The 57671-nt window shown below is 36.5% G+C and carries 46 protein-coding genes and 1 pseudogene (2 of these 47 only partly in view); 25 read left to right on the top strand and 22 right to left on the bottom strand.

Going from position 1 to position 57671, the window contains the following annotated elements:
• From IPJ53_04395 to IPJ53_04360, 8 genes are all read right to left on the bottom strand, one after another.
• Positions 1 to 2973, bottom strand: the 5' portion of a protein-coding gene (locus IPJ53_04395) for a gliding motility-associated C-terminal domain-containing protein (protein MBK7798330.1). Its footprint begins 900 nt before the window's first position; the window shows 2973 of its 3873 coding nt (coding positions 1-2973); its start codon is at positions 2971 to 2973; its stop codon lies off the left edge, out of view.
• 255 nt (positions 2974 to 3228) lie between these two features.
• Positions 3229 to 5490, bottom strand: coding sequence for a T9SS type A sorting domain-containing protein (locus IPJ53_04390; GenBank protein MBK7798329.1), 2262 nt, complete (start codon positions 5488 to 5490; stop codon positions 3229 to 3231).
• A gap of 1204 nt (positions 5491 to 6694) precedes the next feature.
• Positions 6695 to 7225, bottom strand: a complete 531-nt coding sequence (locus IPJ53_04385; protein ID MBK7798328.1) for a DinB family protein — start codon at positions 7223 to 7225, stop codon at positions 6695 to 6697.
• 28 nt (positions 7226 to 7253) lie between these two features.
• Entirely contained in the window at positions 7254 to 7694 is a 441-nt protein-coding gene (locus tag IPJ53_04380; protein MBK7798327.1) for a hypothetical protein, read from the bottom strand.
• A 136-nt stretch (positions 7695 to 7830) separates the two neighbouring features.
• Entirely contained in the window at positions 7831 to 10674 is a 2844-nt protein-coding gene (locus IPJ53_04375; GenBank protein MBK7798326.1) for an outer membrane beta-barrel protein, read from the bottom strand.
• A 9-nt stretch (positions 10675 to 10683) separates the two neighbouring features.
• Positions 10684 to 11937, bottom strand: coding sequence for a hypothetical protein (locus IPJ53_04370; protein ID MBK7798325.1), 1254 nt, complete (start codon positions 11935 to 11937; stop codon positions 10684 to 10686).
• 10 nt (positions 11938 to 11947) lie between these two features.
• Complete coding sequence (locus IPJ53_04365) at positions 11948 to 12940, bottom strand: HlyD family efflux transporter periplasmic adaptor subunit (GenBank protein MBK7798324.1); 993 nt, start codon at positions 12938 to 12940, stop codon at positions 11948 to 11950.
• A gap of 4 nt (positions 12941 to 12944) precedes the next feature.
• Positions 12945 to 13637 carry a DUF4956 domain-containing protein gene (locus IPJ53_04360; protein ID MBK7798323.1) on the bottom strand — a complete coding sequence of 231 codons (693 nt, stop codon included), beginning with the start codon at positions 13635 to 13637 and terminating at the stop codon, positions 12945 to 12947.
• 181 nt (positions 13638 to 13818) lie between these two features.
• Here IPJ53_04360 and IPJ53_04355 point away from each other — a divergent pair, with 181 nt between their 5' ends.
• The 16 genes and pseudogenes from IPJ53_04355 to IPJ53_04280 all read left to right on the top strand — a co-directional run bounded on the left by IPJ53_04355 (position 13819) and on the right by IPJ53_04280 (position 32584).
• Entirely contained in the window at positions 13819 to 15072 is a 1254-nt protein-coding gene (locus IPJ53_04355; GenBank protein MBK7798322.1) for a CinA family nicotinamide mononucleotide deamidase-related protein, read from the top strand.
• 626 nt (positions 15073 to 15698) lie between these two features.
• The gene (locus tag IPJ53_04350) at positions 15699 to 17018 is read left to right on the top strand and encodes a 2-oxo acid dehydrogenase subunit E2 (GenBank protein ID MBK7798321.1); all 1320 of its coding nucleotides are present in this window, start codon (positions 15699 to 15701) and stop codon (positions 17016 to 17018) included.
• 8 nt (positions 17019 to 17026) lie between these two features.
• The gene (locus IPJ53_04345) at positions 17027 to 19192 is read left to right on the top strand and encodes an OmpA family protein (protein ID MBK7798320.1); all 2166 of its coding nucleotides are present in this window, start codon (positions 17027 to 17029) and stop codon (positions 19190 to 19192) included.
• Between the two features lie 7 nt (positions 19193 to 19199).
• Positions 19200 to 19754, top strand: a complete 555-nt coding sequence (locus IPJ53_04340) for a methyltransferase domain-containing protein (protein MBK7798319.1) — start codon at positions 19200 to 19202, stop codon at positions 19752 to 19754.
• A gap of 234 nt (positions 19755 to 19988) precedes the next feature.
• Positions 19989 to 20692: pseudogene (locus IPJ53_04335) on the top strand (tyrosine-type recombinase/integrase).
• A gap of 122 nt (positions 20693 to 20814) precedes the next feature.
• Positions 20815 to 21426 carry a hypothetical protein gene (locus IPJ53_04330; GenBank protein ID MBK7798318.1) on the top strand — a complete coding sequence of 204 codons (612 nt, stop codon included), beginning with the start codon at positions 20815 to 20817 and terminating at the stop codon, positions 21424 to 21426.
• A gap of 202 nt (positions 21427 to 21628) precedes the next feature.
• Entirely contained in the window at positions 21629 to 23116 is a 1488-nt protein-coding gene (locus IPJ53_04325; GenBank protein MBK7798317.1) for an agmatine deiminase family protein, read from the top strand.
• The gene (locus IPJ53_04320) at positions 23113 to 23289 is read left to right on the top strand and encodes a hypothetical protein (GenBank protein ID MBK7798316.1); all 177 of its coding nucleotides are present in this window, start codon (positions 23113 to 23115) and stop codon (positions 23287 to 23289) included. The genes IPJ53_04325 and IPJ53_04320 overlap by 4 nt, the downstream gene beginning before the upstream one ends.
• Positions 23290 to 23354: 65 nt before the next feature.
• Positions 23355 to 24959 carry a TonB family protein gene (locus IPJ53_04315; GenBank protein ID MBK7798315.1) on the top strand — a complete coding sequence of 535 codons (1605 nt, stop codon included), beginning with the start codon at positions 23355 to 23357 and terminating at the stop codon, positions 24957 to 24959.
• 538 nt (positions 24960 to 25497) lie between these two features.
• Positions 25498 to 26232 carry a CPBP family intramembrane metalloprotease gene (locus IPJ53_04310; protein MBK7798314.1) on the top strand — a complete coding sequence of 245 codons (735 nt, stop codon included), beginning with the start codon at positions 25498 to 25500 and terminating at the stop codon, positions 26230 to 26232.
• 226 nt (positions 26233 to 26458) lie between these two features.
• Positions 26459 to 26839: a VOC family protein gene (locus IPJ53_04305; GenBank protein ID MBK7798313.1), complete on the top strand. Its 381-nt coding sequence runs from the start codon at positions 26459 to 26461 to the stop codon at positions 26837 to 26839.
• A gap of 979 nt (positions 26840 to 27818) precedes the next feature.
• Positions 27819 to 29480, top strand: a complete 1662-nt coding sequence (locus IPJ53_04300; protein MBK7798312.1) for a hypothetical protein — start codon at positions 27819 to 27821, stop codon at positions 29478 to 29480.
• A gap of 250 nt (positions 29481 to 29730) precedes the next feature.
• Positions 29731 to 30390: a hypothetical protein gene (locus IPJ53_04295; protein ID MBK7798311.1), complete on the top strand. Its 660-nt coding sequence runs from the start codon at positions 29731 to 29733 to the stop codon at positions 30388 to 30390.
• Between the two features lie 402 nt (positions 30391 to 30792).
• Entirely contained in the window at positions 30793 to 31353 is a 561-nt protein-coding gene (locus tag IPJ53_04290) for a DUF4256 domain-containing protein (protein ID MBK7798310.1), read from the top strand.
• A 64-nt stretch (positions 31354 to 31417) separates the two neighbouring features.
• Entirely contained in the window at positions 31418 to 31801 is a 384-nt protein-coding gene (locus IPJ53_04285) for a hypothetical protein (GenBank protein ID MBK7798309.1), read from the top strand.
• Positions 31802 to 32080: 279 nt separating this feature from the next.
• Positions 32081 to 32584 (top strand): hypothetical protein, encoded by a 504-nt coding sequence (locus IPJ53_04280; protein ID MBK7798308.1) that lies wholly within the window; start codon positions 32081 to 32083, stop codon positions 32582 to 32584.
• 278 nt (positions 32585 to 32862) lie between these two features.
• On the opposite strand, the gene IPJ53_04275 is transcribed toward IPJ53_04280, so the two are convergent.
• The 8 genes from IPJ53_04275 to IPJ53_04240 form a co-directional block, all read right to left on the bottom strand.
• Positions 32863 to 33387, bottom strand: coding sequence for a hypothetical protein (locus IPJ53_04275; protein MBK7798307.1), 525 nt, complete (start codon positions 33385 to 33387; stop codon positions 32863 to 32865).
• Between the two features lie 13 nt (positions 33388 to 33400).
• Positions 33401 to 33742 carry a hypothetical protein gene (locus tag IPJ53_04270; protein ID MBK7798306.1) on the bottom strand — a complete coding sequence of 114 codons (342 nt, stop codon included), beginning with the start codon at positions 33740 to 33742 and terminating at the stop codon, positions 33401 to 33403.
• Between the two features lie 106 nt (positions 33743 to 33848).
• On the bottom strand, positions 33849 to 34334 hold the full coding sequence (locus IPJ53_04265) for a hypothetical protein (protein ID MBK7798305.1): 486 nt from the start codon (positions 34332 to 34334) through the stop codon (positions 33849 to 33851).
• An 8-nt stretch (positions 34335 to 34342) separates the two neighbouring features.
• On the bottom strand, positions 34343 to 34693 hold the full coding sequence (locus IPJ53_04260; GenBank protein MBK7798304.1) for a hypothetical protein: 351 nt from the start codon (positions 34691 to 34693) through the stop codon (positions 34343 to 34345).
• A gap of 111 nt (positions 34694 to 34804) precedes the next feature.
• Positions 34805 to 35305, bottom strand: a complete 501-nt coding sequence (locus IPJ53_04255) for a hypothetical protein (GenBank protein ID MBK7798303.1) — start codon at positions 35303 to 35305, stop codon at positions 34805 to 34807.
• Positions 35306 to 35718: 413 nt separating this feature from the next.
• On the bottom strand, positions 35719 to 36294 hold the full coding sequence (locus tag IPJ53_04250) for a hypothetical protein (protein MBK7798302.1): 576 nt from the start codon (positions 36292 to 36294) through the stop codon (positions 35719 to 35721).
• A 4-nt stretch (positions 36295 to 36298) separates the two neighbouring features.
• Positions 36299 to 38044: a hypothetical protein gene (locus IPJ53_04245; protein MBK7798301.1), complete on the bottom strand. Its 1746-nt coding sequence runs from the start codon at positions 38042 to 38044 to the stop codon at positions 36299 to 36301.
• Positions 38045 to 38322: 278 nt separating this feature from the next.
• A complete protein-coding gene (locus tag IPJ53_04240; protein MBK7798300.1) occupies positions 38323 to 38649 on the bottom strand; it encodes a hypothetical protein in 327 nt (108 codons plus the stop codon).
• A 181-nt stretch (positions 38650 to 38830) separates the two neighbouring features.
• Between IPJ53_04240 and IPJ53_04235 the strand changes: the two genes are divergently transcribed.
• The 3 genes from IPJ53_04235 (at position 38831) to IPJ53_04225 (ending at position 40786) form a co-directional block, all read left to right on the top strand.
• Positions 38831 to 39763 carry a hypothetical protein gene (locus IPJ53_04235; GenBank protein MBK7798299.1) on the top strand — a complete coding sequence of 311 codons (933 nt, stop codon included), beginning with the start codon at positions 38831 to 38833 and terminating at the stop codon, positions 39761 to 39763.
• 229 nt (positions 39764 to 39992) lie between these two features.
• Complete coding sequence (locus IPJ53_04230; protein ID MBK7798298.1) at positions 39993 to 40259, top strand: zinc ribbon domain-containing protein; 267 nt, start codon at positions 39993 to 39995, stop codon at positions 40257 to 40259.
• 8 nt (positions 40260 to 40267) lie between these two features.
• On the top strand, positions 40268 to 40786 hold the full coding sequence (locus tag IPJ53_04225; GenBank protein MBK7798297.1) for a HEAT repeat domain-containing protein: 519 nt from the start codon (positions 40268 to 40270) through the stop codon (positions 40784 to 40786).
• Positions 40787 to 40936: 150 nt separating this feature from the next.
• Here the strand turns inward: IPJ53_04225 and IPJ53_04220 are convergent, their stop codons facing one another.
• From IPJ53_04220 to katG, 5 genes are all read right to left on the bottom strand, one after another.
• Positions 40937 to 41152: a hypothetical protein gene (locus IPJ53_04220; GenBank protein MBK7798296.1), complete on the bottom strand. Its 216-nt coding sequence runs from the start codon at positions 41150 to 41152 to the stop codon at positions 40937 to 40939.
• A 2-nt stretch (positions 41153 to 41154) separates the two neighbouring features.
• Positions 41155 to 41418, bottom strand: a complete 264-nt coding sequence (locus IPJ53_04215; GenBank protein ID MBK7798295.1) for an IS110 family transposase — start codon at positions 41416 to 41418, stop codon at positions 41155 to 41157.
• 17 nt (positions 41419 to 41435) lie between these two features.
• Positions 41436 to 42062 (bottom strand): transposase, encoded by a 627-nt coding sequence (locus IPJ53_04210; GenBank protein MBK7798294.1) that lies wholly within the window; start codon positions 42060 to 42062, stop codon positions 41436 to 41438.
• A complete protein-coding gene (locus IPJ53_04205; GenBank protein ID MBK7798293.1) occupies positions 42001 to 42258 on the bottom strand; it encodes a hypothetical protein in 258 nt (85 codons plus the stop codon). Before IPJ53_04205 ends, IPJ53_04210 begins: the two co-directional genes overlap by 62 nt.
• A 736-nt stretch (positions 42259 to 42994) precedes the next feature.
• A complete protein-coding gene (gene katG / locus IPJ53_04200) occupies positions 42995 to 45229 on the bottom strand; it encodes a catalase/peroxidase HPI (protein ID MBK7798292.1) in 2235 nt (744 codons plus the stop codon).
• 1100 nt (positions 45230 to 46329) lie between these two features.
• Here katG and IPJ53_04195 point away from each other — a divergent pair.
• Positions 46330 to 47286, top strand: a complete 957-nt coding sequence (locus tag IPJ53_04195; GenBank protein ID MBK7798291.1) for a hypothetical protein — start codon at positions 46330 to 46332, stop codon at positions 47284 to 47286.
• A 330-nt stretch (positions 47287 to 47616) separates the two neighbouring features.
• On the opposite strand, the gene IPJ53_04190 is transcribed toward IPJ53_04195, so the two are convergent.
• A complete protein-coding gene (locus IPJ53_04190) occupies positions 47617 to 49809 on the bottom strand; it encodes a T9SS type A sorting domain-containing protein (GenBank protein MBK7798290.1) in 2193 nt (730 codons plus the stop codon).
• Between the two features lie 147 nt (positions 49810 to 49956).
• Here IPJ53_04190 and IPJ53_04185 point away from each other — a divergent pair, with 147 nt between their 5' ends.
• The 5 genes from IPJ53_04185 to IPJ53_04165 form a co-directional block, all read left to right on the top strand.
• Entirely contained in the window at positions 49957 to 51384 is a 1428-nt protein-coding gene (locus tag IPJ53_04185; protein ID MBK7798289.1) for a hypothetical protein, read from the top strand.
• A 518-nt stretch (positions 51385 to 51902) separates the two neighbouring features.
• Positions 51903 to 52817, top strand: a complete 915-nt coding sequence (locus IPJ53_04180) for a hypothetical protein (protein MBK7798288.1) — start codon at positions 51903 to 51905, stop codon at positions 52815 to 52817.
• Positions 52818 to 53167: 350 nt separating this feature from the next.
• Positions 53168 to 56215: a gliding motility-associated C-terminal domain-containing protein gene (locus IPJ53_04175; protein ID MBK7798287.1), complete on the top strand. Its 3048-nt coding sequence runs from the start codon at positions 53168 to 53170 to the stop codon at positions 56213 to 56215.
• 285 nt (positions 56216 to 56500) lie between these two features.
• Entirely contained in the window at positions 56501 to 57472 is a 972-nt protein-coding gene (locus IPJ53_04170; protein ID MBK7798286.1) for an NAD(P)-dependent alcohol dehydrogenase, read from the top strand.
• A 181-nt stretch (positions 57473 to 57653) separates the two neighbouring features.
• Positions 57654 to 57671 carry the 5' portion of an MFS transporter gene (locus IPJ53_04165; protein MBK7798285.1) on the top strand. Its footprint extends 1203 nt past the window's final position, so the window shows 18 of its 1221 coding nt (coding positions 1-18); the start codon lies at positions 57654 to 57656; its stop codon lies beyond the right edge, outside the window.

Raw genomic sequence — 57671 nt, 5'->3', positions numbered from 1 at the left:
AACAATGTTTAAATCCAAAGTAATGATGCTGTCGCAGCCATATTGATTGATTGTCTGAAAAATATATTTTCCTGATTGTGTGTACGTGACATTATTCCAGAGAAAAGTCTCGCAGGCTGTTTGTTTTTGCAGCAAACTATCCGACTTATGTATGACCAAATTTAAAACTGCCGTGCTGTCACAGCCTGATGAATTAATTGTGTTGTATTGATACGTTCCACTTTGTGTATAATTTACATTGTTCCAGCTGTATTCATCGCAACTTGTACGATTGCTTACCGATTGACTTGAATTTGAAATAGTCAGTTGCAAAGTAGCAGTGCTGTCACAACCCTTTGCATTCTGTGTTTGAAAAGTATATGTACCACTTTGTGTATAAGTATTTCCATTCCATACATAGCGGTCGCAAGTTGTGTGCACCGTATTTGAACTGTTGGATTTATTGATGGTTAGTTGCAGGGTAGTGATGCTGTCGCATCCTTTGGAACTTTGTGTCGTATCCGTATAAATTCCTGATTGACTGTAATTGCGCCCGTTCCATTGATAAGCATCACAAGAAGTTTGAACAATGGTTTTATTGATCTGAGAATTTATGCTAAGATTTAATTGCACCACACTGTCACATCCGAATTGATTGACGGTGTCCAGTGTGTACATACCACTCTGGGTATAGGTTCTTCCATTCCAAACAAATGAATTACAGGTTTCGATTTGCACACGGTTTGAATCGGAATATTGAAGAGTGAGTTCCAGCGTTACGGTGCTGTCGCAGCCGAAACTATTTTTTGTTCTGTACGAATAGATTCCACCGGTATCGTAGGTTTGTCCATTCCAGCTGTATGCATCGCAAGCAGTGTGTCTGATGTTTGTTGCATTGGATGGGTGGATCGTTAGATCCAGGTTAACGATGCTGTCGCAACCAAATTGATTAATGGTATCAAAGCGATAAATGCCCGTCTGTGTCAAGGTCTGATGGTTCCAGAAGTATACATCGCAAGTTTGAATGGATTGATTGATGTAAATGGTATCAGCTGTCGTCAGATCCAATATCGTAATTAAACTATCACATCCTTTTACAGAACTTAGCTTGCGATAATACTTACCTGCATCCACGATGCTGGTATCCAAAAACATGTAAGAGGATCCCTTGCAAATCATTGCATGAATACTGTCAATCTTCGGAAGATCAATTGTACGGAAAATATTGTCCGTGTAATCACATTCTGCCTGTAGAAAATCTTCATCTCCAAAAGTGCCCGGGGTATTGCGTACCGAGTTGATCACCATAAACAGATCTGAAAGATTGCCGGCAGAAAATTTAAATTCCAGATTCAGCAAACTGTCTCCCGGATAAATGGATCTCAGCGTATAATAATGGCCGATCAAGGTTCCGGCACCGGTAGGATCACCATTAAAAAAAGAAATCGCCAGATTGGAATCTGCCGCAGCAGAAGCATCCTTGCGATTGAATAAATCAAAAGTAATGGTGTAAATTTTTGTGATGGGATCATAGTTTATGCATTGGATCTTTCCGGTAAGACTTGCGGCAGGTTTTTTAACAAAGCCATTAGAATCCACATAAGATTCTTGTTGCATGAAGTTGTTGTACTTACCATTCATGTAAGTTGCCTGATTCTTCTGTACGCGTGGCACAGTAAGGTCGTCGTTGATCTGGAGGGGATTGTAAGCGTATTGATTCCAGATGCCTCTGGCAGGCGCCCATCCTGGGAGAGAGTCGGGAGGACCGAAGATGGTAATGCGACCATAATAATCATCAGAGATGAATCCACAAGGAATACAAATTTGAGAGTGACCTGAATTGTCTAAATCAGCAACAACAGGGTTCTCTCCTAAAGTGGCTGCCAGACAAGGAATCTTTGAAATTAAACTAGGAACTGGTTTTGAACCATCGATGACAAGCAAATCCGTTTCATCACGATAGAGAATCTCTTCAATCCCATCATTATTGAAATCGAACAAAGTCAATCCATTGTGTGCGCCAGTGTCTTGAGTGTTAATCATCCATAGTGACTTAAAAGTGTTGATACCATTGTATATATAAGCTTGCAATCTGTACTCAATTGCAATAATGATAGACGGATTGCTATTTTTATTTAATTTGCTAATTGTTGCCGGACCCATTCTGATATAACCAATTGAAGTTGGTCTTGTTTGAGATAAAAGAATAGGTGTATTATTTATAATACAATAGGCATAAAGTACAGCTTGACCACTAAAACCAGGACTGGAAACCACAACATCTAAAATACCGTCACTATTTATATCAGCAATTGATGTAAAACCATCTTTATATTCTCCATTTACGACAATATTAATTGGAGTCATCGAATTTCCATTGATGCCATTTATATTGGTAATAATAACCTTGTAAATCGAATAACCTGCAGCAAGTTCTAAGTCATTGATATCTGAGTCCAATTGAGCTGCAACACTAATGGTTTTTGGAATAAAACCAACGCCTACATTGGAAAAATCAAACCCAATACCATTTACCCCGCCATCTGCTAATAAGACTCCGGTCTGAGCATTAAAAATCTTATTATTAGTGTAAATTTCTGGGATTCCATCCTGATTGAAATCAGCCAAACCTAATAATCCAACAAATTTTTCTCTTGTATGTGAATATAGATCCGTTCTTGCGTTGGACATCCATAAGGAGTCTCCATTTGAAGAATAACAAAATATCTTACCATAGATATTGTTAGAATTAGGAGAGTTGGCTTGGGCCACGAAAAAAATTTCAACATTACTGTCATTATTTACATCTGCAATAACAAAGGGACAAAAAGTTGAAGAAATAAATGGTGTAACAATCTCCTTCTTCTTTATTCCAGTCTTTGAATCAATAATTATAATATTTCTATCATTTTTTCCAGTGACTATTATTTCTGGAATGCAATCACCATCTACATCTGCAATAATTGGAGTCTGGGTGGAAGTTATCGTATCCAAACTCTCTATTTTTTTTTCAATTATAAAAGATTTACTATTGTAAGTATTTATTGTAAAACAACTATTAGTATCAAATTGAGTGCATTTTTTATTCTGAGAATAAACAAAAAAAGTTAATTGAAATAATATTATGGTATTAAATATTTTATAAAAATTCAATTTAGAATAAATCATACATTAACTCTCTGAGTCGATAGATTATAATATTAATCATAGAAGGACAATTTAATGCCCTTCTATAATTAATAAACTAAACTACTTTTTAATAAATTTTAGATAAGAATAACTTCCTTTGGAATTTTTATAGCGAATAAAGTACACCCCTGATGTATAATTAAAATCAAAATGATATTGATTAGACTTAAAACTAAACTTGGTTAAAAGTATTCCGGCACAATTAAATACTTCCAACTCAGTGTGTAATAAATCGGATAATATTACAATTTGGTCTGAAATTATTGGATTGGGAACTACAATTAATTCTGATTTGTCTTTCAATTTTATGCTTTGCTTTGCAGTACGAAATTCTAAATTGTTGCAATCCGGAAAAGGAATATAGCTCAATTCATAGCAATCTGAATTATTGCAAACAAACAACTTGATTTCCACATCTTCTGTGAATGCTCCAAGAATTCCTGATGAAGGAAAATTTCCTTGTGCAATTATATTTTGTGTAGCATGACTCCTTGCTTGATAACAAAGTTGCCCGGAGCCACCTTGTGCTAATATTTTGACAGAATAATTAGTACTTGCTTGATTACACGATACCTCTGTTACAAAAGTTTCTAGGAGACATTCAGTACTACCTGAACATGGTCTAGGCGGACAAATCACAAAGTTTGCATCACAACCTTGATTTCCATATGTAAATAGTAAATCTATGCAACTTTGACCAATATTTCCGGCTACATTAATTGTATGAGTTGAGCCAAATGAATAATTGCCATATCCAGTTATGGTATAGGATCCAGAATTTCCTGGAACAAAGACATCAAATGACCATTTATCATCTGAACTGATTGATGTGCCATTGTCATGACAAGTTATATTACTGATTTTGGTGCCATTAAATTGAGAACATTCTCCACAAAAATCTGGCGGAAGAATATTATATTCATAAGTGCAATAGCCGGCATTTATTCTTAGAATCCAACTGCCTTCTTGTATGAGTAAAGGTCCTAAATTAATTGTCCCATTTCCGGATCCTGTTTTTATAATATACTTACCAGTCTCATTTGGATAGGGATCATTTAACTCTCGTTCCATGGTCCAGTTAGTATTTGTAAAATTTGCAAGGATAACTTTTACATAATAATAATCATCAGAAAGTTGATTAGTTGTTCCATTGTTTTGGCATATACCTGTTGTTACCGTTATATTATACTTAGCATAATTTTCTGGACAAACATTAATTTTATTGCTGGTTGCTTTTAATATATAATTAGTTACGGACTTAAAGCTTAATTCTACAAAAACGTCTTTACAATTTCCATTGAGACTAGTGGAAGGAATATCAATACAGAAGGTCTTTGTGGAAGTATCTAAAGAATAAGAGTAAGTAGAAATTCCAAAAACCTTAAAGCTATCCAAAATCCAGTTTCCACAAACATAAGGTAAAGTGTAATCACCACAAATAGTTAAAGTATCGCCATTGCAACTGAAATTATCAATGCCTTGTCCAAGGTTATTCATTGGTTGATTGTAGAGAGTTGCTGAACCCAGAGCGCTTCCGGTGCATTCTTCGCAAATGCCATCAATGTAAGCATATCCGAAATGACAACCCTGACCGCAATCTGAAGAAGAGATTTCAAGGGTTGCAATGCTTCCAATTTTATCTTCTGGAATCGAAATTCTATGACACGACCAGTTTAAAACATCAATGGGATCAAAAGGACAATTATCACTAAAGTTCTGTTCGCAAGAAAGTAAATTAGCATCAAAACACAAATCACCGCCGGAAGCTAAATCACAATGAATGTTGAAATAGGGTTGTGAATTTTGATGAGAGACACCAGGATTTTCAAAAACAATAGCAAACCAAATAGTAAATTCCCTATTGGTCTGTGTAACTTTAAATCTTTTAACGATTTTATTCACATCAAAATCTGTAGTGCAATCGTCATTATGACCATAGGGATGATTTAACCTGAGTGCTTTGTTTCCAAATTTTGTCATTGGAATACCGACCAATGAATCGGTTCCGCTGGATACAATACTAAACCTGTGGAAACCGGGTAAACTAGAAGAAACCCAAGTTGAGGGTTGACCCCCAAAAGAAGGTGTACAATTGTCGCTTCCAGTTTGAAAACTGGTTACTTCTCCAAAATAATAATCAAACCCATCTTCAAACCCACCATTGTCACAGATGAGGGTATCTTGGGCACTAAGCCTTACAGTATTGCCGAACATAAAAAATATTATTTGGAAATTAAGAATTACCAACGATATAAGGATATTTAATTTGACACCCCCAGTTTTTGCTTTATGATTATTCTGAACTACATGATACGTTTTCATATGATTCAATTTTAAGAAAGTTAAAAATAAGAAAATATTGCGGATATGCTGCTATCCTTGGCCATAACTCTTTCACAAGAATATAAGGCAGATTTCCGAAATCAATCCAGCAATCGTGATTTCTGGTACACCGTTTTCATAGGCAGGGAGTTTATGAAAGTATGAACAATGATTTAATTCTACAAAGTTATTTCAACATTCTTCTCCTTTCATCAGGGAAAACACTGATTTTAGAAAATTCAGGGAATTCCTGTATTGAATTTGTAATTAGTGATGAACTTATAAATTCATCACACTTAGTTCCCCGTCATCTGTCTGAACCATGATTTTTGGGATGCATGGGATGGATGAGATCTTGATGATGAAATTTTATTAAATGTTGAGGATGTTTCAAGTTCAAACATTTGAAGAGAAAACGATAATTATTCCCAAAAATCCCATAATTCTCATAAATCCCAGTTCAGACAAAATCCACGTCAGAAGTCTAAACCACGATTTTTGGGATGCGTGAGATTAATAAGATCGAGACGATAGAATTTTATTTCATGACTAAGAATAGTACATCTTCGATCAATTCAAAAGAAAATAATATTCCTTCCCACAACTCCCAACAATCCCATAAATCACAGTTCAGACAAAATCCCCGTCATCTGTCTGAACCATGATTTTTGGGATGCATGGGATGGATGAGATCAGGAGGATGAAATTTTTTTTCATGACTAAGAATATTTCATCTGCTATCACTTCAAAATATACAATGATTTTATTCCCACAACTCCCAATAATCCCATAAATCCCAGTTCAGACAAAATTCCTGTAATCTGTCTGAACCATGATTTTTGGGATGCATGGGATTAATGAGATCGAGACGATGACATTTTATACATGGTCAAGAATATTACATCTTTGAACAATTCAAAAGAAAATAATATTCCTTCCCACAACTCCCAAAAATCCCACAACTCCCAGTTCAGACAAAATATTCATTCCCACAAATCCAAACAATCCCATAAATCCCAGTTCAGACAATATTCCCAACAATCTCATAAATCCCAGTTCAGACAAAATCCCCGTCAACTGTCTGAACCATGATTTTTGTGATGCGTGGGATTAATGAGATCAGGAGGATGGAATTTTATTTAATGACTAAGATTATTACACTACTTTATTTCTACTTAATCCTAATAAAATTTACCTGACCCGTTTAAATTTTATTTATGATCGGGTAATAACGCTCCACCAATACATTTTTATGATGAATGAAATGTCCTGCCAAGGTAAAGCCAATGGCAGGAACAGAGATGCTTGCACTAACGGTTTGTCCACTGCTTTGTAAATGATGCGTGTCAAATGATGCAAAAAGTGCAATGGTAGATTGACGCAACAAATGCATTTCGTCAAATAAATCCTCCAGATGCCGATGTGTGGCTCTGGCTTCCTTAGCATAGCCATCTTCATCAAAGCTGGGAAGCTGAATTTTCTCAGCTCTGCTGAAACACATTGCACGATAAGTAAAGACCCTTTCCGCATCAATTAAATGTTGAAGAATGTCTTTGATGGACCACTTGTCGGCAGCATATACTCTGTCTCCAATTTCATTTAGGATATTTAGATCTGCTCGGTAATATTCCGGACCATATTTATGCAATGCATCCATCAGATGCATGTCCTCCGGCACCAATTTTATGTAGCGATCAAAATATTTAGGCAATTCTTTTAAGTCAGTGTAAAGCATGTAATTTGATTTAAATCATTTAAATATTTCACTGTTCTTTGACTCCTTTGGGCGCCATTAAAAAGCCGAGAAAACAGAATAAAAAAATAAGGCCCAAACAAACAATGGGTGGCATAAATGCAAATAAAATCATGATGACGGTACCTACACCAAAAATGAATGCATTGATTCCCATGACTCCTTTAATCACAGGTGATGCAACCATGGATCTAAGCAAAAATAAATTTACCAACCCACCCAAAAAACAAATCAGAGTCATGCAAGCACTTAATGAATTAAACAATGAATACATAGTTCGCATCATTCCAAATCCCATGTCCATTTTATAATTCATCATCAGATCAAGCATCTGTTTCTCTTGTTCATTGGAGGGTTCCGGATTGTTTAAAAAACTCAATGAGTGCAGCAATCCGGTAAGCAATTGGCACACCACTGCCGCATATGCATAAAAACGAAAATTTGTCAGCATACCCTAAATTTAAACTTAAACCCAAAATTAATCAGTTTACTTTAACTGTTGCCGACTAAATTTTTCAACGGCACTCATGAGATAATTTGGAATTAAGAATATGGATATTCAACCACCCGGGACCTCGGGAAAATTACTACTGTCCCGGCCTTCTCTGGCCTCCTGACATTGCCTTGTTCTCTGTGAATCTTTTCAAATTATAAGTAAAACTCAACATCACATACTGCTGCAATACATTGGTCTTCACATCTTCGTAATAAGCCTCTCTTACATTACGGACCAAACTTATATTTTGATTCAGCAGATCAAACACACTCAACCTGAGATCTCCCGCCTGCTTGGGTAGAAACTTGTATGCAAGTGCTGCATTCCATAAGACAAAATTCTGATTCAGATCATCAGACAGTCCACTGTTGATTTGTGAATTCAAATCCGTCTGAATAACCAAACCCTTCCATATCTGCCATTGAATTTTGAATCCGGTATTTTGCGTATAGTTGGTGGTATTTTGATCAGGGGATGTAGAATTCTTAAAGTCGTTTAACAGGACGGATGCAGAAAGGGTAAAGTCAAGGGTTTTGCTGATGTTACTGGATAAAACAAATCCAAGGTTGGAGCTCAGATTTTTATTTTCGTTGATGGTTTCATTTACTTTGGAAGGACTGATGACATAACTGATACCTCCATTCAAATTTAAATTACATTTTACAGCGGTAATCGGAAAACCATAGGTTGCAAATGATCGCAAAGAAAGATAGCCATCCAGATTCACCGGACGCACCCATTGCCCGCCCCGACTTAACAACACATCCCCTAGAATTAAGGTGTCCGCAGAAGGAATAATATATTCATTTGCAATGTAATGATCCGCGAAACTGACAGACAACAGAGCAAATAAATTATTTCCTTTCATGTAATCTGACTGCTGATAGCGCATAAAAATATTGTGACGAAAATCCTGCAACAACTCAGGATTCCCACTGCTCACAGAAAGACTGTTGGCAATGGAAGCCACTTCCTGCAATTGCTGTATGGAAGGTTGGTTGGTGGATGTGCGATAATTAAATCTTAAATTCTTGCTACTTGAAAATTTCCATTGCATGGAAGCGTCCGGTAAGATATTTTGAAACCGACGATTTAAATTGAACTCTGCCGGAAAAAATTGTGCATTCTTCAATTCTGCAAATTGATACGCAGTTCCTACATTAAAATTAATAGCCTTGTACTGATAACGATAACTCAGATTTACATTGTGACTTTGATAATCTGCATTAAAAACATTGGATAAAGAAGTATCCACCAAGGTGTAAATTTCATTTTGTCCTGTGGAAAGAAAAGTCTTTTGATCGGATTCATTGTTATTGAGCACATGGGTATAACTTAACATCATCATGCTTCTTTCTCCTATGGGTTCGGTGTAACTGAGGTTGCTGTTCAGGTTGGAACCCTTGCGCTCTGTATCTTGCAATTGATCAAGGGTATCCGTGGACATAAATATCTGATCCTCCAATACAGAAAAAAGAAGATTGTTGTTGAGTCCATTATTCCAGGAAGGATTGAACTGTGCAGAGACTGTTCTCCTGGGCATTTTAAAATTATGTCTGTACAAAACCGGTAGCGAAAAATTATAGTATTCAGTCTGCAGATTATTGTTGAAGTTGTTGGTGTTCAGTAGTGACAGATTCAGGTCATTGGAAGAAAAAACAGATTGCAACGTCTTGGTATTTTGCAAGCTCATTCTCGGCGTAAATATCAATGCATTGGCGCTGTCAATTTTCCATTCTGCCCTGAAATTTGCGCGGTGGTTGGTGTTGTCAAGCCTGCTGTTATTTAATTCGCTGTAGATGAGACCTAGATTGTCAGGACTGGTAAAAATGCGAATCAGGTTGTTTTCTGCAATATTGTTGCTGTTGTTGAAAAAATAGGAACCACTGACTTCAGCATTTCCCCACTTATCAGAATAGTTCAGACCAAACGCCTTCGTGGTTACTATTCCGGTTCTTTGGTCCACCAGAAACTGATCACCCGATCCGCCGGGACCTCGTCCACCCGGGCCACGGCCTCCTCCTCCAGGTCCACCTCTTCCTGGTCCACCGCCTCGATTGCCGCTCTGACTGCCACTCAGCACACCTGCAAGATCTTCAGATGAAAAATTCTGCTCGTTGATGTTGTTGAGATTACCCAGCAGGGTAATCCTTCTTTTGTCCTTAAAAAAATTGACGGAAGCACCGGTTTTCCATCTGTCGTCCGTTCCATAACCGGCCCATGCCCGGCCGAAAGTGCCGTTCCTAAATTCAGGTTTTGTAGTGATGTTGATGGTTTTGGATCCGTTGCCGTCATCAAATCCGGTAAATAAACTCTGATCGGTCCGTCTGTCAAAAATCTGAATGCGGTCAATTACCTCAGCGGGCATGTTCCGCAAGGCGGCATTGGCATCTTCTCCGAAAAACGGCCTGCCATCCACCATTACTTGTTTGACATCTTCACCCTGTGCCTGTACTTTTCCATCGGTCACTACCACTCCAGGCAATTTGGTTACCAAATCTTCTGCATTGGCATCCGGATTGGTCTTATAGGACCTTGCATTGAATTCCGTAGTGTCTCCTTTATTTTCTACGTTTACCGCGCGGGCTTTAATTTCAATTTCCTTAAGAGTCCTGCTTTCACTTCTCAGGACAATGTCGCCAAGATTTAAAGCTGTTTCTAAAACTTCCATTTTTAGTAACTTTTCCTCATAGCCTACGTAGCTGAATTTTAAGAGGATGCTACCTGATCGACGCAATGGCAGGGTGAATTTACCATCCGGTTCTGTCTGCATACTTCTCATCACCACACTATCTGTAATACGCACAATGGAAACATTTGCGCCAGGCAATGCCAGACCCTGGTCGTCCGTGATCCGACCGTTGACTGATGGTCCGGTTTGGGCATGGGTCAACAGGGTCCACGCGCTGCACAAGAAAAGAATTAAATACTTCAAAATTAAGTTTTAGTCAAGGGTAACACCGGATCGATGCAAATGGTTAACCAAAGGGTTTGACGAAATGAGATCTGTTTCATAAAGAAATTCAATGTAGGAACCAAGAATGGCCCATTTGCTTTTTTCCAAATGAATTTTTTCTTTGATCAGACCGATCTTGAGTTCTATAATTTCGGTTGCTTTAATCGTAGCCAGCAACGATGGTGAATTTAAGAATCTGAAAAAAATATTATTGCTCAAGTTTTCTTCCTCCATTACAAAATTGCGAATCTCATTTCTCAAAGAAATCGTCTTCAGTTGATAATTCGTTTGGGTGATTTCACGGCTCACGGCTATTTTTTGTTCGAGTTCCATTTTTTGCAATTGCAGTTCGTTGAGTTTCCGGTTGGAGTTGCCACGAATTGGAATGCTGACTCCTGCACGACCTGCAAACCTTTCCTGATACACAAATGGGTCGGTGTTGTCTTCATAATTCAATTGAAGAAAAGTGCCCCAGTTTTGATTCTTTGCTTTTTCCAGTAAAATTTCCTGATGCAACAAATTCAATTCAGACTGTCTGTTGAGTTCCGTGAGTGACACTGCTTCATTTTGAAGCTTGGATTGGATCCGATTTTCCAATTCCCGTATTTGCACCAGCTCATTTTCTACCAGCGTATCCAGTTCCGGAATTTTACATTGTACCTTCAGCTTTTGGAGGACATTGTCCATAATGGTATTCCATTCATGAAGGTCGTTGGTCAATGCATAAATATTTTCTCTGGCATTCGTGAGATCTTTAATTTCAATTTTCTCTCCATGGTCCATTGCCTCAATAAGTATCTCACTCTTCATCTGATTCCAGTACAATAAAGAATCCATCCAGAATTTCATTTGTTGTGCCTCCAGATACTTCATCACAAGTTCATATCGGTCCATCAGACTTTCCTTCAGCAAAAGCTGGTATTCTGAATGATAGAGATCTGCATTCAATGCCGGTAGTTTCTTGAGTTGTCTGCGCTCAGTAAAATTATTGGTAGAAACCCTAACCCCATAAAATAGATCGTTGAAATAAAGATCCCTGTTTCCTGCTCTGAGTTCCAGTTCCTTGATAACCGGTAAACGAAATTTTTGACTGCCCGCAGCGTCAGAAAGCAAGAGCCTGCTGTTCAACACAGGATCAGACTTATAACTGGACAGTACTTGTGTCGTATTTTTTTTAATGACCGGATCACCCGCATAAAAAATGGTTGCTGCAAAAAAATAAATGATCAGGTGGAGGCCCATTCTATTTTGATTACTGAGGATTTAACTCAATTCTGATTTTCTCCCCAATGAAAAAAGGATTTTCTACGGAAAGGTCTATGTATATTTCACGACCCCAGGCTTTGATTTCGGGATTTTTTCTAAGTCTGGTAGGAAGCTCCACTATACGAGGATTGCAGTAAATAATTCTTCCGCTGTCAGTTACGGTCGGTCGCAAGGAAGACACCAGTCTCACCGTGCTTCCGGGTTCAAATTCCAGTTCTGAACTTTCCGGAATAAAGCCTCTTACTTTCAGTGGTTTTTTCGGTGTGATGGTTACTAAATTGGATTTGGAAGAAATAAAATCACCTGCTTGTAATTTAAAATCTTCCACAAAACCACTCAACGAGGCACGAACAAAAAGCAATCCGGTTTTCTCATTCAGATAATCCAGTTCGGATTGATGTTGTTGTACCAGTCCCTGATTGAGTCCGAATTTTTTTGACAATTCTCTTCCCAGAATATTTAACTTCTCAGATTTTTCCAACTCAATTTTTTCAATTTGTTTTCTAAGTCCCTCGATTTGGATTTGAAGGTCTCCTGCCTGCTGATGTCCTGCCCCCAGCAAACTTTCTTTTAGTTTATCCTGAAAACTTTGTTTGCCTTCCAGTTCTTTCAATTCGGTTTTTAATTCAGTCAGTTTGCTGTCATACTGAACCGTTGTAATGCGCTCTTCCTGCTCCAGCAATACACGATCAAAACGATCGACGCTTTTCAATTGGTCTATTTGCAACAATTGTTCTTTCAGTTTCTTATTGAGTTCTACTGCTTTCAGGACAAAAAGTGTATCACCCTTTTGCACATAACTTCCCGGTCTGATGAGTATGCTGCTGATTTGTCCATCGAGTTCAGATTGGATGATCACAGATTCTGATTCCGTGCTGCCAAAAAAACTTACCAAACTTTGACTTGTGATGTGTTGTTTGATAAAATACAAACCAATCATCGCCAACACCCAAAAAATATAAATGAGATTAAATTTCATGGGCCTATGTATTATCGATTTGTTCTTCTCCCTGACGAGACATCTTTTTTACCTGATAAGATTTTTCGTGAAGGTTGTTTATTAATTCTTCATAATCCGCCTCATTTTTTAGAATCAATTTATAATCCAGTTCGCGATAAGGTTCTTTCCCTTTCTCTGCATCGATGCGCAAATTATCTAAATCATAGCGGATGCAAAATTGATCCATGATGAGATGAAAATCTTCCATAAAAATTCCACTGTCCGATCTGACCCTCAATTCCCAAACCACATGCCTTCCGTTGTGAAAAGGAGTGAATCGCAATATGACTGCTACTGCGCAAAAAAGTATTGTCCCCAGAATCGCCACATAAAATCCGTATACCCCACAGGCAATACCCGTTCCCAAAGCGGCAAACATAAATATGATGTCTCTTGGATCCCGGAAATTGGTTCTGAACTGTATAATGGAAAGAGCTCCCAACATGCCTAGTCCCACTGCTACATTATCCCCTATAGCCTGCATGATGGTAGTAGCCACCAGAGATGACAGGATGAGGGATTGAATGTAATTGGAAGACTTGATGGTAATGTTGGAGGTGTTTTGATAGGTGATGGCCACCAAACAGGCAAGGCAAAAAGAAAGTAAAAAAGTAAACAACACCATTTCCAGGGTTGGATTCTCAATATTGGCGTAGAGTGATAAAAATTCCTGCATATAAATTCTTAAGCAATAAGTCCATTTTATGAAAAATGTAATTGCTTTCGGTTATAAAATTTAATCATAAGTTTACACAAAGTTAATATTCGTACCGACAAATGCAGGTTTACCTCCCAAACAATCACCGAGGATGTAAATGCGGGGTTTGCTTGTTAGGTTTGCACTAAAATTTAATCCAATGAAATTAGTCAGGATAGGGGTGATTAATATAGGAGATGAGCTCTTGCTTGGCCAGGTGATCGACAGCAATTCAGCCAGGATTGGACAGTTTCTTGCGCCCCTTGGCCTCAATGTTCACCGGAAATGGTGTGTGGGAGACGACGCGGAAGAAATAAAATACGCCCTCACCGAAGCCGCCCGGACGGAAGAAATAATTCTGATTACCGGTGGTTTGGGTCCCACCAGAGATGATGTCACCAAAAAGGTACTGGCTGAATATTTTGGGGTAGGAATGGTCTTCAGTGAAGAAAACTATGCACATCTCAGGAATTTGCTGGAGCCCAGAAACGTACCCATCCGGGAAGTACACCGGCAACAATGCTTTATGCCTGCCAATGCCCGGCTGCTCGAAAATAAAATGGGGACTGCAATGGGTATGTGGATGGAACACGAGGGTAAAATTTACATTGCCATGCCTGGAGTCCCCTACGAAATGGACTACATCATGATCCATGGAGTCCTGCCAGGCTTAAAAGCAAAATCATATTCCTCCAACATGTACCACCAAACCATGCATGTGGGTGGAATGGGAGAGACTGAGATAGCAGCTGTTATTGAACCACTTTTGAACAAGCTCCCTGAATACATCAGTCTCGCCTATCTTCCGGCTCTTGGAACGGTAAGGGTGCGTCTTACCGGAAATCATGAAAATGCAGCCTTGCTAAAACAGCAAATAGATGATTACCTTAATCAAATGTCGGCTAGCCTGGGAGAGAAAGTCTTTGGCTTTGGTGACAGTTCGCTTGAAAAAGCCTTGGGCGCGATGCTGCTTGAAAAGGGGCTTAAATTGGGTACTGCTGAAAGTTGTACAGGCGGAAACATTGCCCATAAAATAACCAGTGTTCCAGGCAGTTCAGCATACTTCATGGGGGGCGTCATCAGCTATACCAATGCAGTTAAAAAAACGATGCTGAACGTAAAAGATCAAACCCTTGAAAACCATGGCGCTGTTAGTGAACAAACTGTCCGCGAAATGGTAACCGGTTGCTGCGAGGCACTGAATGTGGACCTTGCGATAGCAGTGAGTGGAATAGCAGGACCGGATGGTGGAACGGACGAGTTGCCTGTAGGGACTATTTTTATTGCTGCCGGAAATGCTGATGGGATTCTCACCCGAAAACTCAAATTGGGAAAAGATCGCAGCAGAAACATCGAAACCGCCAGCATCTATGCCCTTTTGCTTGCAAGGGAGTGGATACTTTCCCCAAAGTAAGCGGTAAATTCATCTGGATGCCTTTGGTTTTACTTAGGCAAATTACTTTGGTTCTCCTTTGAAATTTATCGAGTCAAGTCAAAAATTTGGGGGAAAACCAGTTTTGCGGATACCGTTTTTCACTAAAGTTGTCCTAAATTCTATTCTATTATCATTGTTCTTTTTTGTCTTGATGCAAAAAAGAACCAAAAAAAATCAAGGCTGTTTTCATTTCTTAACGCTAAAACTGATCTAAAAAGCTAAACAAAATAAACTCGCCTTAATCATCCATAATAGCTCTTGGCCTTACTGTCATAAATTTATTTGCTTATCTGCAAGCGAGCTCAAACAGTATTTTGTTTTTAACGCTTTTTAAATCAGTTTTAGCTAAAATGAAAAAGGCCGATCTGAAATTCTCATTCGATAATTATATGAGGTATCGGAATCTATTTAATCCAACTATTATAGTTGTTTAATTTCTACGTAGACCCTATAAAATTTACCTGACCAAATTTATCCTTAAAAACCATCTGCCTAACTACCAAAAGCACTTGTGAACGCCGCCATTTTGCTTACCTTTGTCGTTGGTCGGGGATTCTGAAAAAGTGCCTAAACCACCATTGCGTTCATACAAAAATAAATCATATATGGCTCGAGTCGAACTGATTATGCCCAAAATGGGGGAAAGCATTATGGAAGCCACCATATTGAAGTGGGTAAAAAAAGAAGGAGATTCAGTAGGATTGGATGAAACCATTCTGGAAATAGCCACCGACAAGGTGGACAGCGAGATTCCTTCGCCTTCAAAGGGCGTGATAGGGAAAATCCTTTTCAAGGAAAATGACGTCGTCCCTATAGGTACCGTCATTGCTTACATCGAGACAGACGCTTCAGCCGTTGCAGCTACTCCTCCGGCAGCACCTGCAACTGAAAGCGCGCCTGCACCTGCGGCACCTGTCACAACATCTCCTGCTCCTGTAGTCAGCACCCCGGTTGTTTCGGCAGAACCCATTAAATCAGGAGAAGATAGATTTTACTCCCCTTTGGTTAAAAGCATTGCCAAAGAAGAAAATATTTCGCAAGCTCAATTGGATCAGATCACAGGCTCAGGCCTCGGTGGTAGGGTTACCAAGCGGGACATCATGGAATTCATCAGTCAGGGGAAACCTTCAACTTTGTCTGCTGCAACGGCCACACCTGTTGTAACACAAACACCCGCTGCAACCAAACCTCAACCACCGGCGGTATCCATCGGAGGCAACGTCGAAATCATCGAGATGGATCGCATGCGCAAGCTCATTGCCGATCACATGGTAATGAGTAAATCTGTCTCACCGCATGTAACTTCATTTGTGGAGATCGACATGACACCTGCTGTGTTGTGGCGTGACAAAGTGAAAGACAGTTTTCAAAAAAAATACGGCCAGAAAATTACGTTCACACCCATTTTTGTGGAAGCGGTTGCCAAAGCCATCAAGGATTTCCCTATGATCAACATCTCAGTGGACGGAACCCGTATCATCAAAAAGAATGACATCAACATCGGGATGGCGGCCGCACTTCCTTCCGGAAATTTGATCGTCCCGGTCATAAAAAATGCCGATCGTTTGAATCTGGTAGGTTTAACGTATGCTGTAAACGACCTTGCAGACCGATCCAGACAAAATAAACTTAAGCCGGAAGAAATCCAGGACGGAACTTTTACCATCACCAATGTGGGTGGATTCGGCAACATCATGGGTACGCCCATCATCAATCAACCTCAGGTGGCCATCCTGGCTACCGGTGCGATCAAGAAAAAACCCGCCGTAATAGAAACGCCGACAGGTGATACCATTGGCATCCGTCATATGATGTTCCTCTCACTTTCCTACGACCACCGTGTGGTGGACGGATCTTTGGGTGGCAAATTCCTTCGGAAAGTAGGCGACTACCTGGAGCAGTTTGACATCGACCAAAGCATCTGAATACAATTATGAACAGGCTGTTTTTTTGTGCGCTGTTGTCCTTGTTATCAGCAGGGATGCATGGACAATCCGCCTCGATTCAAACAGCCAGAAAATATTATGCAGAAAAAGATTTTTACCATGCAGGAATACTGTTTGATCAGTTATTCAACAAAGTAAAAAAAGATAAAAGCGACCTGCTGATGGCCTCCAAATGTTTTTATGAAAGCAATCAACTGGATCGGGCTTTAGAAGGATTTAATCTCCTGAGTCAATCAAAAAAATATCGAAAAGTCTCTTATCAATATCTCGCCAAAATTCATCAGTACCAAAGAAATTTTAGACAGGCAATATTTTACTACAAAAGACATCTGAGTCTGCTGGATCGTGACAACCCGGAGCGACCACAGATTTATGCCCAAATTAATCATTGCATTCACGGAATCACCATTAATAAAAAAGAACCGTTGGCCGTTGTAGAATCCATTGGTCCTGAAATCAATACTCATGAAGATGAGTTTGCTGCTTTCCCCAGTGTGAATTATCCGGGTAAATACTATTTCAGTGCCGTCAAGGACAACAACGAAGGGGGTAAGAGAAATGCAGAAGGTGCGCTGGATAAAAAGGAAGGACACTACAGAGCAGACCTGTTTGTTATTGAGGAAGCCAGAGGAAACTGGTCCTCTATGAAGGACCTGAATCCTTTACTCAACAGCAGCAAGCATGATGTGATTTTGGATTTTGCCAGGCACGGAGAGGTGATGATTTTTTTTCAGGGATGGGATGAAATAAAAGGAACTGCGAGTGTAGACACCTTTACCGGCAGCAACCGCAAATACAAATTCTCTAAATTCGAATCCATCTTTAACCCTGAGATTGGGGACAACAGTTTGTGCATCTTTCAGGATTCCATAATGATTTTCAGCAGTGCCCGCATGGGTGGTTTTGGTGGATACGATCTTTACCTCAGTGTACGCCGAAAAGACCAGTGGTCGCAGGCCTACAACCTGGGTCCGAACATCAACACTTTCTACAATGAAACTACTCCATTTTTAGCCAACGACGGCATGACGTTGTACTTTGCATCCAATAATTCCGGTACAATGGGTGGCTACGATATTTACAGAACACGATTTGGCGCTGAGGAAGGGAAGTGGCAACAGCCTAAAAACCTGGGGGTTCCCATCAACAGTGCAGGAGATGATCTTCATTTCAAACTGACAGCGGATGGTATTGCAGGCGTTTTTACTTCAGATCGTAAAGAAGACAATCAGGGAAAAAGAGATATTTACATTGCCTATTTTAAAGATGACCTTCAGGAGCAATATTATCCACCGAACGGAAGCGTGGTGACTCAGTTAATTCAATTTGCCGAACCGGTCAGAAAAAGCAAACAACTCCCTTCAAACGAGGAAATTACTTCAAGGTCCTTGCCTGTAAAAATAGAAATCAGCCTTGAGGCCCTGAGTGATCAGGGAGACGATTTCCTCAAGGACGAGCGCAACCATCTTAACCTGTCAAAAATCGTCGAGCTCATGCAAAAATATCCGGAGCTTCGATTGCGCATCACAGGCCATGCTTACGAGGACAGCCCGGAAGCTCTTAACTTATATTTTTCAATGAAAAAAGCCCGTCAGGTACAAGAGTATTTATTGAGTAAAGGCATTTCGCAAAAAAGAATGGAAGTCAGAGCAGCCGGACGTTCCTTCCCGATAGTAAAAACACAAATCAACGGAATACCCTATCCTGCTTCGCAAAAGGCCAATAAAAGAATTGACTTGCAATTACTGGAGACCGAAGAAACGGATTTACACATCAGTTATCCAAACCCGGGATTCAACGAAAGTCTGTTGGCAGGTAACGAGGAGTCAAGAGAGCGTTTTGATAAAGGACTTTTCTATGCCATCCTGTTGGGAGAATCCACCCAAGTGCTGAACCACCCTTATTTTCAATCAGGAAAAGCTTTGTTTTTTGCAGAAAGAAACCCCGGGAATGAAAAGATAAGTTACTATTGTGGATTGTTTAAAAATTTCCAGGAGGCCAAAAACTTCCTGAACCAAAACGAAGGTGAAAAAAACAACAGCATTCGTGCCTTCGTCAATGGTAAAAAACTGGAAAGAAATGAACTGATTAATTACGTGCAACAATACGACGATCTGATATTACTTATTAACGAATACAACAAAAATCAATAACAGATAAGTGGCCAAACTGGATTTTCTACGGCAGGGAATAAAAAACATGCGGACCATTGGTTCTGTGAGCAGGTCTTCCGGCTTTGTCAGCAAGACCATGCTGGACGCTGTGGACTTCACCATTGCGAAAGTGGTCGTGGAACTAGGGGCAGGAGATGGAGCCATTACAGAGCATCTGTTGAAGAGATTGCAACCCGATGCACGACTTTTGATATTTGAAGTGAATGCAGCTTTTTGCGAAGAACTGCGAAAATTACCGGATTCAAGAATCACCATCATAGAAGACTCAGCAGAACACATCGAATCTTACCTGAAAAATCTTCAGATTGAGAGCATCGATGCCGTTATTTCTGCAATTCCATTCGTGTTGTTTCCTAAAGAATTATCCATCAACATCCTCAAAGCTGTAAAATCCTGTATGAAGCAAGGCGCCAGTTTTGTTCAACTGCATTACAGTCTCTCCTTGAAAAAAATGTACGAAGAGATTTTCGGCCAGGTAAGATTTGAATTTGTACCCATCAACATTCCTCCTGCTTTTATCATCCTGTGCAAAAAGGCATAGTCGGAATCCTGATTGCGATAACTTCATTTTAAATTCCAGATAAGACAAACCGCTCATGTGTTGCAGTCTTTTCAGAAACTACTCATGACAAATAATGAACAGATAGTACTATGGTTGATTCAAGGGTATTGGCTGGAATTGCTCAAAGCAGGATAATAAAACACTACCGACAAGACTTATAGCGAAGCTTTAAAAACGTTCTTAAGCTATTTTGTAGCAAAACACTTAGAAGACATTAACAATAAGGATTTACTTGACTTCAACAACGACTATATTTTAAAACATAATTTATCGGCATCCTACCAAAACCAAATTGTAAATGGCGTGAAATTATTTTTCAGGCAAATAGAAAACAGAAGTCTGGAAATTGATTTAATTCACCGACCAAAAAGATCGAAATTGTTGCCAAATGTTTTAAGTAAGGAAGAAATTAAATTGATCTTAAATGCGTTAAAAAATCTAAAACATCGGGCCATGCGCTCCCTAATTTATAGCTGTGGGTTGAGAAGAAGTGAGTTGATCCATCTAAAATTTTCAGACATCGATTCCCATCGAAACGTGGTTATTATCCGGCAGTCAAAAGGCAATAAAGACAGGATAGTGCCTCTATCCGAAAAAATACTACTCATTCTGAGGGAATATTATAAAGCATATAAACCCAAAACAGGTTGTTTGAGGGCCAGACCGAAAATACACCTTACGATGAAAGAAGTCTGTCCAATGTATTAAAACAAGCTATTGGAAAAGGAGGATTTAAGAAACCTTTCCCTTTACATCAACTGAGCCACAGCTATGTTGCTCACCTCCTTGAAGCAGGAACAGATTTGAGATATATTCAAGAGCTGTTGGGGCACAACAGCAGCAATACTAATGAAATTTACACGCATGTCAGCACCAAGAACATACAAAAAATTACCAGCCCATTTGATACTTTATAAGAAAACTTAATTAATTTTGGAAAAAGATATGTACACCTTTTGTTTCACCAATCCCTCCACCGATAGACAGACTTGTGCAACGATGTGGCAGGTATATACGATTTATCACCAACTAAAATAAGATGAATTACCTTAAATTAATAATACTAATTTTTTCTATTGAAAATAATCTTTATTCGCAATCTTCAATTGATACTTTGCTAGCGTCAACAATAAATAAATACTTCACCACAGAAGATTACTTTCTTAAAGATACTATCAAAACAGAAGTATTTCTTAACAAAATAATTATTGAAAAATTAGAGCAAAATAGTTTGTATTGTACGGACTGCAAGTATTTCAAAAATAAAATCATTCTTACATCAATTGAAAAACAACAAATTATTGAAAATCTAAGTAAGGACTTTGTTTGGCAATTTCCACTAGAAAATAAATGTAAAATTATAAATACTGAAATGGCTTGCGATATTTTAGACTCAATTAATAGAATAGGAAAGGTGCCTTTAAATAAATATATAAAATCTGAAATTTCATCTAAGGAATACGAAAGATTAACAATGAAATTGCCTTATATAGTTTATATAACAAACCCAAACTATTTTCGAAATAAGAAGTATTTGTTGGTTGGGATAACTTGCATTGGCGGTGGCCTATCGGGTACCCCATGTCATATTTTTGTATACAAAAAAACAAAAACCGCATATAAAGAATATATTAATATTAAAATTAACTAACGAATGCTGGTGATAACACCAGATTGAAGCAATGGCCTGCAGAAATCTTCGTTATTGGAAAAATTGGGTGTTCTCCGAATACTTGGTTTTGTATCTTCGCTTTGGGTGATCGAGTAAAAGGCCACTGCATCAATCTCTAACCGTTGTGCGCAAGTTTGACGAGAGCAACCCATAGACAGTTAAAATTAAAATAAATGACTGAATGAAAAAGAAATATTTAATCCTTATTGTTAGTTTGATATTGTTTCAATTTTTAGCAATATCACAGACTAAAAAAGACATCAATGGATACAACTATTATACACAAGGCAATTCAAACAGGACAGTTGCAGAATGGGAACCTGCAAAAGGGACAATGATAGCTTGGCCATTGGGTTTACCTTACAAATTGATAGTGGAACTGGCGAAGGACAATCATCTCTACACATTAGTAACTGACGATTCTACAAGAAATGAAGCAATCAAATGGTACAAAAAATGGGGAATTGACCCAACACACAATACATTTATTACTATGCCTCTTGGAGTTGCCGCATGTTGGACAAGAGATTGGGGTCCAACTGCAATTTTTGCACCTGATGGCAACATGAAATTAGGCAATTACAATAGTCTTTATGCACCACCCCATAGCAAATTGGGCTGTCCTGATTCTGTGTATTACACAATTAAAGAACCATCGGAGTTAGATGATAAGGCTGACATACCATTAGGCAAGGCATTAAACATAGAGGTATTGGACTTACCATTTATTTGTACAGGAGGTAATTTTTTGACTGATGGCTTAGGAATTGCTTTTTCAACCTGCATTCTTCCCAAAGAAAATAAACTTCAAAACATACCCGAATCACAATTTTTTAAACTTAGTAAGGATTTGCAAGGAATTAATAACTACCACATAATTTCCAATTTTGAAAAAGAAGGCATACAACATATTGATTGTTTTATGACCTTATTAGATGAAGAACGTATGCTTGTAGCCGAGCCGCCTGCTGACCATGAACTTTATGGAATTTATGAAAACATTGTTCAAAATGAATTATCAAAGCTGAATACCATATATGGTCGTCCGTATGAAATACTGAGGTTAAAAATTGACAGATACGATGGCGATAAATTGACGGCATATTTAAATTCATTAATTGTAAATAAAACTATTTACGTTCCATTATTCCAAATCAAAGCCGATAGTATTGCTCTGCAAACATGGCAAAAAGCAATGCCTGGCTATACAGTAAAAGGATTTGAGTTTGCCTTAAAAGACGAACCTTTATTGGCAAATGGAATGAACGAACAATACCCTTCTGGTTATGGCTGGAAAGGATATGACGCTTTACATTGCAGGACAAGGGCTATTTGGGACAACGAAATGCTTTTTATCACTACTAAAAGAATTGATAAAATTGTAGATTCTAAAAATCGAAACATCGTTTATACAACGATTATTGATTACAGTAAACAAGGCTTAGTGAAAGACAAGAACCTGTTATTTTGGAGGACTTTGGGTGAAACAAATTGGCGAATTGCTGAACTTAACTTAACTGAAAATCCAAATCATTTTTTTTATGAAATACCTTATCATAAAAGTGGATCTACTGTTGAGTATTACATTTCTGCCGAGTCAAAATCGGGTAGAAAAGAAACACAACCGAGGGCAGCACCTTTGGGAACATATAAATTCACAATAGAATGAAAACCTGCACACAACACGGGTATTGCAAAAGTGGCGGTTCAGTGCTCCGCAGAAACATTTGTGGTAAATCAAAGTTTAGTTCTCCCATCAATCCCGATCGCTATTGGGATGGTGAAAATCGCCACCTTCGCCAAGTCCGAAACCGTTATAAGTCATTTTATGGGACATTGTAATCTTGAAAATAAACATCAACTTTGACAATTCTTATTTCATTAACCAGAGACATAAACTAAATAAAATGAAAACGGCATTTTTCACACTTTTGACAATCATTCTGTCATTTGAATTATTCGCCCAGCAGACCAAAACTGAAACAGTGTACTTTGACTACGACAAATACCATTTAACTACAGAAGCCACGACAATTCTTGATTCATTTTACCGTAACCTTAAGACGGATACTTTCGACATAATTAAAATCATTGGACACACGGATGCTGATGGCAAAGACCAATACAACTTGACATTATCCAAAAACAGAACAAAAAGTGTATCTGTTTACTTGCAGTCAAAAGGAATTTCCAAGCAAAATATTCAAATCCAATTTTATGGTGAAAAAAAACCTATAGCAAAGAACAACAACGAAAAAGACAAGCAACAAAATAGACGAGTTGAATTAATTTTGGAAAAGGGAAAATCAAGAGACAAAGATAACTTCGAGAAACAGGTACAACTTTTTTGTATCCCATCCAACAAAGACACAACTTTAATTTGCAAGGAAGGAACAATGATTAAAATCAAAGCAAACTCCTTTATTTCTGAAAAAAATGAAAAAGCCAAAAACAAAAGAATAAATTTTTTAGTAACCGAGTATTACAAAACATCAGACATCATACTTACCAATCTCTCCACAACATCCAACGGACAATTACTTGAAACCGAAGGTATGGTCCATATCAAAGCAAATATAAATAATCAACCATTGAAATTGCTGAAAGGAAAAACTATTGAAATTAATCTTCCAACAAAAAAGAAAGAAAAGGATACGCAATTATTTTCAGGATCCTGGGAAGATAACAAGCACATAGATTGGACAGCACAATCAGCGGAAATAAATGTCAGTCCAGAATTTTTTACATTTATTGAAGAAATGCCAGCATTTATTGGTGGCGAAAAGAAATTAAATGAATATTTATCTCAAACAGTGAAGTATCCAGAACAAGCAAAAAAATTAGGAATTCAGGGAACAGTTTATATTGGAGTTGTTATCAACGAAAATGGGGAAGTAAAAGAGCCACTAGTTTTAAAAGGAGTCACCTCTGAACTTGATTTGGCAGCATTAGATGCAATTAAAAAAATGCCAAATTGGACACCTGGAAGACATAATGGGCAATATGTGCCTGTTAATTATACAATTCCTGTTAAATTTAATTTAAGCGACACTTCAATTGCAGGAAATGGTATTTTTAGAGAAAGATTTGAAAAATCATATAAGGACACAACCTTACAAAAAGCAAGTTCTGAAAAAATTATGTATTATGTTTTTAATACCACTGACCTTGGTTGGATTAACGCTGGCAGATTTATAAATAAATATCCAAAAATTAATTTCGTGATAAAATTAGACAAAGACATTGAAACAGTAAAAATAATTTTTGATCGTTACAAAACCGTTATGGATGTATTTCCTGTAAATGGTAAATACACATTCAAAGACGTTCCCGCGGGTGAAAATATTACCATTGTGGCCATTAAGCGTGTGGACAACAACCCCTATTTAGCGGTAAAGAAAATCAAGACTTCTACACAAGTTGAAAACAAATTAGTTTTTAAACCAGTGACCATGGAAATCTTAAAGACCGAAATGAAAAAACTTGACAGATTTAATAAATTACCACGATAATCGAGAAAATAAAAATGACCTATAATCGAGAAGACGCCCCCACCAGTTGATACTAATAAGATGTAATTCTCACATTTATCCCCCTCACCAAAATGATGATGGACCAGTATACATCCATGTATCCAATACAGCCCTGCCTGTCCGGTGATGCAGGAATTCATTAAGTTAAGGAGCAAATTCAAATAGTAATCTAGCTTCGAGACATACCCTTTTTGTTCCAACCGTTTCCCCCTGCCCATAGTTTTAAACTTATTGTGTATAACCATGATCAAAGTGACCCCACTGAGGTTTTATAGGATTTCATTTATTTAACGTGTTATTAGCTTCATTAAAGCCAAATATCATGAAAGCAAAACCAAAGCAAACGGTACCAATCAGAATATTCTTCTCATTCATGTAAATTCCGTTGAAGTTGACTAATTCTTCGTTTAACAGTTTTTCGTAAATTTGACTTTGGACCTTTACAAAATGTTAGTCAGTAAAGAGGGAAAATCCCTCAAAATGTAAGCATTTTCTAAAAATTTGGAATGGATTAAATATGACAAAATTACTGCTTGAAAGTATTGTTGAGATAATTGCAGTCAGTCCCCTTATCTATTTTTGGACTAACAAGGTAGATTCTAAATGGAAACACATAGTGCTGTTTGTGGTATATTATACTGTTTATAAATGCTTGCTCTTTTTTCCAATTTTAATTCCGGAATTAAAATTTATCAAAAGTACATGGAACTGGTCTGGAAAAACTTATGCCGTAATAGGCTCATTAATAATTTATTCCATATTTAGCAAAGAATTTATAAATTACCATTACATCACTTTTAAACAAAACCGCAACTCGTTGCAAGCTAAGTTTACGGTAATCATTATTCTATTTATTTTTACCTTAATTTTAACACTTTTCAGCTTCGGGCAATCTTTAGAAAAATTTGAATATTTATTGTTTCAATTTACCATGCCGGGCATGGATGAGGAAATCGCATATAGAGGCATAATGTTGGGACTATTATCCAATACATTGAGACCAAAAGTATATATTGGATCCTTCTGTATTGGAAGTCCGGCTTTACTTATTACTTCTGTTTTATTTGGATTAGTCCACTCTTTTGGCATAGACAATGATTGGAATTTTTACCAAAATTGGTTTGAATTTATAAACGCTTTTTCAATTGGGCTGATATTGGGATGGATGACTATCAAAAGTGGTAGTATACTTATGTCCATCTTAACCCATAATTTAATAAATACCATACCGAAGATAATTTTTTGGATCTGATCCATGAAGATTACCAAAATCGTATCTAAGAGCTAATAAAATTAAAGTGCACTAAATACATGAATTATTGCGACACTTAATTCTTAAAATGAGTTTATTTAAAAATGATAACTTTACAAAATCAATGAAAACTTTTACATTTATCCTCCTGTTAACCGTAGCCTCATTTGGCTTTGGTTTTGCTTACAAAACAATAATTGTAAATCAAAATAAAAACGCATCAAATATGAAAAAGGTAACTGGCATCGGAGGCATTTTCTTTAAATGCAAAGACCCAAAAAAAATGACAGAATGGTACCAAAAACACCTTGGTCTGGAGACCAATCCATATGGGGCCACTTTTGAATGGTATGAGGGCGCAGACAGCACAAAAAAAGCACAGACCCAGTGGACTCCATTTGCAGAAACAACCAAATATTTTGAGCCTTCTACAAAAGACTTTATGATAAATTACAGGGTCGAAAATTTAACTGAACTTGTGTCCCAACTAAAAAATGAAGGTGTGACCATTTTAGACAATATAGAAACTTACGACTATGGAAAATTTGTCCATATTCTGGACGCAGAAGGAAACAAAATTCAACTTTGGGAACCTACCGGAGAATAGATGTGAAATTCAAATGAATTATAAATATCGGGATAAATGATTCGACATGATTGCATTTTCGTTTTGCAGTTCAAATCAATATTCCATATAACTATTTTAACTTCAAACGAAAATAAAATTCGCCTGACCAATAGTCCTAAGTAAAATGAAACTCTGGTTTAGCAACCGATTATTAAAATCTAATCACTTTAAATAAATAAAATGTAACATCCAATATTTAAATTAGCAACGTGCTTTTTCCTTTGAAGGATACTCAACCGATATTTATAATTTTCAAAAATAAAATCTAAAATAAATATCAAATATTTGGACAATTCATTCAAGATAACTATTTTAGTGCTTTGAATTGCAACACACCCATTTTTGATAAAAATTAAACCCTATGGCATCCTAAATAAAGTAACACCTTAATTCATTAAAACACCTAAACTTGATTTTTCAATTAATTGAATTACCTATGCCTATAAATGGGAAAGTTTCCTTTTACCTCATACAGGCTAATAGATGTAATACTTTTTTGAAAATGAGTCAATAGATAAGTTCCTGAAAATATCAGATAAATATATATGGAGAAATGAGCAAGGTTTGACTTTTTTCCAACTTATATCTTTATAAATCTATCAGGAAATAAACACAGTATTATGAACTCTAAAACTAGAAAAATGAAGATAGACAGCTCTTAATTTATGTACAAATAATTTGCATTTGATTGGAACATAACCAGTAAAATGCATGATGTTGAATTTATTAAAACCCTAAAAATGTGGTCGTAACCTTTTTTTGGAATGAAGATCTATGTCCACTATTTTACGGTTAGATAAATTTTCAATCTTTCGGTGAGTCGAACCGGAAAAAACACCATTATAAATTGAGTACGGCCCAAATCTGAACGGGATAGTCAGGATAACACCAATTAAAATTTAATTATGATGAGCACTTTAAAGTATTTTATTTTTTTTATATTGCAACCATGATCCTAATGACTTCTTGCAAAAAAGAAGAAAGTACATCTGATCTGTTGAACACAATGGCAGTTGAAAATAAATATCCTGCAATAATTTCTGGCAATGGCATTTTGGATGAGGATCCAAATCTTGTTCCCACCATATTGGGACAAGTGCGTGTAAATCCTTATACGGTTGAAAACATGACCCAGGCTTGGAATTCAATCTATGCAAATAACCAGGTGCAGAGCTTAACCCCCACACATTTGTATGTAAAATTCAGTCCGGTCAATGTTGAGGAAGCTAAACTCCTTGAAAAGACCGGAGAAATGTTTTATGACTTTCCATTGGAAAATGAAATGATCCAAATGGGTGATTATTATCCTCAACCCGGCAAAGAATTTCCTGAAGTTTGGGCAGTAGTTTGTCCTGGTTTTCAATCTCCCATTTCCGGTTACCAGATTATTGCACAACTTGTCATCCCTCCTTATGAATCCATTTTAACTAAAACAGCCTTTGAATTAACGGGAAATGCATGGTCCAATCCTGAGGATCCAATGGGTTCTCCGGACCCAAGTGGTTGTGCCCCCGGAAGTCCGGATTATCCTGATTGCCTGAATGCGATTAATAAGAGATATGGTAATATTCCATCCGGAGATGGGGATCCATGCTATCAAGTCATTGGAGGGGATGGTAATACCACCCTCAACGGTTGTGGATGCATGGTGTATAATGATGCAAGAAAACCAGGTGGATGTGTAAAAGTTAAAGACGTAGAGAAATCGAGGTTTGAAGGTGTTCGTCGCGTTAAAATCATCATGAAGGATACCTGGTTTACAGAAGATGAGACCTGGACGGATGATCTTGGATGCTGGAAGATCGATGAAAGATATCATGGCAATGCTTGGATGTGGATTAAGTTTGCCAACAGTCGTGGTCAAATACGGGGAGCACGATCAGGTTTTGCTTCCGTTTATGATTGGATATGGCCGGTAAAAGATTACCTTGGAAAAATAAGAACTGGCCCGCCATACAACAACATTGAAGTAAAATACGATTTATGGTCCAGCCGCGGCTCTGCGGCCCATATCCATTGGGGAGCAGCTACCGCTAACAATGCATTGCACGAACATCATGATTATTCAGCCGCTGAAGGAATCAACAGTCCTCCGTGGATTGATATTTTTGTAGGTCGGAATCACAAATATGGCTACACAATTATGAATTCATATCTTGGTAATTCAAACGTAATTAAAAACCTCGCAAGTGGCAGTATTTTTGGACTGCCCTTCCTGGGAGCTCCCGGAGGATTAGGCGCACTATTTCCGGATGTATACTTAGGAATTGATTACCAGAATTCAGACTACCAGAAAAGGTTAGCATACCATGAATATGCCCATTCATCCCACTTCACCAAAGCGGGCCCCCTATTTTGGGAAGAATTAATTTCTGCTGAAGCCGGGGCCAATGGACATGGAAATTCAGGAAGTAAAAATGCCGGAATTATTTCAATCTCCGAATCCTGGGCGGAGCATATTGGGTTGTCTTACACACATAAGACATATGCTGGATTTCCAAATAATTCATATTATGGAAATGATTGGAATCAATCTGAAGAGAAAACAAGGAATGAAGAATCTAATCACATTCCTATTGGCTTGTATAATGATTTTATGGATGGACTAGATGAAGAATAGGCAAATAATTATTATTCAGGCGGAAGTGGAACCATATTGGATTGGGTTAAAGGATTTACAAATAGTCAAATGTTTAATCTATTGGGGGTAAGCACCACCTCACCTACGATATTTAAAGATAAGTTTATCCAAGTTCATGCTAATGGAAATCCATTTTTAATAAATCAAATTAACGGATTATTTAATAGTTACTAATTAATAAAAAATGAAAGGGAGTCAATTGTTGACTCCCTTTCCTTTAAAAATTATTATGAAAACATTTTTTCCAAATCTGTATTTTGCATTACTGTTTCTTATCACAAGTTGTGATGGTTGCAAGGATCCAGACGAATGCCCGGATCGGTTTCATATTCCTGCGGAAATAATACCCTATAAAGCTGAATACCATATAGGAGATACAATATCCTTTGTCTCTAAATTTAGATATTATGTGCATGAAATCAGGACAGATAAAGATTATAATTTAAAAAATATAAACTTTAACCCCAATACTCTTATCAATTATTTGGATACTATAGGGTCCAGTAAAATTACAAATTACTTTACTATGATTGTTGAAAATAATAATTACAAAGAATTTATTTTTTCAGGAGGATCAAGCGAATTGGATGGTCAATACGAACTGAACAATGATACTTTCTCATTGAGATTCAAATTGATTCCTCGCAAAATTGGAAATTTCCTTTTGATCCAAAAATGTGGAATTGGGCCAAATTTTGGCGATAGTGATTTTCCAGGTAGATGCACAGGCATCGGTTATGATGTTATAGTCAGGATGAATGAAGGTAAAGATGGAAATATTGAAATTTTAAAAACCAGCAAAGACTCTTTATACAGTAAGTTATTTTTATTAAACCCTGAAAATAATTTTTACAATAAAGGAGGCTTTTGCTTTAGGGTAGTTCCTTAAAAAAATAAATTTAAATTGATAGTCCAATATATTTGACTTAAAATAAATAATTAATGGAAGTCTTTATAAGAATTATGTTTTTGCATTATAACTCTTTGTGGTGGAATTCCAATTGATAGACCAAAATTGAAAATCTCAAAACGATTAAAGGAAAGAAGGCAATATAAAAAACGTTCAAAAATATGCCATTCGAATATTTTTGAATATTAAGAATGTATTTCAAAATATACCGGCTCACAAATCCATTACCAGCGCATGATATATGAAAGGAACCTTCTGTTTGGAAAATTCAGCTGGATGTAATAATTTTATGCAGAAATACTTTCAACCGTCTTAGGTAGCCCCGTCAAGGGTCCTAAATGAAATTTTAAAACCAATTTTATCAAATCTTAATAAATAAAAATGTCCGCGAAAGCCTTATCTCCAAAAGACAGTAAAGGTCTTCTTGAAATATTAAAAAAACGTTTTGAGAACCATATGCACCGACATGAAGGAATTGATTGGGAGGATGTTTTGGCGAAATTGGAAAAAACAAAGGAAAAATTATGGTCTCTGAACGAAATGGAAAAAACAGGAGGCGAACCGGATGTGGTGGCTTATGACAAAATAAATGGTGAATACATTTTCTTTGATTGTTCGGCGGAAAGCCCTAAAGGCCGAAGAAGTCTTTGCTATGACCAAGAAGGATTAACCTCCAGAAAGGATTTTGCACCGGAAAATAATGCCCTGGATGTAGCCTCAGAAATGGGAATTGAATTGCTCTCAGAGGAACAATACAGATCACTGCAGAAACTTGGTAATTTTGATTCAAAGACATCAAGTTGGTTGAAGACTCCGGCCGGGATCAGAAAACACGGAGGTGCCATCTTCGGAGATTTCAGATATGGCCACGTATTCGTCTATCACAACGGAGCCCAATCCTATTACGCTGCAAGGGGATTTAGAGGCTGTCTAAATATTTGATTATATTTTTTAATAAATTTATATTTATTTAGACTATTATTCCGAAATTAAAAGTTTAATTCAAATGAAAAGTAAAATTTTAAACTTGCTCTTGATTGTTACCTCTCTTTTCGGATATTTAGAATGGGGAGGTAATAATAGTATCCTGTTGTTTCAAGCGGAAGCAGACATCATTTCTAAACTATTCACCGACCCTACTTCAGTGATACACCCTTTTATTCTGTTACCCTTGGTTGGCCAAATTCTATTACTGGTCTCTGTGTTTCAAAATAAACCCAGTCATCTATTGACATACATTGGCATTGCTTGTCTTGCGTTATTACTGGGATTTATGTTTGTAATAGGTATCCTTAGTCTGAATTATAAAATAATTTTTTCAACTTTACCATTTTTAGTAGTTGCCGGAACAGCGATTTTCCATTACAGAAAAATTAAAATGCAAGAATAAATGGTGTAATAATTCTTGTATTTCAAATTTGGTCCAAATCGATTTAAATATCTGCAATGTTTAATGCAGATTGATACCATTAAATAGTCCAAAAGAGCGAAATGATAAATGAAAAATTTAATTTTCAAAGTGGTATAAAATAGTCTAATGACATCATTTGGCATTAGTTTTGGGATTGTTTGGTGTGTTGGCGGATTTTAAAAGTAACTTCTTATGAAATTTGGTACTTTCATGCAACAATATTGCAAAAATTGCTTTCTTATTCAATAATACAAAAAGATGGACTTTAAAATTTCAGTAAATACTATCTATCATTGTTCATTGGAAAGAGCCTTCAAGACACCCATGTTGTGCGACGTGTCTAAAGTGCATACCGGATTTGGATTAATGCCAAGAGTCACTCATTGCACTGAGGACACCAACTGGGGAAAGCCCGGCGGATGTAAAAAAGTATTTGCTGCTAAGTCACTTGGCTTCAAGGGAGGAGAGGCCTCCATGGACAGGGTGCTGGAAAGAATAGAGAATCAATACTGGAAAATTGAGGTGAGCGACTTTAAATCGTGGATGCTGGGTTTTTATAAGTTTGAAGGAGAATGGAAAACAACGCCCTTATCAGAAGCAGAAATTCTGGTGGAATATACCTACACTTTATTTGCCAATCAAGTTTTGTTGTATCCATTCAACTGGTTGTTTGCACATCTTTTTTGGCGCACGTACATGAAAAGAGTGTTGGAGAATGTACATAAGATGATTGAAAACAATGAGCCCTATCAATATCTGTAGATAGAATATATTTATTAATATCAACCGTGGCACAAGTCGCAGACTTGCGCCAACAAGGAATTTTCGCACTCCTTAGAAGATTGAATCTTGAAATAATAGTCTCATAATTTTAGGACTTCCAGGAATTAGTCAGGTTATTTACGGAAATATAAAACATAAATTACATCTCAACACTCTCATAAATCCCACAAATCCCAGTTCAGACATCATCAATCGTAGCCCAAGTCACAGACTTGCGCCAACAAAGAGTCTAAAAATAAATAATTACACTTAACCAATCAATTACGAAAACTTGCTGTTTTGATTAATTTATCCTTTTTCTCCTCTGCAAGTTGTGAATTTTGTTGAACAAAATATAGCTTGATTGAACCATTCATAGAAATGGTACATTCCAATATAATTTGTTTTCCATTATCACATTTAAAAATAATTAATTCATCGATTGTGGAGCTATCTACCATTGATGAGTAGATATCAATTTCAATAATTCTCTGATTAATAAAGTAATGATAAAAACATTCGGAGCTATATTTTACTTGATTAATTACAAATTTAGGATATACAGCCTCACCGTCTAAATGTATGTTTTCTGCCATAAACGTCAAACAAATATAACTCTTATCATTTAGCAAATATGTTATAACCAATTCACCTGGATTGCAATATTCAAAGGAACAAAAATTGATATCATAGCTAAACATTGCACGATTATTGTCATCCCTTATTTCCGGTAATAGCTGATTAAAACCTATGATTTGAGAATCAACAAGATTTTCCAAAATTGAAATTTTATATTCATTCATATTTATATTTTTCTTAGTGCAATCGAATTTTAAAAAATAACCCACCAACATTAATATGAATGGATGGACCACCATAAGTTTTGTCTATATAAAGTCTCAAAATTATACCTGACACTTCTAGCTGTCGAGGAATCCCAGAGGCTGGAATCCAACTTGCATTCAATTTAGTTGAGAGAAATTTTACAAATTCATCTACTGATTTACCTCCTAACATTAATTTGAATTGGCCTTCTAGTGCCCCAACTGTTTTACTCCAGTCCAATGCATCTATCAAATTAAGATCATCAATAGTTTCAAAAATAGTACTAAATATGGTATTATGTAATACTCCCCATTGGCTGTACAAAAAGTTCATAAAGTTAATAATCCCTCTTGAATTAAGTCATAAGGAGTGTTAGCGATTTTTATGACTTGATAGTACAGAATTAAAATAATTCAAGAATTTGGACAAGTTTCCTAAATTAATAAGAATCACACTCTACTTCGCCCTCACAGAGCACTTTATATGATTCAATTATGTTTTCCTTAAAATAGATTAACAATATATCCGGATCTATATGGAATCCTGGTCTATTTCCTAAAATATAAGTCCAAATATCCTTACTTGCTCTGGTATCAGGTTCTCCCAAAATTTTCAATGTTTCCTCTTTGCTCAATCGATTTAATTTCTTTGTATATATTAGTGAATGAGTTTGTTTAAATCTATTATATGGTTCTGTTCTCCATCTTGTCATATCAAAACCTTTGTTTGGATACCAACTTATAATCAGAATCCATATGAAAAGTGAAATTCTCTTAAGAAATTGTAACATCATGATAGATACAAAAAAGGCTATAAAATGAGCATTTATCTTTGTTCTGAATGCTTTCCATATTTTAAAGATAATAAAATAAGAATTTAATGTAAGCACAATTAGGCTGAATGTAAATATTGGTTCTGAATACATAATTTATGCTATTTACAAATACATCCTGTACTAAATATTAAATGCTCTGATGGTAAATGAGGGTCCGCCATAATTTTAAAATCTCCTGAGTTTATGTAATTGCATAGCAAATTTGCTAATTCCGCTTCACTTAAACCTGGATTGTTTTCTGCAATTGAAATACCTAAATCGTTATTGAATAAATCCATAATTTTATCATTGGCACCAGCTGGCAAATCACATTCATGTGCAACCCCAAATGCTCTTGCCACCGTTCCACCACAAACTGTGCCCCTAGATATTAATGCCATCCAATAGGCATGCCTAAATGCATCACTGCAATCTTTAACAGAACTTTGGCCCCATTTATAAATTGTCATAATTGTAGCTTTCTCTATAGCTTTGTAAACCTCAATTGCACATTCCGGAAAATTGATTAATAAATCTAGCTCACAAATTATAGGATAAAATTGAATAATTGAACTCAACAATCAATTATGAAAACTTGCTGTTTTGATTAATTTATCCTTTTTCTCCTCTGCAAGTTGTGAATTTTGTTGAACAAAATATAGCTTGATTGAACCATTCATAGAAATGGTACATTCCAATATAATTTGTTTTCCATTATCACATTTAAAAATAATTAATTCATCGATTGTGGAGCTATCTACCATTGATGAGTAGATATCAATTTCAATAATTCTCTGATTAATAAAGTAATGATAAAAACATTCGGAGCTATATTTTACTTGATTAATTACAAATTTAGGATATACAGCCTCACCGTCTAAATGTATGTTTTCTGCCATAAACGTCAAACAAATATAACTCTTATCATTTAGCAAATATGTTATAACCAATTCACCTGGATTGCAATATTCAAAGGAACAAAAATTGATATCATAGCTAAACATTGCACGATTATTGTCATCCCTTATTTCCGGTAATAGCTGATTAAAACCTATGATTTGAGAATCAACAAGATTTTCCATAATTGAAAATTTATATTCATTCATATTTTTATTTTTCTTAGTGCAATCTAATTTTAAAAATTGGCCTCCAATATTAATATGGAGACATGGAGCATTAAAAGAACGATCAAAATTGAACGTTATTTTATTTCCAGAAGTTGAAAGGAATCTGCGATGAATCATATCATTATTCATAAATAGATCATCTATTTTTTATCTGTGGCACAAGTCGGAGACTTGCGCCAGCAAATGGGTTTTTATAATGATCAGGGCACAAGTCGATGACTTGCGCCAACTAGTGCATATTCCTAGGCTCTTAATAACATTAAGGAAAATCAAACCATTTCAGCGGTGAAAATTTATTAACCGAAAAAATCAAATTATTCACTTAATTAAGAGAATCTTAGATTTTGGATAAAATAAAATCCAATTATTTATTTCTGGCAGGTGTAAAATAATTTATTTTTCATTTTAAAATTATTAATTTCCAATATGTCTGAACTTATTACTATTGAATAATCATTGACCATGATCAAAAGAGAATCGCAGCAATTTTCAGAAATAATAATACCTGCAATATTGTTTATATTAAACCCATTTGTAATGTTTGAGCTAAACTCAGAAGTTAAAAATAAATTTAAAAAGTCATTTTGCAAAGAAATAAACTTATCTTCACCGTGGTAGATTTCAATTAAATCTACAGTTATATTTAGCTCTAATAATTCTGAATTTTCATTACTGATAACAGCATGATTAGGGACTAAGTTGTATATTGAGAAATCCTCAAATTTAATTGATTCTTTGACACATATGGATACAGAATTTAATTTACTATCTATTTGTACACAATTTAGAATAATTAAAGAGGGATAGTTAATACATATTGTTGATTTTTCAATTAAAAGATAACTTTTCTTAGGATTATGGATTGAATAAAGCCTTGATCCTATTAATGAATTAAGAATACTTAATTCATTAGTCGATAAAATATGTGAAAGATTAATATTCATAATTTTATTCTAATCTAATTTTATATTTGACATCATTAATAATTATCTCAATAGATGTATAATCTCCACTTGTTGCTATAGGAATGTAATTTAGTCTTATACCTCCAACTAAATCCATAGATTTTCCCCACGACTCTGTTACCCAAGATTTATTAAGTTTTTGTGATAAAGTATATAAAAAGTCATCAACTGATTTGTTTCCCAAAATTATTTTAAATTGATCAGCAGATTTTTTTGTCCACTTTTTAAGTATTTCAACAGCATCTATCAAATTAAGCTCATCAATAGTTTCAAAAATAGCTCTAAATAGAGTACTATTTGTACCAAGAAATGTTTTTAATTCACTTAACGACTTATAGGTCATAAAGAGTGTATTCCCAATTGAAGCGGCATCGACTAATAAATCGGTGAGCATTGCGCAAGGAATTATCTCTGTCAGAATAGAACCAATGGATAATCCCATGGCAAGATAATTACCTGCGACATAAGCTAATTTTAGTTCTGCCAAATCAAGCCCAATTCCAACTAATGGTATTAATTTACCTGTCTTTTTTAGAATTACTTTGGACAAAATAGTTTTAAACAAATCTGCATCAAATGGAACACCCGGAAAATCAATGGCCATTTGTCTAAGCTCATCTTCAATTGCTTTAGAAACATCAGTTCTAAACTTATTAACTTCGGATATATTTTCAATACTTCTTTTGCAAGATTTATCTGCTTTATAATCCTCCCATTCCTCCTCCGTTAATCGATACATTTTTCTAATTGCATCTTCAAAGCAATTGTTAAAATCCTTAATTCCCGTATCAAAATAATCTTCACACACCTGTCTTAAACACCCCTCATCCACATACCAGGACACATGATTGTTTGGGATCTGAAGATCAGGGTAGTTTGTATTAAAATAACTGACAAAGGCTTCTTCAATTTCTTCACGTTTAAATATGCACTTGGTGTCAGCGCTTCCATTTGTATTTCCTCCTCCATAGGAAGGATTGTTGGGAGGGGGACCTCCTTTTCCTCCCCAATTAAATGTACCTCGATCACTCCAAATAGTTATTACAATCGTACCACTGCTCGATCCTCCACCGCCGGTACCGCCACCTCCGGAATTCCCGTCGTCATCTCTTTTCGCACAATTGATGCGGGGATGCCGACATGGGGTACAATTATTAGGACAAGGTTCTTCTCTACATATTGGGGTAGTGAGCGGAACAATCTTAATACATCCCGAGGATTCAAAATTACTTGAAGAGCCTCCGCCACTTCCATCAAAATCATCATCCTCTTCTGTTTCTATGCTCAGCACTTCAGGAAAATCCTGGTTCTCATCAATTTCATCTGCAATGTTTGACTCCGTGCCAATTAGAAAATACCCAAACTCATCTCCGTACCTGATTGCCTGAAAATAGTGTAATACCTGACCATCATTCCTGGCTATCGGAATTTTTATACAGATAACATGGTCGTTTTCATTTTTTAAAACACTTATGTAATGGATTAGAGGAAATCCATATTGATTGTAAAAATAGTTTAAGTCGCCTTGTTGATTTTGACTGTTTACCTTTCTTATGTGATATAAACAAGTTTGAACAAATTCACTTATCTCAGTTTGACCAGTTGATGCTAATCCCTCTAACATCTGATTAGCATGATCAATTGTTTGTTCCTTTTGACAACTATAGAAAGAAACGTTTAAAAAGAAAAATAATAATAATACCCTGAATAGAGTGTCTGATTTTTTCATAATGTTAGGTGTTTACAATTAACTAAAAAAAACAGATTGCACAGTTGTGTTCCTTCACGTGCAACCTGATTACAAAAATACCTATCCTCTTTGTTTATACAATACCATAAAATTGGTATTTTACCTATTACAAAAATATACATACTTTATTTTGTAGAAATAAATCAAGACATGTCTTGAAATACAAATAATGATAGGGTAAATTTTTCAGACTTCTTAGAAGATTGAACCTTGAAATAATAGTCCCAGAATTATAGGACTTAAAGGAATTAGCCAAGTTATTTACAGAAATACTTAAAACATAAATTATATCTCAACACTCCCATAAATCCCAGAAATCCCAGTTCAGACGAGATCAATCCTGGCACAAGGTGGAGATTTGCGCCAACAGGGCTATTCTCCTGATACTTCATCCAGACTGATCCGCCAATAATGCCTACCAGAATAAATATCCTTTTAAAATTCATCCAGTTGTAATACCCTCTGTCGGACCAATTGTCTATCTGATAAAAATATAAAAAAACATATACCAGCAGAACAAAGCTAAAAATACCAATGAATGGCCAGTAAAGCTTTGACATCAGGTAAGATAAACCTGAAGACATTTTATGATTTTTTATTCAATGGACAAATGGTTATTTCGGCTCTTAAAATTAAGAATCGATTAATAAAATTTAGGATTTAATTACTTTTGGAGATTTGTTTTTTTTAAACCTTGTTTGCAAATATAAATTAATTTTACTACTTGAATCTAAGTTACGAATGCATACTTATTAAGTTTTTGTAATGACCAAAGAACAAATAATCCACTGGCTGCTTGAAGGCGATGTATCGATCCAATATCAGACCTACAGAGATCTTTTAGATCAGGACAAACCAAGGCTAAGAAATAAAATCAATTCTGAAGGATGGGGATTGAAATTTCTTTCCAAACGGCACAAAAATGCATACTGGGGACAAAGTTTCTATCAACCCAAATGGATAAGCACACATTACACCTTATTGGATTTAAAAAATCTAAATATCTCCTCAACCAACAAGTTGATAAAAGAATCTGTTCAAAAAATATTTAATACAGAAAAAGGACCTGATGGAGGAATACGCCCTATCGGACAAAATCAAAAGTGCGATGTTTGCATCAATGGCATGGTATTGAATTATTCCACCTATTTTGGAATTAAAGAAGAACTTCTTTGTTCGGTGATAGATTTTCTATTAAATGAAAAAATGAAGGATGGTGGATTCAACTGTCGTTCCAATTCCACCGGTGCAATCCACAGCTCGTTGCATACCACGCTGTCCGTTCTGGAAGGCATTTTTGAATACCACAAGAATGGTTATACCTATAGACTTAATGAACTTTTAGAAGTGCAGCAGGAAGCGCACGAATTCATACTGATGCATAAATTGTTTCGTTCAGACAAAACCGGAGAAATAATCAACCCCAACTTCCTGAAATTATATTACCCTAGTCGTTGGTATTATGACGTATTAAAGGCTTTGGATTACTTTCAGTATGCAAAGATTAAATACGACCACCGTATGGACGATGCCATTGAGTTTTTACAAAGCAAAAAAACCAAAGAAGGTGTATGGAAACTTCCTTCAAAGCATCCGGGTCAGACTCATTTTGAAATGGAACAGGCCGGTAAGCCAAGCCGATGGAATACTTTAAGGGCATTGAGGGTATTGAAACATTTCAACATCCCAGATGTCTAAAATTTAATCTACACGCCATGCACAAATTCGGAATTCCGTTGGTAACACAATTTTGAATTTTAATTGAACCCTTACCAAAATTCTTCACAGATATTATTTCATTTCTGGTGGTATTTTCTGCAGTCGCTGCAACTTAAAACACTTCATTTTGTCGATCAAAATTAGGAAGCCTGAATTTTCGGGTAAAACTTAACTTTGAAAAATATTTTCTCACGAACTTTCTCTTGACATGGAACAGAATGTGTATAAAAATTGCCAAAGTTGTGGCATGCCGCTTAAAAAATCACCTAATGGAGGTGGGACCAATTCAGATGGTTCCATCAGCCAAATGTATTGTGCCTATTGCTATGAAAGCGGCCAGTTTAAACAACCGGACTGGACTGCAGCACAAATGCAGGAATTTTCCAAAGGTAAGTTAAAAGAAATGGGCTTTCCGGGATTCCTTGCCGGATTCTTCACCATGGGAATTCCGAAGTTGGCTCGATGGAAAAAATAATGACCTGAATGACCCTAGTTGATTTATTTCGGGACAAAGACAGGAAGACTAAAGAGAAGACGGAGACCATCAGCAAATGGTTATTGGACGGATCTTTAGCGACAGATGAGCTTTGCGTCTTTGCAGAAAATTCGAAGGATTCAGTAAAGGCTACTTGCATTGAAGCATTAGAATACGCCACTAAAATCAATCCCAATATCGCAGACGAAAATGTATTTTCTTTTGTTTCCAAAACCCTGACAGACACGGCACCCAGAGTGAAATGGGAAAGTGCGAGGGTCATTGGAAATACGGCACACTTATTTCCCGAAATATTGGCTACTGCCATTAAAAATCTTTTGATCAACTCCAGATACGATGGCACTGTAGTACGATGGAGCGCGGCATATGCCCTTGGTGAAATATTAAAACTAAAAACAAAACATCATTCGATGCTTCTTAAGGAAGTTGAAAAAATGGTCCATGAGGAGGAAAAGAACAGCATCCGTAAAATATATGTGGAGGCTATGAAGAATATATACAAGTAGAAAATCCAGGAATATGATTTTTGTTGCATTGGAATTCCAATGGGCCAAGTCAAATATTTGAGGAGATAGCAGTTTTTAGGAACTCGTTATTCACTAAAGTTGTCCTAAATTCCATCCTATAATCATTGTTCTTTTTTGTCTCTTAAGTAACTACATTTCAACTATCTGTAAACCAAGGTTTTTAGCTTGTCGTTTTAACTTCTTAATTTGATTTTCTTTAAACCCATCCATATATTTTTCGATTGGTATTGGGTTAAATTTAACCCTTTCTTTTATCATTTTATAAAAAATAGCCGCAATTTTTCTTGCAGTCGCAACAATTGCTTTTGGCGCCCCATTTTTTGCTTTTATACGATTATAAAACATCGCTAACCAATTTTTGCTACGCTGTATGGCAAACGCCGCCATTCTAAATATTTGACCTGCGTGGTTTTTCTTTTTGGAATCCGACTACTTAATACTTTCCCTCCTGATATTTTATTATTCGGGGCTAAGTTTAACCATGATGTAAAGTGTTTTACCGTTGGCCATTTACTCATATCTAATCCGACTTCGCTTATAATTTCTATAGCATTTGTTTCCGTAATCCCAAAAATTTCTGCTAAATCCGTCCCCGTTAGTTCGTACAACATTTCCTTTCCGTTAAAATTCAAATTATTTTTATTACTCTTTTCTTTTTTTGGGGCTCCACAAATGTATCTACTCCGGATTTTTCACGAAGATGCTCTTCTATTTTAGCATCGCATTCCTTTAGCTTAAGATGATAGAATTGATATATTGAATAACTTTGCTCTAGTTCAAAAACGTGTTCTTCTTTCCAAACCCCCGTTAAGGATTTTATAATACCCTCTTTTTTATGAGCTCTAATTCTACTATCGCAACAAGATGCTAATATCTCTGCGTTTCGTTCACCAGCTATGATGGATTTTATGATCTCTTGTCCAGATTTACCTGTAATATCCGCAATAACATGTTGTATTTTAATATTCATTTGTTCTAAAGCTTTATGCATCATGCGAATATGTGTAGCTGACATTTCAATTAAATTTTTTCGATGACGCATATATGCTCTTAATTTACGAGTAAACTTATCGGGTTGAAAACTTGCAGATAATAATCCGCAACTGTGTAATTGACGAATCCAATCAGCATCGCTAACATCTGTTTTCTTTCCTCTTACATTTTTTACATGTTTAGCTGTAACTAATACAACATCAAAACCCGCATCTTCTAATACTAAAAATAAACTTACCCAGTAAATACCGGTAGCCTCCATAGCAACTGTATCTACTTTGCATTCTTTTAAAAAACACAACTAGGGCGTGTAAGTCTTCAGTAAAGGCGCCAAAGGCTCTTATTGGTTTTTCAGTGGATTCAGGATTAACTGCTACATAATGTTCTTTGCTTGATATATCTATACCTGCCGCGTTAGGATAAATAATCGGAAATGCTTTTGTTTTTTTTTCTTTCATTTTCTTAAAATTTTAAAGTGAATAAAACGAAAGCAGTGTTAAGGTTCTGAGTAATTATCGTATAAGCTCTTAAACGGGGTTTCGCCAAAGGCGAACCACCAAAATGGATTGTCATTCAAAGAACACTACCAAACTTGATAAGGGGCTGCGAGCACCATAACAAAAAACGGTTTTTGTAAACACTGCTTTACATCTCGCAAGTTACTTTAAAGGATTGAGAGCGGAGCCGCTGTTATAAACTTGATACAAAAAAGAACCAAAAAAAATCAAGGCTGTTTTCATTTCTTAACGCTAAAACTAACTTAAAAAGCTAAACAAAATAAACTCGCCTTAATCAGCAGCAATAGCTCTAGGCCTTGCTGTCACATATTTGTTAGCAAATCTGCAGGCGAGCTCAAACAGTATTTTGTTCTTAACGCTTTTTAAATCATTTTTAGCTAAAATGAAAAAGGCCGATCTGAATTTATCATTCCAGGACAAAACACTTTCAAATAAAAGTACTTCCTCACTCCGCTTTCACAGTTTCTACATTTGAAGCACTGTATTGCTTCATTCCGTATCGCGGAAATCAGTCAGTCATCCAGATAATATTGTTGGGTAACTTCTACTTAATCCCAATAAAATTTACCTAACTCATTCAAAAGAAAGGAATGAGTTTAACCCATCGCAAAAAAAAAGGTGGTCCTAAAAAGAACCACCTTTGTAATTTATAAAATCTTCTAAGGATCGTAAGAAATTATACAAGATCAAAGCGATCAAGATTCATCACCTTATTCCATGCCGCTACGAAGTCTTGTACAAATTTTCCTTTTCCATCTGCACATCCATAGACTTCAGCAATGGCACGAAGTTCGGAATTAGAACCAAAGATGAGGTCAACACGGGTTCCCGTCCACTTTACTTCCCCATTCATGCGATCACGGCCTTCAAAAACCTCCTGAGTGCCTGCAGCGGCCTTCCAGGTTGTATTCAAATCAAGGAGATTTACGAAGAAATCATTGGTAAGGGATTCCGGATTTTTTGTAAACACTCCGTGTTTGGAATGATCGAAGTTGGCGTTCAGAACGCGCATTCCGCCTACCAGGACAGTCATTTCAGGTGCATTCAGGGTAAGAAGCTGGGCTTTATCAACCAACATCTCTTCTGCCGATACTGTATAGCGGGTTTTCATATAATTTCGGAAACCGTCTGCTGCCGGTTCGAGTATGGCAAATGACTCTACATCGGTCTGTTCCTGCGAGGCGTCTGTTCTGCCGGGGCTAAATGGAACCTCTATTTCATGCCCTGCACTTTTTGCTGCCTTTTCAATTCCTGCACATCCGGCTAATACAATCAAATCCGCCATTGAAACCATCTTACCGGATTGAGCTCCGTTAAATTCTTTCCGGATACCTTCCAGGGTTTCTAAAACTTTGGCAAGTTGTGCGGGATTGTTGACGGCCCAATTTTTCTGTGGAGCCAATCTGATCCGCGCACCATTGGCACCACCTCTTTTATCAGAACCTCTGAAGGTAGATGCAGATGCCCAGGCTGTGGATACCATTTGTGAAACTGTCAGGCCTGAAGAAAGAATTTTACTTTTCAGGCTTGCAACGTCGTTTCTGTCTACTAATGGATGATTCACCGCTGGCACAGGATCTTGCCAAATCAATTCTTCTTTGGGAACTTCCGGCCCAAGGTAACGGGCTATCGGACCCATATCGCGGTGGGTTAATTTAAACCAGGCACGTGCAAATGCATCAGCAAATTCATCCGGGTTTTCATGAAACCGCCTGGAAATTTTTTCATAGACTGGATCAAATCTTAATGCCAGATCTGTGGTCAACATTACCGGTGCATGGCGTTTGTTGGGATCATGAGCATCCGGAACAGAATTAGCCCCCATTCCATGTTTAGGAATCCATTGCTGCGCACCAGCAGGGCTTTTAGTCAATTCCCATTCATAACCAAAAAGATTCCAGAAAAAGTTGTTGCTCCATTTGGTCGGTGTGGTGGTCCAGGCGCCTTCAAGACCACTGGTGATGGTGTTGACGCCATTCCCACTTCCAAAACTGTTTTTCCACCCTAGACTTTGCTCTTCGATACCTGCTGCTGCGGGTTCAGGACCTACGTATTTTGATGGGTCTGCGGCTCCGTGGGTTTTGCCAAAAGTATGACCCCCGGCAATCAATGCAACTGTTTCCTCATCATTCATGGCCATGCGACCAAATGTTTCACGAATGTCTCTTGCGGCGGCGATTGGATCTGGATTGCCGTTGGGGCCCTCCGGATTTACATAAATCAACCCCATCTGTACAGCAGCAAGAGGATTTTCAAGCTCCCGGTCACCGGTATATCGTTTGTCTTCCAACCATTTACCCTCAGAACCCCAATAAATATCTTCTTCAGGTTCCCACACATCCTCCCGTCCACCTGCAAAACCGAATGTCTTAAAATTCATGGATTCAAGGGCGCAGTTGCCAGCCAGGATCATGAGATCTGCCCAGGATATTTTCTTGCCATATTTCTGTTTAATCGGCCACAATAAAAGACGAGCTTTATCCAGGTTAGCGTTGTCGGGCCAGGAGTTCAGGGGTGCAAAACGCTGAGTACCGGAACCGGCTCCACCGCGCCCATCTGAAATACGGTAAGTACCGGCACTGTGCCAGGCCATCCGAATAAAAAACGGACCATAATGGCCATAATCCGCCGGCCACCAGTCCTGTGACCTGGTCATCAGGTCAAAGAGGTCTTGCTTCACTGCTGCCAGATCCAGGGATTTAAACTCTTCTGCATAGTTGAACTTCTCGCCCATGGGATTAGACAGGGGGGAATGCTGACGAAGGATGTTCAACTTCAACAGATTGGGCCACCAGTCACGATTTCTCGTGCCACCGCCTGCGCTTTGATTCAGAGCCCCTCCGGAAAACGGGCATTTGCTTTCACCGTTTACACTGTAAGATGGTGTGCCTGAAGGTGTTTGATTTTCCATTTTTTATCAATTATTTTATGTTTTGTATGAATAAATATTTAAAGATTTTTTGACTTCTTGCCTCCCTCCAATCACCTGACAATATTTCATTAATTTAACCCACATTTTGCCAATTTCACAAATATGTACTTATCAGAAAAAGGAAATAAGCTGCTTTTAAAACACTTGAATTAAAATAGAGTTTAATCAAACAGTCTCTCTTTTTAACGGATATCGGAATGACCTCTAAATAGTGGCTTAATTTGGCCATTCTACTTTGCAAAGTATCCATCCATCAACTGACCATTTACCATTGGTTAAGAAGGATTAAGCCATGTGCAAAAAAGTATGACAAAGGCAGGTTTTGAGAAATTGCAACAAGACTATGAGATTGGCAATTTGGATTTAAAAAATATCAAACAACCAAGAAAATGAATATACCATATTCTGTGAAAGTTGCCTTACAATATTCAAAGGGAGAAAGCATTCACTTTGGATCATTTTGAAATAGCTATGTTCTATTAGGTTAGTTCAATCCAGTAATGCTTCCATTTACAAATGGAAACCAATATTTTAATTACACTGGATGCAAGCATATGCATAAATGTACAAAGGCATAAAAGAAAATGTGAAAACTGTCACAATTTAAATCCGAAGCATAATTTTGTTTAACAAAACCTCCTTGAAAAAAATTACGTCTATTTGGAATTATGGAATGATTGTCTCATAATTATATGATTGTGGAGAGACGGGTAGATTATGGTGTATCTGTAAATGAAACAAAAATCAAATCCCACACATCCTACCAATCCCATAAATCCCAGTTCAGACAACAGCTTGCCTACTAGGGCACAAGTCGAAGACTTGCGCCAACAGAAGATTTTGATAATTCATGCGATTCAATTATTGTTATTCTAAGGTTCAGTTTAACTACCAGGGCACAAGTCGCAGACTTGCGCCAACAGAAGATTTTGGAAATGCTTGGGATTCAATTATTGTCATATACTTAGCTTCAGTATAATATCCAGGACACAAGTCGATGACTTGCGCCAACAGAAGACACAATAAACTTTTAATAGAAAATATTTAACTTTGTAACTCGATACCGAAAAAAATCAAACATGAGAAAATTAATGCTACTCTTTACTTCTGGTTTTATCGTATTCTTTTCTTCTTGTACCAAAGAAAATACCGGCAATCCTCAATCTCCTAAATATACGATTGGGAAAAATCGGTTTACCGTAAATGTTAATGGTGACGATAGAGAATATTTTGTACATGTTCCTGCGGGATACAATAGTTCGTCTCGAACTCCCGTGGTTTTTATGCTGCATGGAACAAATGGCAACGGAGAAGATTTTTATACCGATTCTGGCTGGAAAGAGGTAGGTGAAGTAGAAAATATAATAACAGTATTCCCATCCTCCTGGAAATACTGTATTGTGGAGGACGGTCAACAAAAACCAAATACGGAGAAGTGGAATGCACAACCCGCAGGTTGGACACCTTGTGCTGGAGAAATACTAAGAGATGATATAAAATTTTTTAAATCTATTATCACGGAACTGGATTCAAAATTTAAGATTGACCATAAAAGAATTTATTTAGTAGGTTTTTCTAACGGAGGTGCAATGGCAAGTAAATGCACTTATGAAATGAGTGATATTTTTGCGGCTATAGTAGAAAGTGCTGCTTCATTATTTGGACAGCAGCCTACTCCGCTGCGAAAGCTGCCTGTTTTTTTTCAAAGAGGGAATGAAGATTATGGTCCTGGAGGTACGGGTCCAACAGCACCAATGTCATCACTTTCTTTTATGCTAACAGATTCCAACACGACACTTTTACTAGGACATTTATATAAATTTTCCCAGACTAATATTTACTATTTTGGACTGAACCCAAAATTCACTATAGCGGGAGATGAAAATTCAATTGTAACCGCTACTTATACTTCCAATAATCCAAATGAACCACTAAATGTTTATACCGTTGCTTTGATAAAAGGATTGAGACATTCTTATCCCGATGGTGCAGCAGTTAAGAATTGGGCATGGTTAAAACAATACAGTTTACCGTAAATTACCAATGAACCATGTGGGTGATTTTTAAAAAGAGAAACTCCGAGCCGCCAGCTTAGAATTGTTTCTAATGGTTCAATTAAATTCATTGAAATGATTAAACCCAATTTATGAATTAGAATTCCCATTCAAACAGACCGTACAGCTTCATTGATTTTTGCCTATCCTCACTCAATCCTAATAGATTTATTGGGTTGATGCATTTTCGATTAACACCTCAGGATGCAAGTAAACTGCATCCCGAGGTGTAAAACAACTATTTTTAAGAGAGGCAAATCATTCGTTTGCTGGTAAGCAAATATCTTCTAAAGCATAATATTTCTATTGAGCTTACCTTTTTATGATCAATTTGTGAATGCTGACATCCCCTTTTTTATTCCGTAAATTTATTAGATATAATCCATCTTTAAGTTGGAGCTGTTCAAGGTCTAGACTTATGTGAGCATGTTGTATAAGTTGTTGATGTCTTACAGTTCCATCTATAGTAATGAGATCCAACTTTATAGGAAGATCGACATCTCGTAAATCAATTTTTAATTCATTTTGTGCCGGATTAGGATACATCTTGGCAAAACTATAATCCGTTGAAGAATAAACTTGCGTCAACAAAGCCCAGAAGAGGGTATGATGTGTTTCGTTGGTTATGATAGGTTGATTTTTATCAAAATAAATTTCTGCATGATTCTTTACCACAGCACCTACATTTAAATCAGATTTTAAATTAATTCTAAAACTTACATATCCATTGGATCCTATTTCATTTATTCCGGCATAGGGTAAATTAATATTGTCAAAAACAAATTCTATAACCCCATCCCGGATAGAATAATTCATGGGATGAGAGTTTCCAATTAGTTCAAATGAATTGACATCCAATCCCTGGTCAAGTCTGTCAACCACCCTAACCCGTTCCGCATAATCATTACCTGTGTTCTGAAACCTAATGGTATATTCAATGGGTTGATTGTTGATAAAATGTTGAGCTCCAAAACCCTTTGGCTCTGAAAGTTTATCATTCGGATCAAAAGATCCTCTTAATACTTTACAATCCACTGATTTAAATTTATCGTCTTCATCATTGGCAAAAGAAGTTGCGAATCCTTTACTGGTCTCACCGTTTGGATTAACGCCACATCCTTCCACAAATATGGTAGGTCGGGAATTGCCTGGATGATTCAATGGTTGCTGAAGTAACATTCTGTAGGTTCTGCCATTAGCCGGATAATCAAAAACTTTTTCCTCATTCATTTTCAACTTAACAGAACCTCTTAGCAAAGGCATGATTTCATCTTCAATGATGGCAAATTCGGAAGCCAACGCCATGTCCCCTTGACCCACATTGGTAACTGTAAATTTTACAAGATCGTTAGTTTTATCGCATACACCTTTGAGGCTGAGACTACCTCTATCCCAAGTCCCAGCTTTAGGACACGGATTGTCAGGGTATATATGTGACTCCACACAATAGGTGTTTCCAAGATATTGCGGTTCACATGGAGTCTTCAATAAAATTTTAAAACTTCCTTTAGTCAACCCTTTCAAATTTCCTAAATCAAATCGAATAAGCGGTAAATTAATATTGCTTGGGGTCAGGGTGGAAGTTACAAAAGTAAAAACTTCCGGAATCGTAACTTCTATATAGGCATTGTCAATATTTTCTGCACTGATATTTGAATAATGAACTGTGTATTCGACATTGTTGCAAAATCTTAATCTGTCCGTTATTACTTCTGTTTGAAGTTGTTCGCAATTTCCTTCTTTCTTAATTCCAATATTAAGATCCGGAATGGCCTGCTTAAAGTCAACATTAACTACATATTCTGGGTCACAACTGGCAACAGCAGATGAGATTTCCTTTATATAGAATTTATGGGTTCCTGAATCTCTTTCATAAAGAGGAATTTTACCAATATTAGATGGATAAAAATACTTCTTTCCTTTAAACTCATGTACAATGGTCAGAACATCCACTTTCGATTCTGTATTTTGAAAAATACAATCAGCATTGGCATCAATAAATACTGTTGCATTTAAATAATCTTTGGGCTGATCCGTTTTTATAATAAAATCACATACGTCACCTGAGCAACCATCGACAAATAAGTAATATAATTTAAATGGCTCAAGTACTGCACTAAAAGATTTCTTTCCGGGTCCACTACAAATTGGATCACAAACTACATTATCGGAAAAACTACAATCTGTATAAATTCCAAATTGTACACCGGTACCGTTCACCGTACAATTGTCAAACTCGATTTCAAAATGATGCAAGCCACCGGGTGTATAAAAACTCCACCAACCAAGATTATGCGCCGCACCTCCTGATGGGCATAAGGGAGAAGGTCCGTCGTTTGCATTCGAAAAGTTCGGATTTCTTCCTCTCCATCCATTGATTTCACCAATTGAAAAAACCGGGGCATTGTCGCATCTCAATCCAAATGTATCTATCTGGGCTATGGATTCTGAAGCATTGAAGAGTATTTGCAGGAAAATTATACAAAAAATAATAACTCTGTTCATAGGAATAAATTTTAGCACTTGTTTTAAGAACGAAACAAAGGTAGAAGTATAGTCAAGTAAATATAGGTCTAAATTTCCTATTTTGTAGCGCAATTTTTAATTAAATAAAGTTTATTTATCTGTTTATCAATGTTTTAAAACTAATAAATGTATCACGACAAGCTTAAAAACATTCAAATTTTAGAACTTTTACAGCAACTGTCTGAAAAAGAAATTTCCAATTTTCTTAAATTCCTTCGGTCCGGGGGGGGTAATCATACCCTTTTAGCCTGTCTATCGCATCTAACAAAGCCAAAAGTAAAGGACCCTGAAGAACTAAAAATGAAGATCCATCAAGATCTTTATCCCGACCAAGCCTACAAAGATGTCAGGGTAAGGCTACTTTTCTCTGATCTCCTAAAAGAATTAAAACAGTTTATTCATCATAAAATAATTTTTTCAGACTGGGATGCTGAACTGGACTTATTACAATTTTACCGAAAAAGAAGAGTGGAGCGTTTATTTGAAAATCAAGTTGAACAGTTGAAAGAAAAATTATTATCACACGCCAACTGGAATGAAAATAAATATTATTACAATTATAGACTAGAACTTGAAAAGCTGAGGTATGAATCCACGAAAAGCAGATATAATCCTTCTAACTTTTCTGATGTTCTATTAAACTTTGAGATACACGTATTCATACAAAGACTAAGATTGTATCTGGTACACTTATCCTTTAGACAATTTGGTTCTGAGCTGAATACTTTTCCTGAATTAGAGTTAAGTATTCAAGACACTATGAAATCCGACTGGTCTTCCATTCCTGAAGTTAATCTATATCTTGTTGCCGTCAAACTTTTTACGGATCCTGAAAATACAGCCCACTACGAAAATTTTATTTCACAACTCAAGCCACTTTCCATTTATCTGGATCTGGAAACTAAAAAAGAACTATATTCTCATGCTTTAAATTATTGTATAAGAAAAATTAATAAGGATGATAAAATATTCCTTACAAAAATATTGGATTTATATGACGATGGAGTAAAAGACAATTGGTTACTGGATAATGGGGTGATGAATCAAGTAACCTATAAAAATATTATTACGCTGTGTATCCGGCTTGGTAACTTCGAACAAGCAGAAGAAAAACTTCTTCAGTACAAGGAATTTGTTAACAAAAATGACAGAGAAAGTATCTTCCAATTCAATCACGCCAGAATACTCAAAGAAAGAGGTCTGACAAGAGATGCACTTATATTGTTGTACTCTAATCGATATAAAGACTCATTAATCGAGATTCATGCACGTATAGAAATGATAAAAATTTACCACGAACTAAAAGAAGACGCTCTGCTCATAAATCAAATACAATCCACGGAAAAATTCATTAATAAATTAGATAAACTGGGCTACCATAAAAAATACTATAACAATTTCTGCAAATATGCCACTCAACTCAACAAACTGGGTCACACTTCAAAAAAATCTCTTACCGGCAAAGAGTTGCTTAAAAAACTCAAAAATGAAACCGAAGTGATAGAAAGAAGTTGGTTACTGAAAGAAGTAAATAAAGAACTTTCCAAGCCTTAACTTTTCCTGCTTTAAATGCAGTCCATCTATCTGTTCAGTATGGATAATTCGTATCCTTGTAACACAACTCCAGATACGGTACGTATAGAGTTTCTGTCCAACTAACTACCAATCAACAAGGGCACAAGTCGTAGACTTGTGCCAACAAAAGATTTTGGTAATGAATAGCATTCTAATATAGTTGTAAACTTAGGTCCATTATAACTACCAGCGCACAAGTCGCAGACTTGCGCCAACATAAGGAAATTTTCAAGGGAGATTTAATATAAATTCATTTACTTTGAATCCAGTAAAGCACTTTATACTTAAAATTGTGAGTCAATGAAATTCCAAAATAATTCCAATTTATAAAACCAGGATGCCTGATGCCCAATGACACAAAAATAAATCCTAAAGCAAGAGATAAAAATTGAACTGCAATATTTGTCAAATTATAGTAACTTTTCATTTTTATCTCAAAAAGAAAAATAGAAGATTCACTTTTGAAGTAATTAAGTCTAACGAATAAAACAACAATCATGCTTAATAAAAACATTCTATTCTGCATCGCAATATTACCTTGTTTGATGAATGCCCAGCAGGTTGCGGACTTGAATTTCAATCCGGTGATTCGTCATCCTGAATATGAACCTTCGAAGGGCTCTATCATCTATATTGATGAAGGACACCACAACTTTCATACAAAAGAAGGACGTTTTAAACCATTCGCCAATTTGGTGGAAAGGGATGGGTATAGGGTAATACCCTACAAAGGAAATTTTTTGAAAACGGAATTAGACAAAGGGAAAATTCTGGTAATCTCGAATGCATTGCACGAAAGCAATGTAAATCGTTGGGTGGTTCCCAACCCTTCTGCATTTACCGAGTCTGAAATAAAGGAAACTGAGCAATGGGTAAAAGAGGGCGGCAGCCTGTTTTTAATAGCTGACCACATGCCGCTGGCGGGTGCATCAAAGGATCTTGCTGCTGCTTTCAGATTTGAATTTACCAACGGATTTGCACTGGACACCAACTCAAACGGTAGCTCTCTTTTCAGTTTTAATCATCATACTCTGCATAAAAATACGATTACCCTTGGAAGAGACTCTTCTGAAACGGTTACACAAATTGCCACCTTTACCGGCCAGGCTTTTAAAATACCTCCAGACGCAACTCCAATATTAACTTTTGACAAGCAGTATGTCAATAAGCTTCCTGATACCGCCTGGGTATTTAACAGCAATACCACTCAATACCCGATAGAAGGATGGTCTCAGGGTGCCTGTAAAAAATATGGTAAAGGAAAAATTGTTGTATTTGGTGAAGCAGCTATGTTTACCGCCCAACTTGCAGGACCAAATAAACGACCAATTGGTATGAACAGTCCGGATGCTCAGGAAAATCATCAGTTACTCCTGAACATCATCCATTGGCTTGATGGAAGAATGGATTAAATTTTACTGAACAAATTATTGTGATACCTCTGCTCTTCAAGAGATTTCCTGCTTCCAACATTAAGGCAACAATTCCGAGATACGATTAATGGGATGATCGTTTATGCGGCTTAAAATATCTTTAAGCCTTACCTATGGATTGATATGATTAAACGGGATCTATTTTGAATTGATAAAATATTTTAACAATTATTTTTCATCTATTTTATGTCTTTTCCTATAAAGAATACTTCGCAATTTAATCCTCTGTATATTGCATGTTAATTGTGTCCAATGAATACCTAATTAATTTCTTTGGATTCTGTTTTTTAACTTAACTTTCTGTCCACTTTTATGAGGAAGTCTACTTTATGAAATTGAACTTTTTAGCATTACTAAACTTAGCCACGCTAATCATTTTGCTAATTTTTCCATTTAAGGTATATGGATTTAAATATGAATTAACACCCACACCATTAGTTTTCAACAATCAAATAATTATCAGCTCTGATACTTGTCCTACTGGATTAGAGACTTCGATCTGGTATATGGGTACGCATGGCATTGATTGGCGATCTGGCACACCTCAGCCGGATTCATTTTTCTATAGTGCGTTAGGTATAGGAGAAGGCCACTCCAGTATCTGTGATAAACTGGGCAATCTACTCTTCTACTCAGATAATGATTACATCTATAATCGGAATCATCAGATCATGGCGGGGTGTCCCAGATTCTCAAATCGATCCTCTGTCATGTGCGCCATTGTCCCCCAGCCTGGTAGTGATTCCTTATATTATTTTTTTACCCCAGATCAAGACCCAACTACAAATGCCCCTCCTTATAAATTAAGATATGTCCAGATAGATATGAGCCAGGATAATGGATTTGGTGAAGTAGTTACCCCTGAACAGGTACTCATAGACTCCAGCTCAGAACAAATACTGGTAGTTAAACATTGTAACGGACGTGATTGGTGGATCATATGTCAAAACGCAGCCTCAGAAGTCTTTTATTCATTCTTATTAGACACTAATGGTATTCAGCTCAATCAAAAAGTTGTATCTATCTCAGGGAAGATACACAATATAGATCATTTTTTGACAAAACGTGGACAATTATGTGTTTCTAATTCGGGCGAATATATTATAGAATGTACATTAGGTTCAGTTCTTCCTAGCCAAGTAGAATTACATCAGTTTAATCCTAGTACAGGAATTATTTCAAATGGGTATGACCTGTTTGATACGATTACAACAGCTAAAAATAGAAAAGAACTTACAGGTGCTGCCTTTTCAGCCGATGACTCCAAAGTTTATCTTACTAGTGCAGATACATTTGATGTAATATTTCAAGTGGACCTTCTGGATCCTGATTCATCTGTTGTGAGAAAACGAATTAACAGAATAATTCACCAATTGGGTTTTGGTGTGGGAGGACCCGTTCTAGGCAGAGATGATAGAATCTATATAACCACATTCATGAAATTTTTTAAGACACTACATGTCATACATCAGCCTAATGAGTATGGTCAGGCTTGTGAACTTAAGCTTAATGACTTCTATCTGGGAGGTAAGTCAGGTCTAAGTGCACCGAATTTTGCAGTAGGTTTAGATAGACCTTATAGGGCTGTAGTTCAAGGAAAGAAAATAATATGTAAGGATAGTCTGGCTCATTTCCTTGTGAAAGAGGCTTGTCCTCATGTGACAGAATGGATGCTGCCAGATGGAGGTCAGATCATCCACCAAGCTGGTGACAGTCTAGCTATGATGTTTCCTGATACTGGAGTGTTTAGAGTCATAGCAGCATATCCGATTCGTTGTGGTTTTAAATCTGATACGCATAGGGTTCAGGTCAATAGATGTCACTGCTTGCATCAATTTAGTCTTACTCAAGCTGATACTGTAGTTTGTATGGGAAGTTCATCTACGATAGCATTTAACACGAATGCCAGTTCCTATCTTATAAATGGTATTGTTCTGCCTAATCCATTAGTAACGATAACTGACCTTCAGAAAGATACATTGTTAAAGATCTATCTGACTTATCCAGACGCTTGTGATACTTTAATCAATGTCAAAATTCGTGTGATTCCTATCGACAGTAGTCACACAGTACTGGAATTCTGCCATGGTGACTCTGTATACATCCAGAATCAATGGTATCACCAAGATGATGAACTAAGAATATTATCATCTAATCAACTAGGATGTGATTCTGTTGCATTAATTTCATTAAAAACTAAACGGTCTGAATCATTTACAACAAACCTTAAGATCTGTGAAGGAGATTCAGTATGGATATTGACTCCAAATGGAGGAAAATTGATAACTTCAAATGAAAGTGATACTATTATTTGGAATAACCAAGAAGGATGTGATTCTATTTATGTTTATAATGTAGCCGTATTTCCATCATTTCATGAGACCTTAAACTTGAACAAGTGTATCAAGGATTCGGTATTCTACCAAGGAACTTATTATTTGCATGATACTTCATTTCTGAGCAAATATTCGAGTCAATATGGTTGTGATTCTATTGTAAGTATTAACATCATTAATTATCCTATCTCTCCAGCTTCACGTACTATACATAACATCTGTAATGGGGATTCTATTCAGATTGATAATATTTGGTATCATGACTCAACCATCATAATAACTCATTTCAATAATCAATATGGTTGTGATTCATTCCATATGACAGAAATACACCTCTATCCTATTCCTGAACCCACAACGATTACATTCTATTACTGTATTGGAGACTCGGTCCAGATTGAGCAATTATGGTATACTACAGCAAGCGAATTCACTGTTCATAAATCGAATATACATTCATGCGATTCATTAATCCATTATAAAGTCATTCCATACGAAGATATTTATGTAGACCTTGATGATACATTAGAACTAATTTATGGAGGCACTCATACATTAAGTGGTTTACATGCTATGAATGTGAATAGATTCAGATGGTTCCCATCAGAATATTTATCTTGCACTGAATGTCAAAATCCAGAAATAACGGCTATTCATGATGGAACCTACTATCTTGAAGTAAGTGATGGTAATGGGTGTACAGCAATAGATTCTATATTTATTCGTGTCAAGAATCAAACTTCCGAAATATATATTCCAAATATATTCTCACCGAATGCAGATTCCAAAAATGACACTTGGAATATAACATTCTCAGATTCCAGAAGTAAAATAATTTCTATACAATTGTTCGAGAGATGGGGTCAACAAGTCTACTCCTGTAAATCATATCCTAATGGTATGGGATCCAATTGTAATGGTTGGGATGGGATGGTCAATAACCATCCATGTCTACCTAATGTATATATTTATTTAATTAATTGGGAAAATGCGGCAGGGCAAAGATTTTTAATTAAGGGGGATGTTACTTTGATAAGGTAGTAAATTTATTAAGAATTACCAAACTAACTGAACCATATATGGTAATCCCATTCAAAATTAAAATTATTTTAACAATTATTTTTCATCTATTTTATGTTACTTTCTATAAAGAATACTTCGCAATTTAATCCTCTGTATATTGCATGTTCATTGTGTCCAATGAATACCTAATTAATTTCTTTGGATTCTGTTTTTTAACTTAACTTTCTGTCCACTTTTATAAGCCAGTCTGCAAATTATCGTTCTAATCTTGTTACCATCCATGAATCTTAAAATAATTTCTTTATGAAAGCAGCAGTTCATACCGTTTATGGTCCCCCTGAAGTAGTAAGCATAAGGGAAGTTTCTAAACCAGTGCCAAATGACCAGGAAGTTTTGGTTAAAGTATATGCCTCGACAGTCACTCGGACAGATGCCGGTTTTCGAAGTGCAGAATATTTTATTTCGCGTTTTTGGAGTGGACTCCTTCGGCCAAATCAACCAATTTTGGGCTGTGAATTTGCAGGTGTGGTTGAGGAAGTTGGAAAAAATGTAACGATATTTAAAAAAGGTGATAAAGTTTTTGGTTACAATGACAAAACCTGGGGAGGACACGGAGAATTTTTGACGATTGGAGAAAATGATGCCATCACATTTTTGCCCGGGAATTTGAGTTTTGCGGAAGGAGCGCCCATCACAGAAGGAGCTCATTATGCATTGAACAATATCCGTGCATCCAAAATAGAAAAAGGACAAAACGCCCTGGTTTATGGCGCAACAGGTGCCATAGGCTCTGCGGCTGTACAACTCTTAAAACACTTCGGAATAAAAGTGACCGCTGTATGCAATACCAAAAATGTGGATTTGGTGAAATCACTTGGTGCAGATACCGTTGTTGATTATCAGACCGAAGATTATACCAAAACGGAAAATAAATTTCATTTTATTTTTGACGCGGTTGGTAAAATTTCATTTGGACAATGCAAACCTCTTCTAACAGAAAAAGGGATTTACATTTCAACTGAGTTGGGAAAAAATGCAGAAAATATTTTTTTAGCACTCACCACACCGCTCCGCAATGGTAAAAAAGTATTATTCCCTATTCCAACCATACACAAAAAAGATTTGATCTTTCTAAAAGAATTAATTGAGATTGGTTCATATAAACCCTTGATAGACCGAACCTACCAGTTGGATCAAATTGTTGAAGCATACAAATATGTAGAAAGCGGACAAAAAGTTGGAAATGTTATACTTGAAATCACAAAAGAGGATTAGATACTATCAGCTGATTTAATTTTGAAATTGATAATGAAGAGTGTATTAAAAATTATTCGTGGCACATTTTCAGATCAATAAGAAAATATGATGATCAAGTTGGATAAAATATACTTGTAGGAACAACCAAAATAAAGTACCAACTGAAAAATCAATTCAACACAATTTTAAACCGATACCGATGGATGTAGTTGAAGCA

Source organism: Candidatus Vicinibacter affinis, assembly GCA_016714365.1.
In the GTDB taxonomy this organism is placed as follows: Bacteria; Bacteroidota; Bacteroidia; order Chitinophagales; family Saprospiraceae; genus Vicinibacter; species Vicinibacter affinis.
The sequence above is the reverse complement of the archived record's forward strand: the minus strand, read 5'-3'. Positions and strand labels throughout refer to the sequence as shown.

What these genes read in the sequence shown, in the direction of transcription:
- IPJ53_04350 (MBK7798321.1), top strand. Translation starts at nt 15,699, where the DNA reads ATGGCTCGAGTCGAACTGATTATGCCCAAAATGGGGGAAAGCATTATG.
- IPJ53_04305 (MBK7798313.1), top strand. Translation starts at nt 26,459, where the DNA reads ATGAAAAAGGTAACTGGCATCGGAGGCATTTTCTTTAAATGCAAAGAC.
- IPJ53_04320 (MBK7798316.1), top strand. Translation starts at nt 23,113, where the DNA reads ATGAAAACCTGCACACAACACGGGTATTGCAAAAGTGGCGGTTCAGTG.
- IPJ53_04345 (MBK7798320.1), top strand. Translation starts at nt 17,027, where the DNA reads ATGAACAGGCTGTTTTTTTGTGCGCTGTTGTCCTTGTTATCAGCAGGG.
- IPJ53_04275 (MBK7798307.1), bottom strand. Translation starts at nt 33,387, where the DNA reads ATGAATGAATATAAAATTTCAATTTTGGAAAATCTTGTTGATTCTCAA.
- IPJ53_04325 (MBK7798317.1), top strand. Translation starts at nt 21,629, where the DNA reads ATGAAAAAGAAATATTTAATCCTTATTGTTAGTTTGATATTGTTTCAA.
- IPJ53_04365 (MBK7798324.1), bottom strand. Translation starts at nt 12,940, where the DNA reads ATGAAATTTAATCTCATTTATATTTTTTGGGTGTTGGCGATGATTGGT.
- IPJ53_04190 (MBK7798290.1), bottom strand. Translation starts at nt 49,809, where the DNA reads ATGAACAGAGTTATTATTTTTTGTATAATTTTCCTGCAAATACTCTTC.
- IPJ53_04180 (MBK7798288.1), top strand. Translation starts at nt 51,903, where the DNA reads ATGCTTAATAAAAACATTCTATTCTGCATCGCAATATTACCTTGTTTG.
- IPJ53_04240 (MBK7798300.1), bottom strand. Translation starts at nt 38,649, where the DNA reads ATGTCTTCAGGTTTATCTTACCTGATGTCAAAGCTTTACTGGCCATTC.
- IPJ53_04330 (MBK7798318.1), top strand. Translation starts at nt 20,815, where the DNA reads ATGAATTACCTTAAATTAATAATACTAATTTTTTCTATTGAAAATAAT.
- IPJ53_04225 (MBK7798297.1), top strand. Translation starts at nt 40,268, where the DNA reads ATGACCCTAGTTGATTTATTTCGGGACAAAGACAGGAAGACTAAAGAG.
- IPJ53_04285 (MBK7798309.1), top strand. Translation starts at nt 31,418, where the DNA reads ATGAAAAGTAAAATTTTAAACTTGCTCTTGATTGTTACCTCTCTTTTC.
- IPJ53_04300 (MBK7798312.1), top strand. Translation starts at nt 27,819, where the DNA reads ATGACTTCTTGCAAAAAAGAAGAAAGTACATCTGATCTGTTGAACACA.
- IPJ53_04295 (MBK7798311.1), top strand. Translation starts at nt 29,731, where the DNA reads ATGAAAACATTTTTTCCAAATCTGTATTTTGCATTACTGTTTCTTATC.
- IPJ53_04380 (MBK7798327.1), bottom strand. Translation starts at nt 7,694, where the DNA reads ATGCTGACAAATTTTCGTTTTTATGCATATGCGGCAGTGGTGTGCCAA.
- IPJ53_04185 (MBK7798289.1), top strand. Translation starts at nt 49,957, where the DNA reads ATGTATCACGACAAGCTTAAAAACATTCAAATTTTAGAACTTTTACAG.
- IPJ53_04265 (MBK7798305.1), bottom strand. Translation starts at nt 34,334, where the DNA reads ATGTATTCAGAACCAATATTTACATTCAGCCTAATTGTGCTTACATTA.
- IPJ53_04260 (MBK7798304.1), bottom strand. Translation starts at nt 34,693, where the DNA reads ATGACAATTTATAAATGGGGCCAAAGTTCTGTTAAAGATTGCAGTGAT.
- IPJ53_04175 (MBK7798287.1), top strand. Translation starts at nt 53,168, where the DNA reads ATGAAATTGAACTTTTTAGCATTACTAAACTTAGCCACGCTAATCATT.
- IPJ53_04170 (MBK7798286.1), top strand. Translation starts at nt 56,501, where the DNA reads ATGAAAGCAGCAGTTCATACCGTTTATGGTCCCCCTGAAGTAGTAAGC.
- IPJ53_04360 (MBK7798323.1), bottom strand. Translation starts at nt 13,637, where the DNA reads ATGCAGGAATTTTTATCACTCTACGCCAATATTGAGAATCCAACCCTG.
- IPJ53_04215 (MBK7798295.1), bottom strand. Translation starts at nt 41,418, where the DNA reads ATGTTGTACGAACTAACGGGGACGGATTTAGCAGAAATTTTTGGGATT.
- IPJ53_04210 (MBK7798294.1), bottom strand. Translation starts at nt 42,062, where the DNA reads ATGGAGGCTACCGGTATTTACTGGGTAAGTTTATTTTTAGTATTAGAA.
- katG (MBK7798292.1), bottom strand. Translation starts at nt 45,229, where the DNA reads ATGGAAAATCAAACACCTTCAGGCACACCATCTTACAGTGTAAACGGT.
- IPJ53_04195 (MBK7798291.1), top strand. Translation starts at nt 46,330, where the DNA reads ATGAGAAAATTAATGCTACTCTTTACTTCTGGTTTTATCGTATTCTTT.
- IPJ53_04255 (MBK7798303.1), bottom strand. Translation starts at nt 35,305, where the DNA reads ATGGAAAATCTTGTTGATTCTCAAATCATAGGTTTTAATCAGCTATTA.
- IPJ53_04390 (MBK7798329.1), bottom strand. Translation starts at nt 5,490, where the DNA reads ATGAAAACGTATCATGTAGTTCAGAATAATCATAAAGCAAAAACTGGG.
- IPJ53_04280 (MBK7798308.1), top strand. Translation starts at nt 32,081, where the DNA reads ATGGACTTTAAAATTTCAGTAAATACTATCTATCATTGTTCATTGGAA.
- IPJ53_04250 (MBK7798302.1), bottom strand. Translation starts at nt 36,294, where the DNA reads ATGAATATTAATCTTTCACATATTTTATCGACTAATGAATTAAGTATT.
- IPJ53_04235 (MBK7798299.1), top strand. Translation starts at nt 38,831, where the DNA reads ATGACCAAAGAACAAATAATCCACTGGCTGCTTGAAGGCGATGTATCG.
- IPJ53_04385 (MBK7798328.1), bottom strand. Translation starts at nt 7,225, where the DNA reads ATGCTTTACACTGACTTAAAAGAATTGCCTAAATATTTTGATCGCTAC.
- IPJ53_04230 (MBK7798298.1), top strand. Translation starts at nt 39,993, where the DNA reads ATGGAACAGAATGTGTATAAAAATTGCCAAAGTTGTGGCATGCCGCTT.
- IPJ53_04245 (MBK7798301.1), bottom strand. Translation starts at nt 38,044, where the DNA reads ATGAAAAAATCAGACACTCTATTCAGGGTATTATTATTATTTTTCTTT.
- IPJ53_04310 (MBK7798314.1), top strand. Translation starts at nt 25,498, where the DNA reads ATGACAAAATTACTGCTTGAAAGTATTGTTGAGATAATTGCAGTCAGT.
- IPJ53_04355 (MBK7798322.1), top strand. Translation starts at nt 13,819, where the DNA reads ATGAAATTAGTCAGGATAGGGGTGATTAATATAGGAGATGAGCTCTTG.
- IPJ53_04290 (MBK7798310.1), top strand. Translation starts at nt 30,793, where the DNA reads ATGTCCGCGAAAGCCTTATCTCCAAAAGACAGTAAAGGTCTTCTTGAA.
- IPJ53_04220 (MBK7798296.1), bottom strand. Translation starts at nt 41,152, where the DNA reads ATGTTTTATAATCGTATAAAAGCAAAAAATGGGGCGCCAAAAGCAATT.
- IPJ53_04370 (MBK7798325.1), bottom strand. Translation starts at nt 11,937, where the DNA reads ATGGGCCTCCACCTGATCATTTATTTTTTTGCAGCAACCATTTTTTAT.
- IPJ53_04205 (MBK7798293.1), bottom strand. Translation starts at nt 42,258, where the DNA reads ATGAAAGAAAAAAAAACAAAAGCATTTCCGATTATTTATCCTAACGCG.
- IPJ53_04315 (MBK7798315.1), top strand. Translation starts at nt 23,355, where the DNA reads ATGAAAACGGCATTTTTCACACTTTTGACAATCATTCTGTCATTTGAA.
- IPJ53_04270 (MBK7798306.1), bottom strand. Translation starts at nt 33,742, where the DNA reads ATGAACTTTTTGTACAGCCAATGGGGAGTATTACATAATACCATATTT.